The organism is Sphingomonas sp. AAP5 (genome assembly GCF_004354345.1).
GTDB classification, from domain to species: Bacteria; Pseudomonadota; Alphaproteobacteria; order Sphingomonadales; family Sphingomonadaceae; genus Sphingomonas; species Sphingomonas glacialis.
In genome coordinates this window covers 3627073-3682582 of sequence record NZ_CP037913.1, presented here as the reverse complement: position 1 = coordinate 3682582, position 55510 = coordinate 3627073, and the positions used below count along the sequence as shown (strand labels likewise).

General features: G+C 67.3%; 54 protein-coding genes (2 of these 54 running past the window's edge). 29 read left to right on the top strand and 25 right to left on the bottom strand.

Translation table 11 applies throughout. From position 1 onward, the window contains the following. The 7 genes from E2E30_RS17030 to ybgC all read right to left on the bottom strand — a co-directional run. Positions 1-848, bottom strand: the 5' portion of a protein-coding gene (locus E2E30_RS17030) for an SPFH domain-containing protein (RefSeq protein WP_133191565.1). It extends 55 nt beyond the left edge of the window; only the first 848 of its 903 coding nucleotides appear in the window; it begins with the start codon at positions 846-848; its stop codon lies off the left edge, out of view. A gap of 276 nt (positions 849-1124) precedes the next feature. Next, positions 1125-1631: a peptidoglycan-associated lipoprotein Pal gene (pal, locus tag E2E30_RS17025; protein ID WP_133191564.1), complete on the bottom strand. Its 507-nt coding sequence runs from the start codon at positions 1629-1631 to the stop codon at positions 1125-1127. A gap of 100 nt (positions 1632-1731) precedes the next feature. Then, the gene (gene tolB / locus E2E30_RS17020; protein WP_133191563.1) at positions 1732-3156 is read right to left on the bottom strand and encodes a Tol-Pal system beta propeller repeat protein TolB; all 1425 of its coding nucleotides are present in this window, start codon (positions 3154-3156) and stop codon (positions 1732-1734) included. Between the two features lie 9 nt (positions 3157-3165). Then, complete coding sequence (locus E2E30_RS17015; protein ID WP_133191562.1) at positions 3166-4158, bottom strand: cell envelope biogenesis protein TolA; 993 nt, start codon at positions 4156-4158, stop codon at positions 3166-3168. Then, positions 4155-4592, bottom strand: a complete 438-nt coding sequence (gene tolR / locus E2E30_RS17010; RefSeq protein WP_133191561.1) for a protein TolR — start codon at positions 4590-4592, stop codon at positions 4155-4157. The genes E2E30_RS17015 and tolR overlap by 4 nt, the downstream gene beginning before the upstream one ends. 46 nt (positions 4593-4638) lie before the next feature. After that, on the bottom strand, positions 4639-5328 hold the full coding sequence (tolQ, locus tag E2E30_RS17005; RefSeq protein WP_189676644.1) for a protein TolQ: 690 nt from the start codon (positions 5326-5328) through the stop codon (positions 4639-4641). Between the two features lie 8 nt (positions 5329-5336). Beyond that, positions 5337-5822 carry a tol-pal system-associated acyl-CoA thioesterase gene (ybgC, locus tag E2E30_RS17000; RefSeq protein ID WP_133191559.1) on the bottom strand — a complete coding sequence of 162 codons (486 nt, stop codon included), beginning with the start codon at positions 5820-5822 and terminating at the stop codon, positions 5337-5339. 113 nt (positions 5823-5935) lie between these two features. Between ybgC and E2E30_RS16995 the strand changes: the two genes are divergently transcribed. From E2E30_RS16995 to E2E30_RS16980, 4 genes are read left to right on the top strand one after another with little or no spacing between them, the layout of a single operon-like run. After that, positions 5936-6355, top strand: coding sequence for a hypothetical protein (locus tag E2E30_RS16995; RefSeq protein WP_133191558.1), 420 nt, complete (start codon positions 5936-5938; stop codon positions 6353-6355). Next, positions 6356-6589, top strand: a complete 234-nt coding sequence (locus E2E30_RS16990) for a helix-turn-helix transcriptional regulator (RefSeq protein WP_133191557.1) — start codon at positions 6356-6358, stop codon at positions 6587-6589. Next, a complete protein-coding gene (locus E2E30_RS16985; protein ID WP_133191556.1) occupies positions 6586-7344 on the top strand; it encodes an ABC transporter ATP-binding protein in 759 nt (252 codons plus the stop codon). The genes E2E30_RS16990 and E2E30_RS16985 overlap by 4 nt, the downstream gene beginning before the upstream one ends. A gap of 8 nt (positions 7345-7352) precedes the next feature. Next, positions 7353-8846 (top strand): hypothetical protein, encoded by a 1494-nt coding sequence (locus tag E2E30_RS16980; RefSeq protein ID WP_240698967.1) that lies wholly within the window; start codon positions 7353-7355, stop codon positions 8844-8846. Between the two features lies 1 nt (position 8847). Here E2E30_RS16980 and E2E30_RS16975 read toward each other — a convergent pair whose 3' ends face one another. From E2E30_RS16975 to E2E30_RS16965, 3 genes are all read right to left on the bottom strand, one after another. After that, positions 8848-9660, bottom strand: a complete 813-nt coding sequence (locus E2E30_RS16975; protein ID WP_206365602.1) for a hypothetical protein — start codon at positions 9658-9660, stop codon at positions 8848-8850. Between the two features lie 174 nt (positions 9661-9834). Next, complete coding sequence (locus E2E30_RS16970; protein WP_133191554.1) at positions 9835-10539, bottom strand: NlpC/P60 family protein; 705 nt, start codon at positions 10537-10539, stop codon at positions 9835-9837. A gap of 256 nt (positions 10540-10795) precedes the next feature. Continuing rightward, a complete protein-coding gene (locus E2E30_RS16965; protein WP_206365601.1) occupies positions 10796-11827 on the bottom strand; it encodes an NAD(P)H-dependent flavin oxidoreductase in 1032 nt (343 codons plus the stop codon). Positions 11828-12021: 194 nt separating this feature from the next. Here E2E30_RS16965 and E2E30_RS16960 point away from each other — a divergent pair, with 194 nt between their 5' ends. From E2E30_RS16960 to E2E30_RS16950, 3 genes are all read left to right on the top strand, one after another. Further along, on the top strand, positions 12022-12450 hold the full coding sequence (locus tag E2E30_RS16960; RefSeq protein ID WP_240698966.1) for an endonuclease domain-containing protein: 429 nt from the start codon (positions 12022-12024) through the stop codon (positions 12448-12450). A gap of 185 nt (positions 12451-12635) precedes the next feature. Then, positions 12636-13496, top strand: coding sequence for an NAD(P)-dependent oxidoreductase (locus E2E30_RS16955; RefSeq protein WP_133191552.1), 861 nt, complete (start codon positions 12636-12638; stop codon positions 13494-13496). Positions 13497-13594: 98 nt separating this feature from the next. Continuing rightward, on the top strand, positions 13595-13990 hold the full coding sequence (locus E2E30_RS16950; protein ID WP_133191551.1) for a hypothetical protein: 396 nt from the start codon (positions 13595-13597) through the stop codon (positions 13988-13990). Between the two features lie 17 nt (positions 13991-14007). Here the strand turns inward: E2E30_RS16950 and E2E30_RS16945 are convergent, their stop codons facing one another. Further along, complete coding sequence (locus tag E2E30_RS16945) at positions 14008-15282, bottom strand: aspartate kinase (protein ID WP_133191550.1); 1275 nt, start codon at positions 15280-15282, stop codon at positions 14008-14010. Between the two features lie 62 nt (positions 15283-15344). On the opposite strand from E2E30_RS16945, the gene ubiG reads away from it, so the two are divergent. Next, a complete protein-coding gene (gene ubiG / locus E2E30_RS16940; RefSeq protein WP_133191549.1) occupies positions 15345-16082 on the top strand; it encodes a bifunctional 2-polyprenyl-6-hydroxyphenol methylase/3-demethylubiquinol 3-O-methyltransferase UbiG in 738 nt (245 codons plus the stop codon). Between the two features lie 115 nt (positions 16083-16197). Here the strand turns inward: ubiG and E2E30_RS16935 are convergent, their stop codons facing one another. Then, positions 16198-17730, bottom strand: coding sequence for an ABC transporter permease/substrate-binding protein (locus tag E2E30_RS16935; RefSeq protein WP_133191548.1), 1533 nt, complete (start codon positions 17728-17730; stop codon positions 16198-16200). Next, positions 17727-18506 carry an ATP-binding cassette domain-containing protein gene (locus E2E30_RS16930; RefSeq protein ID WP_133191547.1) on the bottom strand — a complete coding sequence of 260 codons (780 nt, stop codon included), beginning with the start codon at positions 18504-18506 and terminating at the stop codon, positions 17727-17729. The genes E2E30_RS16935 and E2E30_RS16930 overlap by 4 nt, the downstream gene beginning before the upstream one ends. A 148-nt stretch (positions 18507-18654) precedes the next feature. Here E2E30_RS16930 and E2E30_RS16925 point away from each other — a divergent pair, with 148 nt between their 5' ends. Continuing rightward, on the top strand, positions 18655-19458 hold the full coding sequence (locus E2E30_RS16925; protein WP_133191546.1) for an SDR family oxidoreductase: 804 nt from the start codon (positions 18655-18657) through the stop codon (positions 19456-19458). A 12-nt stretch (positions 19459-19470) separates the two neighbouring features. Here E2E30_RS16925 and E2E30_RS16920 read toward each other — a convergent pair whose 3' ends face one another. Continuing rightward, entirely contained in the window at positions 19471-19764 is a 294-nt protein-coding gene (locus E2E30_RS16920; RefSeq protein WP_133191545.1) for a 4a-hydroxytetrahydrobiopterin dehydratase, read from the bottom strand. Positions 19765-19814: 50 nt separating this feature from the next. On the opposite strand from E2E30_RS16920, the gene E2E30_RS16915 reads away from it, so the two are divergent. The 4 genes from E2E30_RS16915 (at position 19815) to E2E30_RS16900 (ending at position 24678) form a co-directional block, all read left to right on the top strand. Next, positions 19815-20228 (top strand): metallopeptidase family protein, encoded by a 414-nt coding sequence (locus E2E30_RS16915; protein WP_133191544.1) that lies wholly within the window; start codon positions 19815-19817, stop codon positions 20226-20228. Continuing rightward, positions 20225-20809 carry a heme ABC exporter ATP-binding protein CcmA gene (ccmA, locus tag E2E30_RS16910; protein WP_133191543.1) on the top strand — a complete coding sequence of 195 codons (585 nt, stop codon included), beginning with the start codon at positions 20225-20227 and terminating at the stop codon, positions 20807-20809. The genes E2E30_RS16915 and ccmA overlap by 4 nt, the downstream gene beginning before the upstream one ends. Beyond that, the gene (locus E2E30_RS16905) at positions 20806-21450 is read left to right on the top strand and encodes a heme exporter protein CcmB (protein ID WP_206365600.1); all 645 of its coding nucleotides are present in this window, start codon (positions 20806-20808) and stop codon (positions 21448-21450) included. The genes ccmA and E2E30_RS16905 overlap by 4 nt, the downstream gene beginning before the upstream one ends. 132 nt (positions 21451-21582) lie before the next feature. Further along, entirely contained in the window at positions 21583-24678 is a 3096-nt protein-coding gene (locus tag E2E30_RS16900; protein ID WP_133191542.1) for an efflux RND transporter permease subunit, read from the top strand. A gap of 24 nt (positions 24679-24702) precedes the next feature. On the opposite strand, the gene E2E30_RS16895 is transcribed toward E2E30_RS16900, so the two are convergent. Then, the gene (locus E2E30_RS16895) at positions 24703-26397 is read right to left on the bottom strand and encodes a class I adenylate-forming enzyme family protein (protein ID WP_206365599.1); all 1695 of its coding nucleotides are present in this window, start codon (positions 26395-26397) and stop codon (positions 24703-24705) included. Between the two features lie 66 nt (positions 26398-26463). Here E2E30_RS16895 and lgt point away from each other — a divergent pair, with 66 nt between their 5' ends. The 4 genes from lgt (at position 26464) to pgeF (ending at position 29824) form a co-directional block, all read left to right on the top strand. Continuing rightward, positions 26464-27366: a prolipoprotein diacylglyceryl transferase gene (gene lgt, locus E2E30_RS16890; protein WP_133191541.1), complete on the top strand. Its 903-nt coding sequence runs from the start codon at positions 26464-26466 to the stop codon at positions 27364-27366. Between the two features lie 93 nt (positions 27367-27459). Beyond that, positions 27460-28557 (top strand): class I SAM-dependent methyltransferase, encoded by a 1098-nt coding sequence (locus E2E30_RS16885; RefSeq protein WP_443018352.1) that lies wholly within the window; start codon positions 27460-27462, stop codon positions 28555-28557. Further along, positions 28554-29063 (top strand): GNAT family N-acetyltransferase, encoded by a 510-nt coding sequence (locus E2E30_RS16880; RefSeq protein WP_133191540.1) that lies wholly within the window; start codon positions 28554-28556, stop codon positions 29061-29063. The genes E2E30_RS16885 and E2E30_RS16880 overlap by 4 nt, the downstream gene beginning before the upstream one ends. Further along, on the top strand, positions 29060-29824 hold the full coding sequence (pgeF, locus tag E2E30_RS16875) for a peptidoglycan editing factor PgeF (RefSeq protein ID WP_133191539.1): 765 nt from the start codon (positions 29060-29062) through the stop codon (positions 29822-29824). Before E2E30_RS16880 ends, pgeF begins: the two co-directional genes overlap by 4 nt. Positions 29825-29945: 121 nt before the next feature. Here the strand turns inward: pgeF and E2E30_RS16870 are convergent, their stop codons facing one another. After that, positions 29946-30326, bottom strand: coding sequence for a VOC family protein (locus tag E2E30_RS16870; protein WP_133191538.1), 381 nt, complete (start codon positions 30324-30326; stop codon positions 29946-29948). 93 nt (positions 30327-30419) lie between these two features. On the opposite strand from E2E30_RS16870, the gene E2E30_RS16865 reads away from it, so the two are divergent. From E2E30_RS16865 to E2E30_RS16855, 3 genes are all read left to right on the top strand, one after another. Continuing rightward, complete coding sequence (locus E2E30_RS16865; RefSeq protein ID WP_133191537.1) at positions 30420-31745, top strand: cystathionine gamma-synthase family protein; 1326 nt, start codon at positions 30420-30422, stop codon at positions 31743-31745. Between the two features lie 76 nt (positions 31746-31821). Continuing rightward, positions 31822-32214 carry a DUF2147 domain-containing protein gene (locus tag E2E30_RS16860; protein ID WP_133191536.1) on the top strand — a complete coding sequence of 131 codons (393 nt, stop codon included), beginning with the start codon at positions 31822-31824 and terminating at the stop codon, positions 32212-32214. 39 nt (positions 32215-32253) lie between these two features. Beyond that, entirely contained in the window at positions 32254-33273 is a 1020-nt protein-coding gene (locus E2E30_RS16855; RefSeq protein WP_133191535.1) for an adenosine deaminase, read from the top strand. Positions 33274-33282: 9 nt separating this feature from the next. Here E2E30_RS16855 and murA read toward each other — a convergent pair whose 3' ends face one another. Further along, positions 33283-34566, bottom strand: a complete 1284-nt coding sequence (gene murA, locus E2E30_RS16850; RefSeq protein WP_133191534.1) for a UDP-N-acetylglucosamine 1-carboxyvinyltransferase — start codon at positions 34564-34566, stop codon at positions 33283-33285. Positions 34567-34749: 183 nt separating this feature from the next. On the opposite strand from murA, the gene E2E30_RS16845 reads away from it, so the two are divergent. Continuing rightward, positions 34750-35445, top strand: a complete 696-nt coding sequence (locus E2E30_RS16845; RefSeq protein ID WP_133192163.1) for a Crp/Fnr family transcriptional regulator — start codon at positions 34750-34752, stop codon at positions 35443-35445. 13 nt (positions 35446-35458) lie between these two features. On the opposite strand, the gene clpS is transcribed toward E2E30_RS16845, so the two are convergent. The 3 genes from clpS to E2E30_RS16830 form a co-directional block, all read right to left on the bottom strand. Continuing rightward, positions 35459-35794 carry an ATP-dependent Clp protease adapter ClpS gene (clpS, locus tag E2E30_RS16840; protein WP_133192162.1) on the bottom strand — a complete coding sequence of 112 codons (336 nt, stop codon included), beginning with the start codon at positions 35792-35794 and terminating at the stop codon, positions 35459-35461. Positions 35795-35923: 129 nt separating this feature from the next. Further along, the gene (locus E2E30_RS16835; protein ID WP_133191533.1) at positions 35924-36751 is read right to left on the bottom strand and encodes a phasin family protein; all 828 of its coding nucleotides are present in this window, start codon (positions 36749-36751) and stop codon (positions 35924-35926) included. A 124-nt stretch (positions 36752-36875) separates the two neighbouring features. Next, positions 36876-38609: a PHA/PHB synthase family protein gene (locus tag E2E30_RS16830; RefSeq protein ID WP_133191532.1), complete on the bottom strand. Its 1734-nt coding sequence runs from the start codon at positions 38607-38609 to the stop codon at positions 36876-36878. A gap of 153 nt (positions 38610-38762) precedes the next feature. Between E2E30_RS16830 and E2E30_RS16825 the strand changes: the two genes are divergently transcribed. The 3 genes from E2E30_RS16825 to E2E30_RS16815 are packed head-to-tail and all read left to right on the top strand — an operon-like array spanning position 38763 to position 41187. After that, positions 38763-39968, top strand: a complete 1206-nt coding sequence (locus E2E30_RS16825) for an LL-diaminopimelate aminotransferase (protein ID WP_133191531.1) — start codon at positions 38763-38765, stop codon at positions 39966-39968. A gap of 11 nt (positions 39969-39979) precedes the next feature. After that, positions 39980-40756 carry a sulfite exporter TauE/SafE family protein gene (locus tag E2E30_RS16820; RefSeq protein WP_133191530.1) on the top strand — a complete coding sequence of 259 codons (777 nt, stop codon included), beginning with the start codon at positions 39980-39982 and terminating at the stop codon, positions 40754-40756. Continuing rightward, positions 40756-41187, top strand: coding sequence for an acyl-CoA thioesterase (locus tag E2E30_RS16815; RefSeq protein ID WP_133191529.1), 432 nt, complete (start codon positions 40756-40758; stop codon positions 41185-41187). Before E2E30_RS16820 ends, E2E30_RS16815 begins: the two co-directional genes overlap by 1 nt. Here the strand turns inward: E2E30_RS16815 and E2E30_RS16810 are convergent. Next, positions 41177-41914, bottom strand: coding sequence for a hypothetical protein (locus E2E30_RS16810; RefSeq protein ID WP_133191528.1), 738 nt, complete (start codon positions 41912-41914; stop codon positions 41177-41179). The genes E2E30_RS16815 and E2E30_RS16810 overlap by 11 nt on opposite strands. Before the next feature lie 62 nt (positions 41915-41976). Beyond that, positions 41977-43428: an ATP-binding protein gene (locus E2E30_RS16805; protein ID WP_133191527.1), complete on the bottom strand. Its 1452-nt coding sequence runs from the start codon at positions 43426-43428 to the stop codon at positions 41977-41979. Between the two features lie 149 nt (positions 43429-43577). Here E2E30_RS16805 and E2E30_RS16800 point away from each other — a divergent pair, with 149 nt between their 5' ends. After that, the gene (locus E2E30_RS16800) at positions 43578-44636 is read left to right on the top strand and encodes a LacI family DNA-binding transcriptional regulator (RefSeq protein WP_133191526.1); all 1059 of its coding nucleotides are present in this window, start codon (positions 43578-43580) and stop codon (positions 44634-44636) included. Between the two features lie 10 nt (positions 44637-44646). Here the strand turns inward: E2E30_RS16800 and E2E30_RS16795 are convergent, their stop codons facing one another. The 3 genes from E2E30_RS16795 to E2E30_RS16785 all read right to left on the bottom strand — a co-directional run bounded on the left by E2E30_RS16795 (position 44647) and on the right by E2E30_RS16785 (position 49501). Beyond that, the gene (locus E2E30_RS16795) at positions 44647-47145 is read right to left on the bottom strand and encodes a glycoside hydrolase family 3 protein (RefSeq protein WP_133191525.1); all 2499 of its coding nucleotides are present in this window, start codon (positions 47143-47145) and stop codon (positions 44647-44649) included. Positions 47146-47237: 92 nt separating this feature from the next. After that, positions 47238-48491, bottom strand: coding sequence for an MFS transporter (locus E2E30_RS16790; RefSeq protein WP_133191524.1), 1254 nt, complete (start codon positions 48489-48491; stop codon positions 47238-47240). After that, positions 48491-49501 (bottom strand): LacI family DNA-binding transcriptional regulator, encoded by a 1011-nt coding sequence (locus tag E2E30_RS16785; RefSeq protein ID WP_133191523.1) that lies wholly within the window; start codon positions 49499-49501, stop codon positions 48491-48493. Before E2E30_RS16785 ends, E2E30_RS16790 begins: the two co-directional genes overlap by 1 nt. A 366-nt stretch (positions 49502-49867) precedes the next feature. Here E2E30_RS16785 and E2E30_RS16780 point away from each other — a divergent pair, with 366 nt between their 5' ends. The 4 genes from E2E30_RS16780 to E2E30_RS16765 all read left to right on the top strand — a co-directional run. Beyond that, positions 49868-53080: a TonB-dependent receptor gene (locus E2E30_RS16780; RefSeq protein ID WP_133191522.1), complete on the top strand. Its 3213-nt coding sequence runs from the start codon at positions 49868-49870 to the stop codon at positions 53078-53080. A gap of 133 nt (positions 53081-53213) precedes the next feature. Beyond that, entirely contained in the window at positions 53214-53936 is a 723-nt protein-coding gene (locus tag E2E30_RS16775; RefSeq protein ID WP_133191521.1) for a SapC family protein, read from the top strand. Further along, a complete protein-coding gene (locus E2E30_RS16770; RefSeq protein ID WP_133191520.1) occupies positions 53933-54913 on the top strand; it encodes a cupin-like domain-containing protein in 981 nt (326 codons plus the stop codon). The genes E2E30_RS16775 and E2E30_RS16770 overlap by 4 nt, the downstream gene beginning before the upstream one ends. Beyond that, on the top strand, positions 54910-55510 hold the 5' end (the start) of the coding sequence (locus E2E30_RS16765; protein ID WP_133191519.1) for a tryptophan halogenase family protein. Its footprint extends 893 nt past the window's final position; 601 of the gene's 1494 nt are visible here — the first part of the coding sequence; the start codon lies at positions 54910-54912; its stop codon lies beyond the right edge, outside the window. The genes E2E30_RS16770 and E2E30_RS16765 overlap by 4 nt, the downstream gene beginning before the upstream one ends.

The following is a 55510-nucleotide window of genomic DNA, read 5'->3' as shown; positions in this document are numbered from 1 at the left end:
AACACGACCATCAGGTTCGAGACCATCGCCGCGCGGCGCTCGTCATCGAGCTCGACGACGTTCTTCTCGCTGAGCAAGGCGAGCGCCATCTCGACCATCCCGACAGCGCCCTCGACCAAGGTCTTGCGCGCCGCGACGACGGCTTGAGCTTGCTGGCGGCGGAGCATCGCGCCGGCGATTTCCGAAGCATAAGCGAGGTGCGTGAACCCGCATTCGTCGACGGTGATCCCCGCGGTCGCGAGGCGCGCGATCAGCTCGGCGCGCAGCTCGGCGGCGACCTGGTCGTGATTGCCGCGCAGCGTCACTTCCTGATGCTCGAAATCGTCATAGGGGTAGCGCGCGCCGATCGTGCGCACCGCCGCCTCGATCTGGACGATGACGAACGCCTTATAGTCGTCGATGTCGAACAGCGCCTGCGCAGTGTCGGTGACGCGCCACACGACTTGCGCCGCGATCTCGATCGGGTTGCCGCGCAGGTCGTTCACCTTCAACCGCTCGGAAATCATGTTGTTGGCCCGCAGCGACACCTTTTTCCGCGCGAGCCAGGGAAGCAGCCAGCGCAAGCCGGTCTTGCGATCGGTGCCCTTATACGCGCCGAACAGCGTGATCGCGGTCGCCTGGTTGGGCTGCTGCATGTAGAAACCACAGGCGACGAAGGCGATGACGAGCGCCGCGATCGCAACGAGCACGCCGCCGAGCGTCGATTCGTCCTGAAGCAAGCTTGCGCCGAACAGCCCGAAGCCGAGCGCCACGAGCATCACGATCAACATCATGTACCCGCTCGACGTGGCCGCGGTGTGTTCGTGCGACAGCGTGAGTGCTGTGTTGCGTGTTGGCGACTCGACCATCAATGCCTCCCGTTAATGTGATATCACATTTATATCGGGATTTGAGGAGAGGCAAGTCTATTCCCTCGCCCGTTCAGAGAGGGAGTGTGGAGCATAGCGACGGGAGGGGTAAGGGTGACGGAAATGGCAAGGGCGACGCCAGCAAAAGCCGACGTCGCCCCCATCCCCATCTTCGTCACCCCGGCCCCGTGCCGGGGTCCACCGTGCCACACATTCTACGACCGTAGGGCGCGCATCCGAGTGGACCCCGGGACGAGCCCGGGGTGACGGATCAGCTTAGTTCAGAACGATTGTCACCGCGCGACGGTTCTGCGCCCAGCTCGCTTCGTCCGAACCCAGCGCGATCGGGCGTTCCTTGCCGTAGCTGATCGTCGAAATCCGGCCCGGCGCGACGCCGCGTGCCGCGAGATAGTTCTTCGCCGAGAGCGCACGACGATCGCCGAGCGCCAGATTGTATTCGCGCGTGCCGCGTTCGTCGGCATGGCCCTCGAGGCTCACCGGCGTGTTGGGATAGCGCGCGAGCCACGTCGCCTGGCTGTCTAGGATCGACCGCGCACGGTCATCGAGGCTGTAGCTGTCGAGCGCGAAATTGACGGTGTTGCTCGTCACCGACCGCTCGAAATCGGCGCGCGAGCCGGGAACGATGGCGCCCTGCCCGCCCGAGCCGCTCTGATCGGTTACCGCCCCGGGCGCGGGCGGGAGCTCGGCGGGGCGCTTCTTGCTGCACGCGGTGGTCGCGAGCAAAGCGGTAGCAATCAGCAGCGTCGTGGTCAGTTTCGCCATAGCGGCTTCTCCCAGAGGTAAAAGGTCGTTTCGGGCACAGACCGAGGTAAGCCAACGGCTTCGCCCGGTCGCAACGGTGAGTCAAACGCTTGGCTTGATATCAGGGGCGTAACGGTCCCCAGGCGGGATCGGATCCATCGAGCACCGTCGGAACGCGCCGGACATTGACCCCGGTGAGATCGACCGACCACAGATCGGCCCGCCCGCCGCCGCCCATCCCTGAGCGGAAGAACATGATGACGCGGCCGTTGGGCGACCAGCTCGGGCCCTCGTCCTGCGCGCCGTCGGTGAGCAATTGCTCGTTGCCGCCCGCCGGGCTCATCACGCCGATGCGGAACGATCCGCCGATCTTGGTATAGGCGATGAGGTTCCCGCGCGGGCTCCACACCGGGGTCGCATAGCGCCCGCTGCCGAAGCTGATGCGCTGCTGCGACGATCCGTCGGCATTCATCACATAGAGCTGCTGCGTGCCCGAGCGATCGCTCTCGAACACGATTCGGCCGCCATCGGGCGAATAGGTCGCGCCGGTGTCGATCCCGGGCGAATCGGTCAGCCGCTGCGGACTGCCGCCCGTGAAGGCTACACGGTAGATATCGGTATTGCCGCCGACCGCCATCGAGAACAGCACGAAGCGGCCATCGGGCGAGATGCGCGGCGCGAAGGTCAGGTTGGCGCTCGCCACGAGCAGCCGCGACGATCCGCTCGCCAGATCATAAACGTAGATCGCGGGGCGATCCTTGAGATAGCTCATATAGACGATCGAGCGCTGGTCGGGCGAGAAGCGCGGCGTCAGCGAGATCGCCTGGCCGTTGGTCAGGAAACGGTGGTTGCCGCCATCCTGGTCCATGATCGCGAGCCGCTTGATGCGCTTGCCCTTGGGGCCGGTCTCCGAGATGTAGACGACGCGGCTGTCGAAATAGGGGCCTTCGCCGGTCAGCTTCGAATAGACCATGTCGGCGCATTTGTGCCCCGCGCGACGCCATTCGCTCGGCGGCACGACAAAGCCCTGCCGCGCGATCTCGGCGCGCGACGAGACGTCGTAGAGATAGCAGCCGACCGTCAGCGTTCCGTCGCCATTGGCGCGGACGAACCCCTGGACGAGCGCGGAGGCGCCTGCCGGCCCCCAGTAATCAAAGGTCGGCGCGGTCACTTCGGGATAGGCGATCGGATGGAGCGCGTCGCCGCCGAGTGGCTTGAATAGCCCCGAATTGCGCAGATCGGTGGTGACGATATCGGACAATTGCCGGCCGAGTTCGTCGGTGCGGCCGGCAGCCGTGCTGACCGCCTCCGACGTCGGCATCACCGGGATCGCGATGCCGAGCGGCGCCGAGACCCCGCCAACGACATCGACGACGAGCTCGCCCTGCTGCTGCGGGTTGGCCGCGCCCGCCTGCCCGCCAGCCTGCGGCGCGCTCTGCGGGCTGTTCGGGAACGGCACCGGCAGCGGCGCCGATCCCGTTTGCGCAAGGGTCGCCGCGGGCACCGCGGCCAGAGCAAGCGCGAGGATCGTCTTGGGGAGCATCATCGTCTTTCCTCAGCCGGGAAGTTTGTAGCGCAGGATAAAGGTCTTCCACCCGCGTGGCACGTCGTAAAGCTCGGGCGGAAGCCCACGCAGCGGCGCGCAGCCGGCGAAGGTCGCGATCGCGTTGCGATCGACCGTGTCGACATAGCGGCGGTTCTCGTCATCGACCCCGCCATGATCGTCCGACACGGTCGGCCGCCCAGCGAGCGACCCGTCGCGGTTGAGCGAGAGGCGGATCGTCACGACGATACGCGACGCGCCGGGGCCGGGATTGACCTGCCGATCGGCGCACGGCTGGACCTGGCGGCGGATCGCCGAGCCGATGTCGGCGGCGGCCTTGGCATCCATCGTCGCGCCGGGCGCGGCTTCGGAGGCCTTGGCCTTGGAGGGCGACTGCGTCAGGCCCTTGCGGAAATCATCGTCGAGCAGCGAGCCCGTCGGCTTGGCCTTGGTCGCCTTTGGATTGGTACCCGTCGCCTTGGCGGTCGCCACCGCCTTGGTCGACGCCGCGCTCTTGGCGGGTGCGGCCTTCGCGGGCGCGGCCTTGGCGGGTGCCGGCTTGGCAGCGGGCTTGTCGGCCGCCTCCGATTTCTCGGCGGCGGGTTTTTTGGGCGCAGGCTTGGGCTTCGGGGCGGGCTTGGGCGGCGGCACTGCGTCGGGCTTGGGCTCGGGTTTGGGCGCTGGCTTGGGTGCAGGCTTCGGCGGCGCGGGCTTGGGTACCACCGGCGCAGGCTTGGGTGGAGCCGGCTCGGGCGCGACCTCTTCCGCTTCGGGCGGCGGCGCCTCGGCGGGGGGCCCGGGATCGGGCGCGGCGGATTGCGCAGGCGGCTCAGGCGCGGCGGGTGCGGTCTGGTCGAGCGCGACGTCGTCGACCAGCGAGACTTCGATCGGCTTGTTCATCGGCGGCGGGGTAGGCGCGCTGCTCCAGGCAAGCGACAAGAGCGCGAACAACGCGACATGGCCGAGCACGGCCGCCCCGAGTCCGTATCGCTCCGATCGCGTCATTGGCCGTCCTGGCCCACCGTCACCAGCGCAACGCGGTTATAGCCGGCGCGGTTGAGCTCGCCCATCACGCGCATGACGTGCCCGTAATCGAGCTTGCGGTCGGCGCGCAGGAAGACCTGTGGCGGCTTGGCCGGATCGCCCTTGGCGGCAAGCTGGGCGAGCACGTCGGGGAGCATCGCTTCGCTCAAGGGATCCTTGTCGAGAAACAGCTTACCCGCGCCGTCGAGCGACAGGACGAGCGGCTTCTGGTCCTGGTCGAGCGCCTTCGCGCGGCTGTCGGGCAGCGTCACGGGCACACCTGCGGTAAGCAACGGCGCGGTGACCATGAAGATGATCAGCAGCACCAGCATCACGTCGACCAACGGGGTGACGTTGATGTCGGCCATCGGCGCGCGACGCCCGCGGCCGCGCTGGGAGGGGAGGTTCATCGACATGACTCACGCCCCTCCCGCAGGCGGGAGGGGGATTTGCCGCAGCCCCTCACCGGCGCACCTCACTCTCGAGCTGCCGGCTGAGCGTCGCGTGGAAACCGTCGGCGAAGCGGTTGAGCCGCGCCTCGATGCGGTTGATGCCATGCGAAAAGCGGTTGTACGCAATCACCGCCGGGATCGCCGCGAACAGCCCGATCGCGGTCGCGAACAGCGCCTCGGCGATGCCCGGCGCGACGACGGCAAGCGAGGTGTTCTGCGCCTGCGCGATGCCGGTGAAGCTGCGCATGATCCCCCACACCGTGCCGAACAACCCAACGAACGGCGCGACCGAGCCGACGGTCGCGAGGATGTTCAACCGATCGGACAGCTGGTCGATCTCATTGGCGACCGCCGCGCCCATCGCCGTCGCAAGCCGCTCGCGCGTGCCGCCGCGGTCGACTTGCCCGCCAACGGTCGAACGGCGCCACTCGGCGACGCCCGCGGTGAACACGCGCGCGATCGGCAGATCGCTCTCATTGTGCAGCCGGTGGAAGGCGTCGATATCCTCGGCCTTCCAGAAATCGCGCTCGAATGCCGCGGTCTTGCGTCGCGTGGCGCCGAGCCGGAAGAAGAAGCCGAGGATCACCGCCCAGGTCCACACGCTCGCCGCCAACAGCCCGATCATTACCGTCTTCACCACCCAGTCGGCCTGGAGGAACAGCGCGATCGGCGACAGCGTCGTTGCATCGGTGTTGAGCATGATTTCGTTCACGTGGCGCTATCCCCTGATCCCATCGCGCGTTCGCCCATCGCTTGGGCAAACGCCGCGATCCATTCCTTCGGCTGGCGCAGCGGCCGGCCCGTTGTCGCGACCAAGGCCGCGGTGACGTCTGCCTCGGTGAGTATCGTCTCGCCGCGCATGACTCGTTGCTGAATATCGACCGATGCCGCGCGGACATTCTGGAGCGTCGTCAGGACAATCAGCGCGTCGTCGAGTTTGGCCGGCGCGCGATACCGGATCGCGAGCGCGGTCACCGCATAGGCTCCACCGCCGGCTTCTTGATGCGCGCGCTGGTCGATCCCGACGACGCGCAACATGTCCGAGCGCGCACGCTCCATGTAGCGCAGGTAATTGGCGTGATAGACGATTCCCGAAAGATCGGTGTCCTCGAAATAGACGCGCAGCGGAAACCGGTGGACGGTTCCGACGATGCGGCCTTGCGCGGGCTGATCGAGGTCGCTGGCCGTCGTCATGCCCCGGCTGTTAATCTAACCGGGCAAGCGAGGGAACCCTTTACGGCGCTTGCGGCGATGTAACACTTAGGTTACATGTAACCCGTAGGTTACGACTCGAAAGGGGAATGATGATGGGAATGATCGAACTCGCCGAACGCAAGGCGCGCGCGCGCGCGCTTGGCCTATACGCCTTTGCGGGCCTCACCGTCGTATTGCTTGGCCTCACCTTCGCGACATCGCGGGGCTCCTTCTTCCAGGGCATGTGGTTCGGCTTCACGCTCGTCTCGGTGCTCTATCTCTCGCCGCTGGTGACGCGCTTGAAGAACGGCCCGCTCGCACAATTGCTCGAGGACGAGGTCACGCGCGAGCACCGCCGCGCAAGCAGCGCGATCGGCTTCTGGGCGGGCCTGCTCGCCGCCGCCGCGATGCTTGCGATCGGCGACGTGCCCGGACTGCTCTCGGCAAGCGACAGCGCGCGGATCATCTTCACCACGGCGATCGTCGCGGCGCAGGTCCGGCTCGCGACGCTCGAACTGCAGGCCGCGCGCTGAATGGCCGAAACACTCCACAACACGCTCAAGGCCGAACGCGAACGGCTCGATCTGACGCAGGCCGCGCTTGCCGAGCGCGTCGGCGTCAGTCGCAAGACGATCAACACCGTGGAGAATGGAATCTTCGTTCCCTCGACGATTCTCGCGCTGAAACTCGCCGTCGCGCTCGATCGTCCCGTCGAGACCCTGTTTCGGCTGGACGATCCGAGTGTATCGCCTAAACAGGACACATGAGCGATTTCTCTTCCCCTTTGGCGCTGCGGATCAGAGGCTTGGCCAAGGCGTTCGACAAGCCCGTCATCGCGGGGCTCGACCTCGATATCGCCGCGGGGCAGCTCTATGCGCTGCTCGGGCCCAACGGCGCCGGCAAGACGACGACGCTGCGGATGGTCGCCGGGCTCGCCAAGCCAGACGCCGGATCGATCGAGATCTTCGGCGTCGACGCACGCCGCGATCCGCTCGGTGCCAAGGCGATCACCGCGTGGCTGCCCGACGAGCCGATGCTCTACGACAAGCTCAGCCCGCTCGAATATCTCGCCTTCGTCGCCGGGCTGTGGCGGATGGACCCGGCGCATGCCGCGCAGGAAGCCGACCGGCTGCTCCACTGGCTCGACCTGTGGGAGCAACGCGACACGCGCTGCGAAGGTTTTTCGCGCGGCATGCAGCAGAAGGTCGCGCTTGCCGGCGCGCTGATCCACGATCCGCAACTGCTGATCCTCGACGAACCGCTGACCGGGCTCGACGCGAGCATGGCGCGCTCGGTCAAGGACGCGCTGCGCGCGCAAGTCGATGCCGGCAAGACCGTGATCGTGACGACGCACATCCTCGAAGTCGCCGAGCGGATGGCCGACCGGATCGGCATCATTGGCGGTGGCAAGCTGCTCGCCGAGGGCACGCTCGATGATCTGCGCGATCGTGCGGGGACCGAGGGGATGACGCTCGAGGACACGTTTATCCGCCTGACCACGCCGGACGCCGTCGCCGCGTGAACTGGGCGATGCGTCACGTCCCGCCGGGCGCGTTCGGCTGGCTCGCGCTGAACGAAGTGCGGCTGGCGGTGCGCGCCCGCAGTTCCAGCGGGCGGCGGGGCTTGCTCGCGCGGCTCGGCGCGACGCAGGTGATCGGCTGGCTGCTGATCGCGGCATGGCTGGCGATCGGCTGCCTGATCGGCTGGGCGGCGCGCGACACCGCGATCCCCGTCCTGCCCGAACTGCGCATCGCCGCGCTTGGCGTGAGCGGGCTCATGCTGAGCTTCATGACCGCGCAAGCGGTCCTCGGCAGCCAGCGCAGCCTGTACGACACGGGCGACCTGGCTCTGCTCTTCTCGGCGCCGATTCCCGAAAGCAGCGTGCTGCTCGCCAAGATGCTCGGCATCGCCGCGACGATCGCGCTGACCTATGCCGTATTGCTGTTGCCGATCGTCGTGCCCGTCGCCGTGCTCGGTCACCCCCAACTGTTCGGCGTGGTGGCGCTGCTCGTCGCGCTCGCCTTGACCGCGAGCGCCCTCGGGATCGCGCTGACGCTCGCGGTCGCGACGCTGGTCGGCCCACGGGCCGCGCGCACTTTCGGGCAGATCCTTGCGGCGTTGCTCGGCGGCGCGGTGTTCCTCGCCTCGCAACTCTATCCGCGCGCCGACCACAAGGGCAGCGCGATGGTCGCGCACTTCGAGCGGCTGCGTGCCAGCGGGTTCGGCACGCACGGCTTGAGCAGCCTGCCGGGGCGCGCCGCGTTCGGCGATCCGCTGGCGATCGCGATCCTGCTTGGCGTCGCGCTGCTGCTTTTTGCGAGTGCGGGGCTGACGCTCCAGCGGCTGTTCCTGTCGGGCTATCAAGACGGCGGCAACCGCCCGTCGCGCAGCAAGCCGACCGGCCGCGCGAGCCAGCGGCTGTTCCATGCCGGGCTGACGCGATCGATCTTCGCCAAGGAATGGCGGCTGCTCGCGCGCGATCCGGCGCTTGCTTTCCAGATCGTGATGCGGCTGATCTACATGGCGCCGCTCGTGCTCGCGATGCTCGGCAGCCGCCATGCGGTGCCGGTGCCGCCAGCCCTCGCCTTTGCCAGCGTCCTGATCGCGAGCCAGCTCGTCGGCAGCTTTGCCTGGCTGACGGTGTCGGCGGAGGATGCGCCCGATCTGCTCGCAGTCGCGCCGGTCAGCAAGGACCAGATCAACCGCGCGAAGCTGCTTGCGGCGTTTGCGATGGCGGCGCCGTTCGCGCTGGTGCTGCCGATCGGGCTCGCCTGGCAGACGCCGCTTGGCGCGCTGATCACCGTAATCATGACCGCGCTCGGCGGCGCGGGTGCGGGCTATGCCGAGCTCAAGCTCGGAAAGCCGAGCCAGCGCAGCAGCTTCGCGCGGCGGCGGCAAGGCGGCGTCATTGCCGGCTTGGCGTCGGTCGCGATCGCCGTTGTGTTCGGCGGCGGGGCGGCCATCGCGGTCTATCTCGTCTCGGGCGACCTCGGCGCGCTGCGCATGGTCGTCGGCCAGCGCTGACTCAGCGGCGCGGGCGCGTCGCAGCGAGCGTGCGCGGCGCACCACCGTGGACTTCGCGCCCCTCGGGATCGGGCAGCAACGCGACTTGATCGAGCTGGATCCACGGCGTCGCGGGCGTCGATGCCAGCGTCGCGCGCGGCGCTGCGCGTCGCTGCGCGACGATCGGCGGCGGCGCTGGTGCCGTGATCGCAGCCGGCGCTGCGCCCGCGCGCCAGCGATCGTAGCGCGCGTAGAAATCGGTAAAGGCGCCGTCGAGCACCGGCAGGCGCGCCGCCGCGAAGGCGGGGAACGCTGCGGGTGCGATCGTCTCGCTCTCCGCGAGGATCTGCGTCGCCGACGCGCAGAAGGTGTCGTGCGCAAAGCCCTGCGAGAAGAAATTGTAGAGCACGGTCATCGCATGGTCGTAGCGCGCGCGCCACGCGGTCCCGCCGCTGCCGCGATATTCGTCGGCGAGCCTTGCTTCGGAGTCGCGCAAGACGCTGCTCTGGCGCGTGAGGATTGCATTGTAGCGCGCGGCGACGAGCGCATCGCCGGGGCCGCGGCACGCGAGCGCCGCGACGTTGAGCCCGGCGCGAAAGTGCCAGACGGTCGCCGCTGCGCTGAGCGCGCGATTGGGCGTGGCGTACGATCCGTCGGCGAGGCGCGCGGGGATCGGCATTCCGGGATAGCTGCCCGCAGGGGGCGCCGTGGCGGCGATCGCCACGGGGGGCGGCGTGACCGTCGCGACCGATGGCAAGCGATGCGATGCGCATCCGCTCATCACCGCGACGCCAGCCAGCAACAGCGCGGACGCCGAAATTCGAATCGATCTCATCACGCAACTCCAGTCCGGGACTTGGGTGTCGCATGACAGGGTTAATGCGGCGTTACCGGGCGGAGGTCGGCGATGCCGAGACGCTGTGATCCGCGCGCTCGACCAACCGCTGCCGGGGAACGACGAGGCTGCGGGCGTAAGCTCGGCACTTGAACCGATGGACCGTGCGCCGCGTCAGACTTCGACCTGGTTGCCGACACCCGGAACCTGGGCGAGCACCGGCCCGCCCGTCGCCGGCAGGGCGGTTATCGGCCACCGCGCCGCAAGGAAGCGCGCGCGCGGCTTGCCGATGATCGACACCGCGTTGCCCTGATTGCCGCCAAGGATCAGGAAATCGCCGACTTGGTCTTCGCCGACATAGAAGCCGACATGGCCTTTGCCGCTGTCCTCCGACTCGCGCCAGAACACCATGATAGCGCCCGGCTGCGGCGCGACTTTCTTGCCGAATGTCTCATACGACCGCGCGCCGAGCGGGTTGCGGACGAGCGGCTCGCGCGGCAGTTGCGACGCGACACAATGGCCGACGAAGAGCCCGCACCACGGGACATCGTCATCGTCGTATGCGATGTGCAGATCGCGCGCCCATTGCAGGATCTGCTGGTTGCTGCCGGCGCCAGTATCTTCCTTCAACCCGAGCAGGCGATGCGCCTCGGCAAGCCAGGGGATCGTCGAGGCGAGCGTCAGCGTCGCGGGATCGGTGCCGGGAATCAGCTTGGCGAGCGTCTGCCGCCCGACGATCCCGTCGGGCATCAGTCCTGTGGCGGACTGGAATGCCAGGATCGCGGCGATCGTCTTTCGCCCGCGCACGCCGTCGATCGGCCCGGGATCGAAGCCCTTTGCCTGCAGCGCCTCCTGCACATCGAGCAAGTTCGTCGTCATCGGCCAACCCCATCAAGAGTATCGATAGACGCTGTACGACGCTAAACAGTATCCGATGGATCGTTGGTCATGACCAACGACTCGAGATCGATGTCTTGTGACATATTTCAGGGCTTTTTACCAGCGCCGCCAAATATAGTGGCGGCGGGTCGACCGAGACACGGAAGGACCTCGGCGCAATTAACACCCCTGATATTGACCTAATTTGTATCTTTAACTTGTGTAAGGCGAACGCCGCACGCGTCGCGCGCAACCTTTAGGCTGCGCGCTGCTCGAGCGCCGCCGCAGCCTCGGCCATCAGCACCGCGATGATCTCGGCGACGGGCTCTTCCTTGGTCACCATCCCGACCGACTGGCCCGCCATCAGGCTGCCATGCTCGACATCGCCGTCGATCACCGCGCGGCGCAGCGCGCCCGCCCAATAATGCTCGATCTGCAATTGCGCCTCGGCCATCGCGACCTTGCCCTCGTCGAGCAGTTGCGCGACTTCGCGCTGCTTGGCGGTGAACAGGTCGCCGCCGGCATTCTTGAGCGCGCGCACCGGGATGACGGGCAGGCGCGGATCGATCTGCACGCTCGCCACCGCATCGCGGGCAGATGCGCGCAGGAACGCCTTCTTGAAATTGGCATGCGCGATGCTCTCGGTCGCACAGACGAAGCGCGTGCCGAGCTGGACGCCCGCCGCGCCCATGTCGAGATACGCCGCGATCCCCTCGCCGCGGCCGATCCCGCCCGCCACGAAGACCGGCACCTTGTCGGCGACTTCGGGGAGGATTTCCTGCGCGAGCACGCTGGTCGACACCGGGCCGATATGCCCGCCCGCCTCCATCCCCTCGACGACGAGCGCGTCGACGCCCGAGCGGATCAGCTTCTTGGCGAGCGACAGCGCGGGGGCAAAGCAGATCAGCTTGGCGCCATTCGCCTTGATCGCATCGATCGAGCCCGTCGGCGGGAGGCCGCCCGCAAGCACGACATGGCCCACGCCGTGGCGGTTGCACACGTCGATCAGGTCGAACAGCGCTGGGTGCATCGTGATGAGGTTCACGCCGAACGGCTTGTCGGTCAGCGTCTTGGTCGCGGCGATCTCGCGGTCGAGCAGCTCGGGCGTCATCGCGCCGCATGCGATCAGCCCGAAGCCGCCCGCGTTCGACACCGCGGCGACGAGGTTGCGCTCTGACACCCACGACATCGCACCGCACAGGATCGCGACCTCCGAGCCAAGAAATGCGGAACCGCGCGCCATGCGCCGGGCGAGGCGCGCTGCGCCGGTCGAGGAGATTTCGTTCATGCGCGCAGGCCTAGCCGCGCGCGGGGCTTTGGGGCAAGCCCGCGTGGTGGTGGTCAGTGTGCGGATGCTCGGCCTGGGCGTTGCTGGAGGGGAAAAGGCCCTCACCCAACCCTCTCCCGCGAAGGGCGGGAGAGGGCTGACGCGCGGCGGGCCGCCTGCCCCCTTCCTAGCCCTCTCCCGCTTGCGGGAGAGGGTTGGGTGAGGGCCTTCTTTCTAGTATAATCAACCCCATGCCGCCGATCCGCCGCCAGATCAGCCCTCACGCCGCACGCCTCCGCCGGGAGCGGACCGATGCGGAGGATCGCTTCTGGCAAGCGGTGCGCAACCGGCAGCTCGACGGGTTCAAATTCCGGTTCCAGCATACGATCGGCGGATATGTCGCCGACTTCGTGTGTCTCGAGGCGATGGTCATCGTCGAGATCGATGGGAGCCAGCATTCGGAGCAGGCCGACGCTAGCCGCACTGCTTTTCTCGAGTATCAGGGCTTCACGATCCTGCGCTTCTGGAACACCGAAGTGCTGACCAATCTGGAGGGTGTTGCCAGCGTCGTTCATGCGGCTTTGCTTGAAAGAAGAAGAAGAAAGCCCTCACCCAACCCTCTCCCGCAAGCGGGAGAGGGCTAGAAGGGCAGGAAGGGCAGGAAGGGCTTGAAAAGATGCAGCCGGCCCGCAGCGCGCAAGCCCTCTCCCGCCCTTCGCGGGAGAGGGTTGGGTGAGGGTCTTCTTCTTCCTTCGACCACATCCGACCCCGGAACCTCCCCCCCCGCCAAACGCTTGCGCTTGCAGCTTCTCCAGACAGGATCCTCAACATGCAGATCGGTTTCATCGGGCTCGGCAAGATGGGCAGCGCCATGGCCGTCAACCTCGCCAAGGCGGGGCATCAGGTTCACGCGTGGAACCGCTCGCCGGTCGACGCAGCCGAAGTCCCCGGCGTCACGATCGTCGACAGCGTCGCTGCCGCGCTCGACACCGAAGTCGTGTTCACGATGCTCGCCGACGATGCCGCGATCCGCAGCGTGTTGCTCGACTCGGGTGCACTCGACTCCGCCCGCGCCGGGTTGATCCATATCGTCGCCGCGACGATCTCGGTCGCCTTCTCCAAGGCACTCGCGGCAGACCATGCCGAGCGCGGCCTGGCGTACGTCGCCGCCCCCGTCTTCGGCCGCCCCGATGCCGCCGCCGCGGCGCAGCTCAACGTCGTCGTCGCAGGGCCCGAAGACGCTGTTGCCACCATCACCCCGTTGCTCGAGACGCTCTCGACCAAGGTCTGGCCGCTCGGCACCGACCCCGCCCAAGCCAATGCCGCCAAGATCGCGGGCAACATGATGATCACCATGGCGATCGAGGCGATGTCCGAGGGCGTCGCGCTGGCGGGCGACAATGGTGTCGCGGCCGACACCTTCCTCGACTTGATGACCGGCACGCTGTTCGGCGCACGCGCCTATCAAAGCTATGCGCCCAAGATCGTCTCGGGCGATTTCACGCCGGGCTTCAAGATGAAGCTCGGCCTCAAGGACCTGCGGCTCGCGACCGAGCTCGCCGATGCGGCGCAGATCACGCTGCCGGTGCTCGACGCGGTGCGCACGCGGATGGATGTCGCGGTCGATGCCGGGATGGGCGAGCAGGACTGGTCGGGCATCGCGAGCCGGCCGTACGCGCGGAAAGAATGATCGGGTGTCTCGCTCGGAAATAGCCGGGCTTCTGCAGAGGTTTGCCATCGTTCCGCCGCGATCTGTCGCCACTCCGTACGCAGTGCGGAGGATGGCCGATGTCGGTGGTGCTGATGCTGATCCTCCAGAGCGCGGGCGCGGCCTTGCCGATCGACTTCGATCTCGCGCATTTGCCCGCGCGCGACCGCCTCGCCATCCTGCAACGCTGCGCCGCGGCGTCGACCTCCGCCGCCATCATCGTCTGCGCCTCGCGCCACGATCGCACGCCGGTGGCGGCCGACGAAGGCTGGGCCAATCCCGACGAGGAGCCCGACGACGCGCGCGTCACACGCGGCACCGGCATGGCGGCGCTGACCCCGGTTGGCGCGTGCGGTATGTTCGCCGGCCAGCGCGACTGCAACAAATTCGAGATGCGCCACTTCGGCTATGACCGCGGGCGCGATCCGGTGACGTTCGTGGGCAAGCTCGCGACCAAGCTGCTCGGCCACAACTGAGCGCGCCGCGGCGCGGTTCAGGCCGCGACGTCCTCCGCCTCGAGGCCATAGGCGGTGTGCAGCACGCGCACCGCGAGCTCGGTATAATCCTCCTCGATCAGCACCGAGACCTTGATCTCGCTGGTCGAGATCGCCTGGATATTGATGCCGCGCTCGCCGAGCGTGGTGAACATCGTCGAGGCGACGCCGGCATGGCTGCGCATCCCGACGCCCACCACCGAGATCTTGGCGACGCGCGTGTCGTGGACCAGCTCGGCGAACCCGATCGCCTCGCGCCCCTGGTTGAGCACTTCGATCGAGCGCGCGAGATCGGCGGCCGGAACGGTGAAGGTCACGTCGGTCGACCCCGCGGCATGCGCGATGTTCTGGATGATCATGTCAACGTTGATGTTCGCCTGCGCGAGCGGCGCGAAGATCGCCGCGACCGCGCCGGGCTTGTCGGGCACCGCGACCAGCGTAATCTTGGCTTCGTTCTTGTCGTGCGCGATGCCGGTGATGAGCTGGCTTTCCATATCGTCGATCTCCTCCCAAAACTCATCCTCGCCCACGATCATCGTGCCGGGCAATGTATCCGCCATCGGTGCATCCTCGCCGGTGAACGAAGACAGCACTTGAACGCGCACGCCTTCCTTCATCGCGAGGCCGACCGAGCGGGTCTGCAACACTTTCGCGCCGACCGAGGCCAGCTCGAGCATTTCCTCGTACGTCACCTTCTTCAGTTTGCGCGCACGCGGCACGATGCGAGGATCCGTGGTGTAGACGCCGTCGACGTCGGTGTAGATGTCGCAGCGGTCGGCCTTCATCGCCGCCGCCATCGCGACCGCCGACGTGTCCGATCCGCCGCGGCCGAGTGTCGTCACGCGGCCATGTTCGTCGACGCCCTGGAAACCCGGGATCACCGCGACTTCACCCGCGGCGAGGCTCGCCTCGAGCGCTGCCATGTCGATGTCCTGGATGCGCGCCGAGGCATGCGCGTCCGAGGTCGAGATGGCGAGCTGCCAGCCGAGCCAGCTGCGCGCGGGCACGCCCGCCGCCTGCAGCGCGATCGCCAGCAAGCCACTGGTGATCTGCTCGCCCGCCGAGACGACGACGTCATATTCCTTGGGATCGTAAAGCGACGACGCCTCGCGGCAGAAGCCCACGAGCCGGTCGGTCTCGCCCGCCATCGCCGAGACGACCACCGCGACCTGATTGCCCGCCGCCACTTCGCGTTTCACCCGCGCGGCGACGCTGCGGATACGTTCGATCCCGGCCATCGAGGTGCCGCCGAATTTCATCACGATACGGGCCATGAGTGGCAGAAGTCCTTGTGGTGGGGCTTGGGCTATGCGGGCGGTCCTGATAGAAAGCGGGCATGAACAGCGCAACCGTAACGTCTGCAACCACTATCGACCCGGCCGAGGCCGCCCATTTCGGCGCGATGGCGGCGGAATGGTGGGATCCCAAGGGCTCGTCGGCGATGCTTCACCGCTTGAACCCGGTGCGGCTGCGCTATCTGCGCGAACGGATCGACGCGCACTGGCTCGGCGATGACACGGGCTTCACGCCGCTCGCCGGCAAGCGCGCGCTCGATGTCGGGTGCGGCGCAGGGCTGCTGTGCGAGCCGCTCGCGCGGCTGGGTGCGGCGGTGACGGGGCTCGATGCGGCGGCGGAGAATGTCGCGGTGGCGGCGACGCACGCCGTGCAATCGGGGCTGGCGATCGCCTATCGCACCGGCAGCGTCGAGGATCTGGCGGGCCAGACGTTCGATCTGGTGACGAGCCTCGAGGTGATCGAGCATGTCACCGATCCGGCGGGGTTCGTCGCCGGGCTGGCGCGCGCGCTGGCGCCGGGCGGGCTGCTGGTGCTGTCGACGCCGAACCGTACCGCGCTGTCGCGGTTGGCGCTGATTACCTTTGCGGAAGGGACCGGCACGATCCCGCGTGGGACACACGATTGGGACAAGTTCCTGACGCCCGAGGCGCTGACCGAGCTGGTCGTCGCGGCCGGGCTCAAGGTTGTCGATGTGCGGGGGCTGGGCTTCTCGGTGGCGAAGGGCTTCGTGCTGAGCGACGACACCAAGCTCGATTATTTCGTGACCGCCACCCGCTAATTTCCTCCCCTCCCCTTCAGGGGAGGGGGCGGGGGTGGGGCCGTGCCTCGCAGAGACCTAGCGCCCGTTACGTCCCCACCCCAACCCCTCCCCTGAAGGGGAGGGGCTAAGCACGCTACAACCCGACCTTGCGCTCCAGCCAGCGCGCCGCGGCATCGGGCGTCGCCTTGTCGGCATCGCGATCGACCTGGTAATTCGCCGCGCGCATCGCCTCGACCGGGATTCGCCCGACCATCGGCTGCAGCGCGGCGACGAATTTCGCATCTTTCGCCCGCCCGGGCGCGACCATCAAGATCGCGTCATACCCCGGAATCGCATGGCGCGGGTCGCTCAGCACGGTGAGATGCTGCGCCGCGATCCGCCCGTCGGAGGAGAAGGCCGAGATCACATCGGCCTGCCCGCTCGCCAGCGCCTGGTACATGAAGGTCGGGCTATAGGCGTGCGACGCGCCGAACTTGAGCGGATAGGCGCGCTGCACCGCCGCCCATTCGGGCCGCTCGAGAAATTCGAGATCGGCGCCGAGCGTCAGTTGCGGCGCGACCCGCACGAGATCGTCGAGCGATGCGACTCCCTTCGCCTTGGCCGCCGCGCCCTTCATCGCAAAGGCATAGGCATTCTCGAACCCCAGCGCGCCGAGCAGCCGCACCTGCGCCGTCTTCGCCGCCCAGTCGCCGATCGCCGCGACCATCGTGGGGCGTGGCGGAATGTCGCGGCGCTTCATCTCGTTGGTCCAGATCGTGCCCGAATAATCGACATAAACGTCGATCGCGTCGGTCTTGAGCGCGCCGAACACCACCGCCGAACCGAGCCCGTCGCGATATTGCACATGGTAGCCCGCACGCTCGAGCCGGTGCCCGATGACGCGCGCGAGGATATATTGCTCGCCGAAATTCTTCGCGCCGATCGTGATCGTATCGCCCGAACGCGGCCACAGCGGCGTCAGCGCGAGCAGCACGCCGACGAGCAGCACGCCGCTTGCCGCCCACACCCGGCCACGCTTGCGCTGCGCGATGCCGCGCTCGATCAGCCCGAGCAACGCATCGACCGCGAGCGCGAGCGCCGCGGCGCTGAGGCAGCCGGCGAGCACCAGCGCCCAGTTCTGCGTCTGCAGCCCGGCAAAGATCATGTCGCCAAGGCTCGGCTGCCCGACCGTGGTCGACAGCGTCGCGGCACCGATCGTCCAGACAGCCGCGGTGCGGATCCCCGCCATCAGCACGGGCGCGACGAGCGGCGCCTCGACCAGCCGGAGCTTCTGCCACGAGGTCATCCCGACGCCATCGGCCGCCTCGATCACCGCGGGGTCGAGCCCGAGCAGCCCGGTCACGCCGTTGCGCAGGATCGGCAGCAGCGCATAGAGCGTCAGCGCGAGCAGCGACGGCAGGAAACCGAGCGCTGGGATCCCGCCGCCGACCAGCCCCGACACGAACAGCAGCAGCGGATAGAAAAGCGCGAGCAAGGCAAGACTCGGCACGGTCTGGACGAGGCTCGCAAAGCCGAGCGCCACGCGCGCGACACCGGGCTTTCGCGCCGACCAGATCGCCAGCGGCAGGCTGATCGCAAGCCCGAGCAGCAGCGCCGACGCCGCCAGCAACAGATGCGCCGCAAGCAAAGGCGGGACGCGCGTAAGTGCTTCGACGAACGGGCTCATGCGCCTGGTTCCAGCGCCTGCAATTTGCGCGCTTGTTCGCGCGGCACCGCGACCAGCGCCGCGGCGACGGGCCCGCCCTCCCCCGCGAGCAGCGCCTTTGGCGTGGCATCGGCGACGATCCGCCCCTTGTCCATCACTAGCACGCGGTCGGCGAGGATCAGCGCCTCGGCCATGTCGTGCGTCACCATGATCGTCGTCAGGCCGAGTTGGTCGTGCAGCTGCCGGATCGCGGTCCCGAGCTGATCGCGCGTCACCGGATCGAGCGCGCCGAACGGCTCGTCGAGCAGCAGCAGCCCCGGCGCGGTCGCGAGCGCGCGCGCGACGCCGACGCGCTGGCGCTGCCCGCCCGACAGCGCATCGGGGCGGCGCAGTGCGAATTCGCGAGGCAGTTCGACCAGATCGAGCAATTCGGCGACGCGTTCGGCATGCATCTTCTCGCCTGCCAGCCGCAAACCGATCGCGATGTTTTCGCCCACCGTCATATGCGGAAACAGCCCGATATTCTGGAAGACATAGCCGATCCGCCGGCGCAGGACATGCGCCGGCTCGTCACCGACGCCCACGCCGCCGATGCGGACCTCGCCCGCGCTGGGCGCGATCAGGCGATTGATCATCTTGAGCAAGGTCGACTTGCCCGACCCCGAGCTGCCGACCAGCGCGACGAAGCTCCCCCCCGCAATCTCGACCGACACGCCGTCGACCGCGATCGTCCCGCCGGCATACGCTTTGGTGACACCATCGAAGGCGACGGCGGGGCCGGGGGACTGGACTGACATCGCACGCTTTGTGCGGGAGCTTTGCGGGAGCGTCAAACCTTGGTTCGCCCGGGCTTGTCCCAAGCGCCCGCGTATCGCACACTCGCCGCCAACGCTTGAGCGGCCCGGGCATGTCGGGACGAAACGGGCATGACGGATAGGATGCAACATGACCGACACCACAAAGGCGATCTTCATTACGGGCGGCGGTTCCGGGATCGGCCAGGCGACCGCCAAGCTGTTCGCGGCGCGCGGCTGGCGGGTCGGGCTCGCCGACGTCAACACCGCCGGGCTCGCCGCCACCGCCGCGATGCTGCCCGCCGGGATGGTCGAGACCTACACGATGGACGTGCGCGACCGCGACGCCTGGGTCGCGCACCTCGACGCCTTCACCGCGACGACGGGCGGCCGGCTCGACGTCTTGTTCAACAATGCCGGGATCGGCTCCGGCGGCCCGATCGCCGAGATGAGCTTCGACGATCTCGACCGCGTCGTCGCGATCAACCTCGTCGGCGTGCTCAACGGCGCCAAGATCGGCTACCCCTATCTCGCGCGCACGCCGGGATCGTGCCTGCTCAACACCGCGTCGGCGTCGGCGATCTACGGCTCCTCGGGCCTGCCGGTCTATTCGGCGACCAAGTTCGGCGTCCGCGCGCTGACCGAGGCGCTCGACGGCGAATGGTATGGCGCCGGGATCAAGGTGCGCGATCTCGTCCCGAGCTTCATCGACACGCCTTTGCTCGCGACGCCCGCGGGCAACAGCAATTATTCGATCAAGCAAGTCGTCACCAACGCCGGGCTCGAGCTGACCAACGTCGACAAGGTCGCGCAGGCGGCGTGGGATGCGGTCCACGGCGACAAGGTCCACACCTATGTCGGCAAGACCGCCGACAAGATGGCGTTCGCCGCGCGCTGGATGCCGGGCAGCTTGCGCAAGCGGATGCGCCGTGGGACGATCGGCTCGGCCCAATAATCAGCCCAATAATCAGCCAAGCAAAGCGTCGATCGCCTCGGCCAGCGCCACGTCCTTGTGCGACAATCCGCCTGCGTCATGCGTGGTGAGCAGCACGTCGACGCGGTTCCACACGTTCGACCATTCGGGATGGTGATCGGCCTTCTCCGCGAGCAGCGCGACGCGCGTCATGAAGGCGAACGCCTCGCTGAAATCGGCGAAGGTGAAGCGCCGCGTGATCGCGTCGCGCGCCTCGTCATAGTCCCATTCGTCGAGCGTATCGAGCGCCTCTGCCCGGTCGTCTTCGCTCAGCGGTTCAACGTGCACGCTTGCTCTCCTGCTGGCGCACGGCGCGCCTTCGCCGTAAGGCATAGCCAATGCCGCCCGCCGATCAACCGCGTAACCCGCCCGACGCCGCCACGATCGAAGCGATCGCGCGCGCGACGATCGCCGGGCTCCCCGCCGAGTTCCGCGCGCACCTCGGCGATGTCGTGCTGATCGTCGAGGATCTCGCCGATGACGAGACGCTCGACGCGCTCGGCATCGCGCATCCGCTCGATCTGACCGGGCTCTATCACGGCCGCCCGGTCGGCGAGAAATCGTCGATGGACAGCGGTGGCCTGCCCGACCGGATCCATCTCTATCGCCGCGCGATCCTCGACGAATGGATCGAGACCGGGATCGATCTCAACGCGCTCGTCGCGCACGTCACGATCCATGAGATCGGGCATCATTTCGGGCTGTCCGACGACGACATGCACGCGCTCGAGGATTCGGCGGGCGCTGCGTGACGCCGCTTTTTGCTTTTCGCGACGTGGCCTGCGTCCGGGGTGGACGGATGCTGTTCGAACACGTCTCGTTCGCCGTCGCGCCGGGGGGCGCGGTGCTGGTGTCGGGGCCGAACGGGGTCGGCAAGTCGAGCCTGATCCGCATCGCGGCGGGCTTGCTGCGGCCGGCCGACGGCGAGGTCACCGTCCCGCCGCACCGCGCGCTGATGGCCGAAGCCGCCGCGCTCGATGCTGCGCGACCGCTCGGCGCGGCGCTGCACTTCTGGGCGACGCTCGACCCCTCCCCAGCGAGCGCGACCGAGCGCGTTGCAAAGGCGCTCGAAGCCGTCGGGCTTGCCGCAATCGCCGCGGTCCCGGTGCGCCTCCTCTCGACCGGGCAGCGGCGGCGCGCGGCGCTGGCGCGCGTCGTGGCGAGCGGTGCGCCGTTGTGGTTGCTCGACGAGCCGGCCAACGGCCTCGACGTCGCGAGCGTCGGCCTGCTCGAAGCGCTGATCGCAACGCACCGCGCCGCTGGCGGCGCGGTCGCCGTGGCGACGCATCTGCCGATCGCGCTGCCCGATGCGATGCCGGTGGTGCTCGGATGAGCGGCCTGCTTGCCCTCGTCGCGCGCGACGTGCGGATCGCCTGGGCAAGCGGCGGGATCGTCAATGCGCTCGCCTTCTTCCTGCTCGTCACGATCCTCTTTCCGTTCGCGGTCGGCCCCGACACGGCGTTGCTCGCGCGGATCGGCGGCGGGGTGATCTGGGCGGCGGCGTTGCTCGCCGCGCTGATGCCGGTCGAGCGACTGATCGGCCCCGACGCCGAAAGCGGCGTGCTCGACCAAGTCTCGGTGCGCGGGTTCAGCATGGCGGCGGTCGCCACCGCGAAGATCGCGGCGCACTGGCTCGGCTTCGGTCCGCCCTTGATGGTCGCCACGGTGCTGGCCGCCGGGCTGCTCGGATTGCCGGCGGAGACGCTGGCGGCGGTCGAGCTCGGGTTGCTGATCGGCACGCCCGGCCTCGCGGCGCTCGCGGTGGCGACATCGGCACTGGTGACGGGGTTGCGCGGGGCAGGCGCGGTCGCGGGGCTCGTGATGCTCCCGCTCGCGGTGCCGCTGCTGATCTTCGGCGCAGGCTCGATCGAAGGCGGCGTGCAGGCGGTCAAGCTGCTCGGCGCGGTGAGCCTCGTGCTGCTAGCGGGTGCGCCGTTCGTCGCGGGTGCGGCGATGCGCGGAAGCATGGAATGATTCGCGCGCTGAACACCTGACAATGGTCACCGCAGATTTCGCTATGTGTTGCTGATATAGTACACTATATCGCAGGCGATCCTAATCGCACGGAATGCCGGCCATGCTCACCCCAATGATGTCGTACCGCCTGTGAGCTTCCGCAACATCTCGGCCTGGTCGATCCGCAACCCGATCCCGGCGCTGGTGCTGTTCGCGATGCTGACCGTCGCAGGCATGGTCAGCTTCGCGCGGATGCAGGTCAACGACAATCCCGACATCGATTTCCCGGTGGTGATCGTCTCGGTCAGCCAGCCCGGCGCGGCGCCGAGCGAGCTCGAGAACCAAGTCACGCTCAAGATCGAAGCCGCGGTGCGCAGCCTCGCCGGGATCGACCAGATCAACTCGACCGTGTCGGAGGGCCAGTCGACCACCGTCATCCAGCTCGCGATCGGCACCCCGATCGACCGCGCCGTCGAGGACGTCCGCGGCGCCGTGCAGCAAGTGCGCAGCGCCTTGCCCGACGGGATCCTCGAGCCGCAGATTTCGCGCGCCGACACGACCGGCAACGATCTCGCGAGCTATGCCGCGATCGGCACCGACATGACGATCGAACAGCTCAGCTGGTATATCGACAATACCGTGGCGAAGGAGCTGCTGTCGGTCCCCGGCATGGCCAATGTCGATCGCAACGGCGGGGTCAATCGCGAGATCCGCGTGATCCTCGATCCGCTCAAGCTGCAGGCGCAAGGACTCACCGCGGGCGACGTCAATTTGCAGTTGCGCCAGATCAACCTCAATGCGGCGGGTGGGCGTGCGCAGATCGCGGGATCGGAACAGGCGGTCCGCGTGCTCGGCAACGCCCACACCGCGTCCGAGCTCGGCCGCACGCTCATCAGCGCTGGCAACGGGCGGACGGTCAAGCTCGACGATCTCGGCGTCGTGCGCGATCTCTATGCCGAGCAACGCTCGGCCTCGGCGCTCGACGGGCGACCGGTGCTGAGCTTCGATTTCCAGCGCGCCAAGGGCGGATCGGACGTGTCGGTGTTCCACGGCGCCGAGGCCAAGCTCGCCGCGCTCGAGAAGCGTTTTCCCAAGGTGCATTTCAAGCTGATCTTCAACCAGGTCAAATATACCGAGATGCAATATCACTCGGCGATCGACACGATGATCGAGGGTGCGGTGCTCGCGGTGATCGTCGTGTTCGTCTTCCTGCGCGACTGGCGCTCGACCGTCATCTCGGCGCTCGCGATCCCGCTGTCGGCGATCCCGACCTTCTGGGTGATGGACCTGATGGGCTTCACGCTCAACGGCATCAGCCTGCTCGCTTTGAGCCTGGTTGCGGGCGTGCTGGTCGACGATGCGATCGTCGAGATCGAGAATATCGTGCGCCACATGCGGATGGGCAAATCCGCCTATCAGGCCTCGATCGACGCCGCCGACGAGATCGGCCTCGCGGTGCTCGCCACCACGATGGCGATCGTCGCAGTGTTTCTGCCGGTCGGACTGATGCCGGGGATTTCGGGCCAGTTCTTCAAGAATTTCGGGCTGACGATCGTCGTCGCGGTGCTGATGAGCCTTGCCGTCGCGCGTCTGATCACGCCGATGATCGCGGCCTATTTCCTCAAGGCGCAAGGGAGCCATGCGCATGGCGAGGGGCGGATCATGGACGTCTATATGGCGGTGCTGCGCTGGACGCTGATGCACCGCTGGTCGGCGGTGGTCGGCGGGATGGCGGCTCTCGCGCTGACGGTGGTGTGCGCGGGCGCGCTGCCGATGACCTTCCAGCCCGACCAGGACAACGATGCCTCGACCGCGACGATCGAACTCGTCCCCGGCTCGACGCTCGCGCAGACGCAAGCCGTGGTCGATCAAGTCGCGCAGCTGCTGAAGCGCCAGCCCGATGTCGAAACGACCTATCAGCGCGCAAACGTCGGCAGCGGGCGCGTCACCGCGATCTTCAAGCCCGGCAAGACGCAATCGAGCAACGCGTTCGAACGCGCGCTCGCCCCACAGCTCGCGCAGATCGCCGATGCGCGCGTCGCGTTCCGCTCGAACAATGGCGGCAGCAGCGGGCGCGATTTGTCGATCACGCTGGCGGGCTCGGACCCCGATTTGCTGCGCAAGACCGCGGTGACGCTGGTCGGCCAGATGGGCCGCCTCCCGACGGTCACCGCGCCGCGCATCATCGGCGATCTGCAACGCCCCGAAATCGTCATCACGCCGCATATGGATCTCGCGGCGAGCATGGGCGTCACCACCGCGGCGCTGTCGAGCGCGATCCGCGTCGCGACGCTCGGCGACATCGACCAGAACAGCGCCAAATTCTCGCTCAGCGACCGGCAAGTCCCGATCCGCGTCGCGCTCGACCAGAATGCGCGCACGCGGCTCTCGACGATCCAGAATTTGCCGGTGCAGACCGCGAGCGGCGGCTCGGTCCCGCTCGGGCTGCTCGCCGCGATCAGCTTCGGCGCGGGGCCGACCAAGATCGAGCGCGTCGCGCAGCAGCGCCAGATCACGATCGGCGCCGATCGCGCGCCGGGCGTCGTCAGCGGCACCGCGATGGAGCAGATCAACGCGCTGCCGATCCTGCGCAACCTGCCGATCGGCGTCGGCAAGCTGACGCTCGGCCAGCAGAAGTTCGAGACCGAGATGATCAACAATTTCATCGCCGCAGTGGTGTCGGGCATCCTGCTGGTGTTCGCGGTGCTGGTGCTGCTCTATCGCCGCATCCTCGCGCCGTTCGTCAATCTCGGCTCGTTGATGCTCGCGCCGCTCGGCGGATTGCTCGCGCTGCTGGTGACGGGCAACCCGATCTCGATGCCGGTGCTGATCGGCTTGCTGATGCTGCTCGGCATCGTCGCCAAGAACTCGATCCTGCTGATCGATTTCGCGCTCGAGGAAATGGCGAAGGGGGTCGATCCGTTCGTCGCGATCCTCGATGCCGGGCACAAGCGCGCGCAGCCGATCGTGATGACGACGGTGGCGATGGTCGCCGGCATGGTGCCGACCGCGCTGTCGCTCGGCGGCGACGGATCGTGGCGCGCGCCGATGGGAATCACCGTGATCGGCGGGTTGTTGCTCTCGACCGTGCTGACGCTGGTGATCGTGCCGGCAAGCTTCAGCCTGGCGATGGGGATCGAGCGCTGGATCGGCCCGCGGCTCGGGCGGCGGTTGCTGACCTATCGGCCCGAGGAGACCGCGCTGGCGGTGCGATCGAGCACATACCGGCACGCGCACCTGCAATAGCCGCGGACGCGGCGGCGGCGGGGCTCAGCCCCCCGCCGCCGCGAGCGCGCGATAGGTCGCGCGGAGCGTAACCTTGTCGATCTTCTCGGTGCCGAGCCGCGGCAGCGCCTGATCGACGAACCAGATCCGCGCGGGCACCTTGAACGCCGCGATATGCTCGAACAGGAACGCGCAAAGATCCTCGGTGCTCAGCGCCGCGCCGTCGCGCAGCAGGACCACGGCGCCCGGCACCTCGCCGAAACGCTCGTCGGCAAGGCCGAACACTGCCGCCTCGGCCACCGCAGGATGCTCGTAGATCGCCGCCTCGACTTCCTGGCACGAGATGTTCTCGCCGCCGCGGATGATGATGTCCTTCTTGCGGTCGACGATGAAGAGATAGCGGTCCTCGTCGAGATAGCCGATGTCGCCGGTCAGGAAATAGCGATCGGCGGTGAACGCCGCCGCGGTCGCATCGGGGCGGCCGTAATATTTGGTGAAGTTGCACACCGAGCGAATCGCGACCTCGCCGCGCTCGCCTTGCGCGACAGGCTTGCCGTTGCCGTCGACGATCGCGAGATCGATCAGCGGGAGCGAGGCGCGGCCGGTCGAATTGGGCTTGGCGAGGTAATTGTCGCGGAAATTGCCGCAGCCCGCGCCATTGGTCTCGGTCAGGCCGTAGCCAAGCAGCGGCTTGGGCCCGCCCATCTCCTCGGAGATGCGGCGGACATGCTCGATCGGGCGCGGCGCGCCGCCCGCCGCGAAATCGGACACGCTCGACAGATCGTAGTCGGCGCGCTTCGGATGCGTCAGAATCTCGAAGCTCATCAGCGGCACGCCGACGAAATAGGTCACCGTTTCGGCCTGGATCAGCCGCATCGCTTCCTCGGCATCCCATTTCGGCATGAGCACGAGCTTGCGCCCCATGGCGAAGCTCTGGAGGAACACCGGCACCTCCGCCGTCACATGGAACAGCGGCACGTTGAGCAAGGTCGCATGCTGCGTCGGCGGCGCGGCGCCGTCGGCGGTCGAGATCGACAGCATGACGAGCGCCTGGACCAGATAATTGTAGACCGCCTGCGTCACCGCGCGATGGTTGCTGATCGCGCCCTTCGACTGGCCGGTCGAGCCCGAGGTGAACAGGATCGTCGCCGAATCGGTCGGCGCGACGCTCGGCAGCGTAGCGTCGCTCGAGCCGAGCAAGGCGGCCAGCGCGACGGCGAGCGGCTGGCTGTCCTCGATCGTGACCACCGCCACCTCGAGATCGGCGATCGCGGCGAGCCGCTTGGTGCGCGGCGGATCGGCGAAGACGAGGCTGCATTCGACATCGGCCATCGCCGCGGCAAGTTCCTCGGACTGCCACCAGCCGTTGAGCAGCGTGGCCACGCCGCCCGCCATCGTGATGCCCATGTAGAGCACGATCCATGACGGCGAATTGCGCATCGCGATCCCGATCCGGTCGCCCGGTGCGACACCGTGGCCACCGACCAGCGTCGCCGCGACGCGCGCCGCCGCGGCATAGACCTCGGCAAAGGTCAGCCGCTCGTCCCCCGCGACGAGGAAGGTCTTGGCGGCATGCTCGTTGCAGTAATGCGCGAAATAGGGCGGCAGCGTCTGCGGCACGCCGGTGATCAGCGGGAGATCGTTCCCGTCGACGTGCACGCTGCCGAGCGCCAGCGGACCGCCTGCGCCGGTCAATTGCGCGAGCGCGGAATCCATCCGTTGATCGAGTTTGCTCGGCATTCGCGCTCTCCACTTGGTCTTATCGCCTGGCGCCATTATGGAGGCGCAAATTCCAGGGGAAAAGCCTTGTTCCTGACTGCCGCCCTCCCCATCCTCGCTGCCGCTACGGCAGGCGTCGATCCGCACCTGCATTTTACCGATCTGCACCTCAATCCGGTCGCGATCGACCTGCATTTCTTCCAGATCAAATGGTATTCGCTCGCCTATATCAGCGGAATCCTGCTCGGCTGGTGGTATCTGCTCAAGCTGATCGCGCAGCCCGGCAGCCCGATGGCGCGGCGTCATGCCGACGATCTGGTGTTCTACGCGACGCTCGGCATCATCCTCGGCGGGCGGCTCGGCTATGCGATCTTCTACGCGCCGCACCTGCTGACCTCGCTCGGGCTGTTCAAGCTGTGGGATGGCGGCATGTCGTTCCATGGCGGGATGATCGGCACGTCGATCGGCATCATCCTGTTCGCGCGGAGCCAAAAGCTCGATTGGCTGCGGATCCACGATTATCTCGCCTGCGTCGTGCCGTTCGGGCTGTTCTTCGGGCGGATCGCCAATTTCGTGAACGGCGAATTGTGGGGCAAGCCCGCCGATGTGCCGTGGGCGATCGTGTTCCGTGACACGGTGCAGACCGGCATGATCGAACCCGCGCGACATCCGAGCCAGCTGTACGAGGCGGGGCTCGAGGGGATCGCCTTGTTCCTCATCCTGTGGTTCGCTTTCTGGAAGACCAAGGCGCGCTATGAGCCGGGCAAGCTCGTCGGGCTGTTCCTGCTCGGCTACGGCCTCGCACGCTTCATCGTCGAATTCTTCCGCGAGCCCGATTCGCAGTTCAGCGGGACGTTCTTCGCGACGACGATTCACATGGGCCAGGTGCTGACGCTGCCGATGATCGTTGGCGGGCTGTATCTCGTGCTCACCGCCAAGGGCCGCCGCCACCGCGTCGAGCCGATCGCGGGCGGGCAGAGCGTGGCGTAATCTCGCTGCTTGCTTCCCTCCCGCAAGCGGGATGCGCCCTTCTTGCTCCCCTCCCGCTTGCGGGAGGGGCTGGGGGAGGGCAGTGAGCAACGCATGACAGTGCCCGTTTCAGACGCCCCTCCCCCGGCCCCTCCCGCAAGCGGGAGGGGGGAAGAAGAAGCGCCCCTCGCCGACCGCCTCGCCCGCGCGATCACGCTCGCCGGGCCGATCTCGCTCGCGCAGTATATGGCCGCCGCCAACGCGCACTATTACGCCACGCGCGATCCGCTCGGCGCGGGCGGCGATTTCACCACCAGCCCTGAAATCAGCCAGATGTTCGGCGAGCTGATCGGCCTGTGGTGCGCCGATCTGTGGGACCGCGCCGGCCGCCCCGACGTGGCGTGGGTCGAGCTCGGCCCCGGCCGCGGGACGCTCGCCGCCGATGCGTGCCGCGCGATGGCCAAGGCCGGCTTCACCCCGCCGGTCCATTTCGTCGAGACCAGCCCGGTGCTGCGCACCGCGCAAGCGACGCGCGCACCCGGCGCGACCTGGCATGATTCGGTCGACACGCTGCCAAGCGACCTCCCACTTCTGATCGTCGCCAACGAATTCTTCGACGCGCTTCCCGTCCGGCAATTGGTCAAGCGCGCCGATGGCTGGTTCGAGCGGCTCGTCGCCTGCCAGGACACGCTGTTCCTGCCGATCGCGGGCAAGCAGATCCCCGATGCAGTCGTTCCCGAGACGCTGCGCGATGCGACGCCCGGATCGGTGATCGAGACCTCCCCCGCCAGCGTCGCGATCCTGCGCAGCCTCGCGCAGCGGATCGTCGCGCAGGGCGGCGCACTACTCGCGGTCGACTACGGCTATGACGGACCCGCGCTGGGCGACACGCTGCAGGCGGTGCGCGGGCATCAATACGCCAACCCGTACGAACACCCCGGCGAGCAGGACCTCACCGCGCACGTCGATTTCGGCACGCTCGCCGCCGCCGCACTGGTCGAGCGCGCGGCGGTCGCCGGGCCGATCGGCCAGGGCGCGTTCCTCGCAGCACTCGGCATCGACGCCCGCGCTGCCGCTTTGTCGAAGGCCGCACCCGGTCGCGCCGAGCAAATCGCGCTCGACAAAGCGCGGCTGACACGGGAAATGGGCGACCTTTTCCAGGTCCTCGCCGTGTCCGCACCGGGTTGGCCCAACCCCGCAGGTTTTGCATGATCACCTATCGCGACGCGCGCACGATCGACGGCCCGGCACTCGCCGCCATGGCCCGGCGCTCGTTCACCGAGACCTTCGGAACGCTCTACAGCGACGCCGATCTCTCGGCGTTCCTCGACGAGGCGTTCGGGCCGAACGGCTTGCCGTCGCAGCTGTCCGATCCCGATTTCACGATCCGCCTCGCGCTCGCCGATGACGAGATCGTCGGCTATGTGAAGATGGGCCCGGTCACCTTCCCCGGCGAATGGCGCCCCGATGCGATCGAGCTCTATCAATTCTACGTGCTCTCGGGCTGGCACGGCCAGGGCGTCGCGCAGGAACTGATGGCGTGGGCGCTCGATTTCTCGCGCGAACACGGCGCGCGCGAGGTGATACTCAGCGTCTATGTCGACAATCACCGCGCACATCGCTTCTACGAGAAATACGGCTTCGAGGATATCGGGCGGATCGCCTTTCGCGTCGGCGAGACGGTCGATGACGACAATCTGATGCGGCTGGTGCTGTGAGCACACCCGTCGAGGTGATCACCGCGCGGACGCTCGCGGGGGTCGCGCACGGCTTTCTCGGGCGGATCGGCGGCGTCTCGGGCGGGGTTCGTGCCGGGCTGAACGTCGGGATCGGCTCCGACGACGATGCCGCCGCGGTCGCCGAGAACCGCGCGCGCGCGAGCGAGGCGGTCGTCCCGGGTGGAACGCTGGTGACGCTCTACCAGATCCACTCCGCCGAATGCGTGACGGTGCGCGGGAGCTTCGACGATGCCCTGCGCCCGCGCGCCGATGCGCTGGTGACCGACCGGCCGGGGCTCGCGCTCGGCATCCTCACCGCCGATTGCGCGCCGGTGCTGCTCGCCGACCGCGAGGCGGGGGTGGTTGGCGCGGCGCATGCCGGGTGGAAGGGCGCGATCGGCGGGGTGACCGACACGACGATCCTCGCGATGGAAGCGCTCGGCGCCAAGCGCGAGCGGATCGCGGCGGCGATCGGCCCGTGCATCGCGCGCGCGAGCTATGAGGTCGATGCCGCCTTTGCGCAGCGCTTCGAGGCCGACGATCCCGCGAACGAGCGCTTCTTCGCCGAGGGCCGCGCGGGGCATTTCCAGTTCGATCTCGAAGCCTATGTCGCACACCGGCTTGCCGCGGCGGGGGTGATGCGCGTCGCGATGCTCGGGCTCGATACGTATGCCGACGAAGCGCGCTTCTTCAGCTACCGCCGCGCGACGCATCGCGGCGAGCCCGATTACGGGCGGCAGATCTCGATCATCGGACTGTAGCGGTGTTCTCCCCTTCCCCTTCGGGGGAGGGGCTGGGGGTGGGGCCGTGTCTCACCGAGCGTGGCGCCCGTTACTGCCCCACCCCAACCCCTCCCCTGAAGGGGAGGGGCGTGCCCGGTCATCACCGCGTTCTGAATTCCTCGGGCGTCGTCAGCTGCGCGAGGATCAGCCCGTTGCCATCGGAGTCCTTCAGCATCGTGAAGCGCCCCCACGGCTGCGCGTCGACCGGCGACAGCGGCACGCCCAGCGCACCGATCCGCGCATATTCGGCATCGACATCGTCGACCCCCAGCATCAGCCCCTGCACGCCGCCCGGCGGCATCGCATCGAACCACGTCACCAGCGCGATCGTCGCGCCACCATCGCTGGGCTGGAGCTGGATCCAGCGCATGCCGGGCCCCATCGGCTCGTCGCGCAGCACCGCGAGCCCGATCACGCGCGTGTAAAAATCCAACGCCGCCGCCGGATCGCGCACCGGCACAGAAACCACCGCAACCGCCATGTCCCGTCCCCCCGTCGCTCCACCGCGCAGATGGTTTCAATTGACACTATCTCGCGGTACACGATCCTACCGTATTTTTAGCGAGGACGCAGCATGGCCGACAAACTCGAAACCGAAGCCGATCTGACCGGCGTCGCCCCGCGCACGAAGCCCAAGCCGTCGATCGAGAAGATCGGCGACCGCAAGCTGAAGCCATCGACGCTGATGATGGGCCACGGCTATGACCCCGCGCTGTCGGAAGGCTCGCTCAAGCCCCCGATCTTCGCGACTTCGACCTACGTCTTCCCCAATGCGGCCGCGGGCAAGCGCCACTTCGAAGGCGTCACCGGAAAGCGCCCGGGCGGCTCGGAAGGCCTCGTCTATTCGCGCTTCAATGGTCCGAACCAGGAAATCCTCGAGGATCGCCTCGGGGTGTGGGAAGAGGCCGAGGACGCGCTCGTCTTCTCGAGCGGCATGTCGGCGATCGCCACGCTGTTCCTGTCGATGGTCAAGCCCGGCGACACGATCGTCCATTCGGGCCCGCTCTATGCCGCGACCGAGACGCTGATCGCGCGCATCCTCGGCCGCTTCGGCGTGAAGTGGCTCGACTTCCCGGCTGGCGCAACGCGCGAGGAAATCGACGCGGTGATGACCGAGGCGGCAACGGGCAATGTCGCGCTGATCTATCTCGAAAGCCCCGCCAACCCGACCAACGCCTTGGTCGATATCCAGGCAGTGGCGGCGAGCCGCGACGCGATCTTCACCGGCGACGCCAAGCCGCCGATCGCGATCGACAACACCTTCCTCGGGCCGCTGTGGCTCAAACCGCTCCAGCACGGCGCCGACATCGTCGTCTATTCGCTCACCAAATATGCCGGCGGGCATAGCGATCTCGTCGCGGGCGGCGTGCTCGGATCGAAGGCGCACATCAACACGATCCGGCTGATGCGCAACACGATCGGCACGATCTGCGACCCCAACACCGCGTGGATGCTGATGCGCAGCCTCGAGACGCTCGAACTGCGGATGAGCCGCGCTGGCGAGAACGCCGTCAAGGTCTGCGGCTTCCTGCGCGGCCACCCCAAGGTCGAGCGCGTCGGCTATCTCGGCTTCCTCGCCGACAGCCCCGGCATGGAGCGCCAGGCCGACATCTACGCACGCCACTGCACCGGCGCGGGCTCGACCTTCTCGCTCATCGTCAAGGGTGGCGAAAGGGAAGCGTTCGCGTTCCTCGATGCGCTCAAGATCGCCAAGCTCGCCGTGTCGCTCGGCGGCACCGAGACGCTCGCTTCGCACCCGGCGGCAATGACGCATCTGTCGGTCGCCGACGAGCGCAAGCAAGCGCTCGGCATCACCGACAATCTCGTGCGCATCTCGATCGGGGTCGAGGATGCCGACGATCTCATCGCCGATTTCGCGCAGGCCCTCGACGCGATCTGACGCGTTCAACGGGGGGACAGGTCTGCGGCGCTACAGCGCCGCAGACCCCGCTTGTGAAAGGTGCGCGATGCGACCGATGATGATGACGCTGGCCGCAGCCGCGCTGGCCTTGCTCCCCGAAGCGGTGCTCGCCGCGCCGCCGACCGGCACATGGACCAACCCGCAAAAGTCGGTTCGCGTCGTGTTCCGGAAGTGCGGCCGCGCGATGTGCGGCAAGATCGTCTGGGCGAGCCCCAAGGCGCAATCGGATGCCGAACGCGGTGGTGGCGGGCCGCTGGTCGGCACGATGCTGTTCAGCGATTTCGTCGAGCAGCGCCGCGGGTTGTGGAACGGCAGCGTGCTGATCCCCGACATCGGCCAGACCGTCACGGGGACGATCGAGCAGACCGGACCCGACACGCTCGTCGGCGAAGGCTGCCTGCTCGCGGGCTTCGGCTGCAAGCGCCAGACCTGGACGCGAACGCGCTGAACCCTTGCCGCGCAGCCGTGATCGGGCGATGACGGCGGGATGATTGATTCCGACTTCATCGCCGGCCTGCCCAAGGCTGAACTCCACCTCCATATCGAGGGCAGCCTCGAGCCCGAACTGATGTTCGCGCTCGCCAAGCGCAACGGCATCGCGATCCCGTTCGCCAGCATCGAGGATGTCCGCGCGGCCTATAATTTCTCGCGGCTGCAGGACTTTCTCGACATCTATTATGCCGGTGCCGACGTGCTGCGCGAGGCCCGGGATTTCCACGACCTCGCCGCCGCCTATTTCGATCGCGCCGCCGCCGACGGTGTCGTCCATGCCGAGATCATGTTCGATCCGCAGACGCACACCGCGCGCGGCGTCGCGTTCGAGACGGTGATCACCGGCCTGCTCTCGGCGATCGACGAAGCCAAGGCCAAGCACGGCATGTCGGTGCAGCTGATCCTGTCGTTCCTGCGGCATCTCGACGAAGCCGACGCGATCGCCACGCTCGATGCGGCACGGCCGTGGGTCGACCGGATCGGCGCGGTCGGCCTCGATTCGTCCGAGCTCGGCCACCCGCCCGAGAAATTCGCGCGCGTCTTCGCGCAGGCGCGCGCGCTGGGGCTCAAGCTCGTCGCGCATGCCGGCGAGGAAGGTCCGCCCGAGTACGTCTATCAAGCGCTCGACCTGCTCGGCGTCGACCGGCTCGACCACGGCAATCGCAGCCTCGAGGATCCGCTGCTCGTCACGCGGCTCGCGCGCAGCGGCATGACGCTGACGGTGTGCCCGCTGTCGAACCTCAAGCTGTGCGTCGTCGACGACATGACCGCGCATCCGATCGACCGGATGCTGCGCGAGGGGCTGCGCGCGACGGTCAATTCGGACGATCCGGCCTATTTCGGCGGGTATATCGCGGACAATTACCGCGCGATCGCGGCGGCGCGCGGCCTTAATCGTGACGATCTCGTCACGCTCGCGCGCAACAGCTTCCTCGGCTCGTTCCTGCCCGACGCTGCCGTCACCGCGCATCTTGCCCGGCTCGACGCCTATGTCGCGCAGGCGCCCGCCGCATAGGCGCCGCGCTCAGCCGTCGCCGACACGCTCGATGTCGGCGCCGACTGCGCTCAGTTTCTCCTCGAGCCGCTCATAGCCGCGGTCGAGGTGATAGACCCGGCTGACCTGCGTCTCGCCGTCCGCCACGAGCCCGGCGATGATCAAGCTCATCGACGCGCGCAGATCGGTCGCCATCACTTGCGCACCGGTCAGCTTGGGCACGCCGCGGACCACCGCGGTGCGGCCGTGGACTTCGATGTTCGCGCCCATCCGCGCGAGCTCGGGCACGTGCATGTAGCGATTCTCGAAGATCGTCTCGGTCAGCACGCTCGCGCCGTCGGCCATGCACAGCATCGCCATGAACTGCGCCTGCATGTCGGTGGCGAAGCCCGGGAACGGCGCGGTCGACAGCGTGAGCGGCTTGATCCCGCCCGAGGCCGAGACGAGCAGATTGTCGCCGCGCTCCTCGAGCGTGACGCCCGCGTCGATCAGCGCGGCGGTGGTCGCGCGCATGTCGTCCATCTTGATGCCGACGAGTTCGACCGAGCCCCCGGTGATCGCGGCGGCACACGCATAGCTGCCCGCCTCGATCCGGTCGGGCATCACGCGATAGGTCGCGCCGTGGAGCCGGTCGACGCCCTCGATCTCGAGCGTCTCGGTGCCGATCCCGTTGATCTTCGCCCCCATCGCGACGAGCAAATTGCACAGATCGACGATCTCGGGCTCGCGCGCGGCATTCTCGATCCGGCTGCCACCCTTGGCGAGCACCGCCGCCATCACGACATTCTCGGTCGCGCCGACCGAGACGATCGGGAAGGTGTAGATGCCGCCCGACAGTCGCCCGCCCGGCGCGATCGCCTTGACGTAGCCCGCCGCCATCTCGAGCTGCGCGCCGATCGCCTCGAGCGCCTTGAGATGCAAGTCGATCGGACGATTGCCGATCGCACAGCCGCCCGGCAGCGACACCGTCGCCTCGCCCGCGCGCCCGATCAACGGGCCGAGCACGAGGATCGACGCGCGCATTTTCCGCACGATGTCGTACGGCGCCTCGGTCGCGGTGAGCTTGCCCGCGCGGATCGTCATCACGCGGCCGAAATCCTCGGGGCGCGCGCCCTCGATCCGCGTCGAGCAGCCAAGCTGGTTGAGCAGATGCCCGAAACTGTCGACATCGGCGAGCCGCGGCAAGTTGCGCAGCGTGACCGGCTCTTCGGTCAGCAATGCGCACGGCATCAGCGTCAACGCGGCGTTTTTCGCCCCGGAAATCGGAATGCGGCCAGAAAGGCGGTTGCCGCCACGAATGAGAATACGGTCCATGCCCTCGTTTATCGCCTCGCCTGAAAGGCGCAAGCAGGTTACACCGTGTTATAAAGGTGAAACACGCGTCTCGACCGGTTGATCGATTTTAATGCATTGTTTCTTGCGCGCTGCTTTGTGCACCTAATCAAGGGGGATTTTTCGCGCGTGCCAGGAAGTTACTTCGCCGACCGTTTGACCGGGATGGTCGTGTTAAGCGAAAACGAACGGCTCGCGCTGGCACGGTTGGAGGAGCGTGAGCGGCCAGTCCGCCGTGGGATGACGCTGCACCGCGAGCGCGATCGTACCGGCGACGTCTATATCCTGCGCAAGGGGACGATGATGAGCTCGGTGCTGCTCGACGATGGCAGCCGGCAGATTTTGCGCTTCCATTTTCCCGGCGACATGCTGGCGACCGCGAGCATGATCTATCGCGAGGCGCCCGAGACGATCACCGCGGTCTCCGAGTGTATCGTCGCCCCGTTCGAGCGATCGGCCTTCGCCGCGCTGTATACCGAGCATCCACGGCTCGCCGCGCTGATCATGGTCTATAACCAGATCGAGCGTGCAGCGCTGACCGACCGGCTGGCAGCGCTCGGCCGGACGTCGGCGAAGGCGCGCGTCGCGGCAATCCTGATCGAGATGCGCAACCGCATGCAGACCGAGGTCGACGGCACGGCCAGCTTCGTGCTCGGCTTGACGCAGGAAGAGATTGGCGACGCGACCGGGCTCACCGCGGTCCATGTCAATCGCATGCTGCGCCAGCTCGAGGAGGAAGCGCTGATCGCGCGCGAAAGCGGGCGGATCAGCTTTCTCGACGAGCGCGCGATGCTGCGCACCGCGAATTACATCGACCGGTACGCCAAGCTCAATCTTGATTGGTTGCCGCCCGCGAACTGAAGCGGCGGCGCGCTCAGGCCTTTTCGAGCGTGCATTGCAGCGGGTGCTGGTTCTGCCGCGCAAAATCCATCACTTGCGTCACCTTGGTCTCGGCAACTTCGTAGCTGAAGGTGCCGCACACCCCGACGCCCTTTTGATGGACGTGGAGCATCACGCGCGTCGCGGCTTCCATGTCCATGCGGAAATAGCGCTGCAGCACGAGCACGACGAATTCCATCGGCGTGTAATCGTCGTTGAGCAGCAGCACGCGGTACGGCGTGGGCTCCTTGGTCTTGGAACGCGTACGGGTTGCGACCCCGGCGCCGGTGCCGTCCCCGTCATCGGTGCCATCGTCACGGCGTTCCGCCATCGAGATTCGGGTGCTGTCGATCATGTGTCGCCAAAATATGGCATTGCCGGGGGGAAGGGCAAGGGGCTCGGATACGAAAAGGGCGGCCCGTCGCCGGACCGCCCCCACTTATCGAAAGATCGCGCGTGGTTATGCGGCGACCTTGATCTTCTCGGCTGCCAGCGCGACGCGGTTCGAGATCGGCTGGGCGATCTCACCGGCGAGCTTGAGCATCGATTCGGTGTTCTTCGAGGTTTCGGCGACCATCGCGTCGAATGCGCTGCGCATGAAGTCGCTGTGGAGCTTGAGGCAGTCGGTCGGCGACTTGACGCTCGACAGCGTCTTCATCGCAGCCGTCGCGCTCTCGAGCTGCTTGCGGCCATATTCGGCGGCTTCCTGGCCCATCGTCTCGATGCCCTTGGCGGCGATCTTCGACGACTCGACGAGCGCTTCAATGTTGCCCTTCGAGAATTCGTTCATCTCTTCGATCATCTTCGAACCCTTTTCCATTGCGGTCTTGGTGCGATCGTTGACGTCGGCGAACATCGCCTGCGCACGGGCCTGGGTGGTGTCAGCGGCGGACTGTACGGTTTCCATGATCTTGGCTTCCTTCTGAGCGACGGCCGCCGCGGCTGCGACGACGGGGGTTGGGGCTGGCGTGGTAATGGGGGCAGACACCGGCAAGGCGGGCGCGGGCAAGACGGGCGCGAGCGCCTCGATCACCGGCTTCGGCGGTGCAACGGGCGCGACTGGCGGTGCAACCGCGGCGACTGGCGCAACCGGCTCGACTGGCGAAGCCACGGCTGCAGGCGCGGTGGTCACTGATGCTGGCTTGGGTGCAGCGGCGGCGCGCTTCTTCGCGACAGGCTTTGCAGCGGCAAGCGCGGCGGGAACCGAGTCGGACGGCGCAGCAACCGCAGCGGCGATCGATGCGATCGAGGGCGGGGTCGCGGGGGACTTCGGGTCGTTGCTGGCCATGACGGGATTGCTCCTGCTCTATTGCTGCGCCGCAATATACGCCGGAAACACGACACGAACAAGCGAAATGTTGCACTGCAACATAAGCGTAACGACTTGCCTGCGCAGGCGCTCACCCCATCGATCAGCGCGCCCGGACGTAGCGTCCCGGCGCATCGTCGAGCACCGGCAGACCGCCCCCGCCCGGCTGACGTGCGCCCGTCGCGGCGACGCTGTCGGCACCGTGATCGCGCAGCCAGCCGAGCCAGTCGGGCCACCAGCTGCCCTTGGTCTCGACAGCACCCGCGATGAAGTCTGCCAAAGTGGTGACAGGCGCGGGATTGAGCCAATATTGGTATTTTCCCGCACTCGGCGGGTTCACCACGCCCGCGATATGCCCCGATCCCGCCAGCACGAACTTGCGCTCGCCGCGGAAATGCTCGGTCAGCGCCCACACGCTCTCGGCCGGCGCGATATGGTCCTCGCGCCCCGCCTGGATATAGGCGGGCGTCTCGACTCGCCCGAGATCGATCGGCACGCCGAGCGCGCTCAGCGCGCCCGGCTTGGCGAGGAGATTGTCGCGGTACAGATCGAGCAGATAGCGCATGTGCCAGCCCGCCGGCAGGTTGGTCGTATCGCCGTTCCAGTGGAGCAGGTCGAACGGCGCATAGTCCTTGCCGAGCAGATAATTGTTGGTGACGTAATTCCAGATCAGGTCGCGCCCGCGCAGCTGGTTGAACACCGACGCCATGTAGCGCCCGTCGAGAAACCCGTCGGGGGTCAGCGTCTTGAGCAAGGCGATCTGATCGTCGGCGACGAAGTGGAGCAGCTCGCCCGCCTTGGTGAAATCGACTTGCGCGGTGAAGAAGGTCGCGGTGCTGACCTTGTCCGCCTCGCCGCGCGCCGCGAGGATCGCAAGCGTCGCGGCAAGCGTCGTGCCCGCGACGCAATAGCCGATCGTGTGCACCGCGGGTACGTCGAGCCCGGTGCGGATCAAGTCGATCGCCTCGATCTGCGCGGCGATATAATCGTCCCACGCCACGTCCTTCATGCTCGCATCGGCCGAGCGCCACGAGACGAGGAAGACGGTGATGCCTTGCTCGACCGCCCAGCGGATGAAGCTCTTCTCGGGCGTCAGGTCGAGGATGTAGAATCGGTTGATCCATGGCGGGAAGATCACCAGCGGCGTCGACAGCACGCTTTCGGTCGTCGGCGTATATTGGATCAGCTCGTAGAGGTCGGTGCGGTGGACGACCTTGCCCGGCGTCACCGCGAGATTGCGGCCGACCTCGAACGCGCTCGCATCGGTATGCGTCACTTGCCCCTTGGCGAGATCGGCGAGCATGTTCTGCAAGCCCTTGAGGAGATTCTGCCCGCCGGTCTCGAGCGTCTTCTCGAGCACTTCGGGGTTGGTCGCGGGGAAGTTCGACGGGCTGACCGCATCGAGGAAGCCGCGCGCGGCAAAGCGCATCTGTTCGCGCTGCTTGTCGTCGACGCCCTGCACCGCCTCGACCTGCGCCAGCATCTGGTCCGAAAACAGGAAATAGCTTTGCCGGATCCAGTCGAACAGCGGGTTCTCGCGCCAGCGCGGATCCTTGAAGCGCTTGTCGCGCGCCTGGGCGGGGGTTTCGGCGACCGGCTCGGCCTGCCCGGGGACCAACAGCCGCTGCCACAGCGTCAGGCTCTCGGTCCAGAAATCGCGCGTCCGCGCCAGCGTTTCGGGATCGGTCAGGCCGGGGATCGCGGGCAGGCCGGAGTCGCTCGCGCGCATCGCATCGAACCCCTGCTCGATCATCATCTGCTGCGCGCGGCCCAACAGCCAGGTCCAATGCTGCAGATCCGCCAGGCTCGGCATGGCGGGAGGGGGTGTGTCGGCCATGGCATCCTCTACGCTTGACGCATCCGACCTTAGCCCGATCCGCCCTGCCAGCAACCCCGCTAACACCCTTGGGCGCAAAGCCGGGTGACGAAGCTCGCGCGAGACCGTAAGGTGCGCGCGTAAGGAAATGTCTCCTCGAACCGGAATTCCGCAATGTCCGACGATTTCTACCGCATCAAGCGCCTGCCCCCGTACATCATCGCGGAAGTCAACGCGATGCGAGCGGAAGCGCGTGCGAGCGGCGAGGACATCATCGATCTCGGCATGGGCAATCCCGATTTGCCGCCGCCGCCACATGTCATCGAAAAGCTGATCGAAGTCGCGCGCAAACCCGACGCGCACGGCTATTCGCAGTCGAAGGGCATTCCCGGGCTGCGCAAGGCGCAAGCGAACTATTACGGCCGCCGCTTCGGCGTCGATGTCGATCCCGACACCGAAGTCGTCGTGACGATGGGGTCGAAGGAAGGCCTCGCCAGCCTCGCGACGGCGATTACCGCGCCCGGCGACGTCGTGCTCGCGCCCAACCCGTCCTACCCGATCCACACCTTCGGCTTCATCATTGCAGGCGCCACGATCCGCGCGGTGCCGACGACGCCCGACGATGCCTATTTCGATTCGCTCGAGCGCGCGATGGCCTTCACCGTCCCGCGCCCGTCGATCCTCGTCGTCAATTATCCGTCGAACCCGACGGCCGAAGCCGTCGACCTCGCTTTCTACGAGCGGCTCGTCGCCTGGGCGAAGGAGAACAAGGTCTGGATCATCTCCGACCTTGCCTATTCCGAGCTCTATTTCGACGGCAAGCCGACGCCCTCGATCCTGCAAGTGCCCGGCGCCAAGGACATCGCAATCGAATTCACCTCGCTCAGCAAGACCTATTCGATGGCGGGCTGGCGGATCGGCTTCGCGGTCGGCAACAAGACGCTGATCGCGGCGATGAGCCGCGTGAAATCGTATCTCGATTACGGTGCCTTCACTCCGATCCAGGCCGCGGCGTGCGCCGCGCTCAACGGCCCGCAGGACATCGTCGCGACAAATCGCGAGCTCTATCACAAGCGCCGCGACGTGCTCGTCGACAGCTTCGGCCGCGCCGGGTGGGATATCCCCTCGCCGCGCGCGTCGATGTTCGCCTGGGCGCCGCTCCCGCCGGCGCTCGCACACCTAGGTAGCCTTGAGTTCTCCAAACAATTGCTGACTCACGCACGCGTCGCGGTTGCCCCAGGGGTGGGCTATGGCGAGAATGGAGAAGGTTTCGTGCGCATCGCGATGGTCGAGAACGAGCAGCGGCTGCGCCAGGCCGCGCGCAACGTGAAGAAATATCTGCTGTCGATGGGCGTCAACACCCCCGCCAAGACCGGCTGACGCCTACGCCGATGCATATCAATCTGTTGTATTCGATGGCCGGCGTGCTCGTCGGCCTGGTCGTCGGGCTGACCGGCGTCGGCGGCGGCTCGCTGATGACGCCGCTGCTCGTGCTCGCCTTCGGTTTCCACCCGGCGACCGCGGTCGGCACCGATCTGCTCTATGCCTCGGCGACCAAGACCGTCGGCACCACGGTGCATGGCTGGCGCGGGACGGTCGACTGGACCGTCGTGCGCCGGCTCGCGACGGGGAGCGTCCCCGCCGCTTTGCTCACGCTCGTGATCCTGCATTATGCCGGCGAGCAATCGGCCAAGACGGGCCACGCGATCTCGGTCGCGCTCGGCATCACGCTGCTGGTGTCGGGTCTGGCGACGATCTTCCGCGCGCGGATCGTCGCCGCGCTCAGCCGGCGGCTCGGCGCCGTGCGGCCGCGGCGGCTTGCGCGGCTGACGGTGCTGCTCGGCGCGGTGCTCGGCGTGCTCGTCTCGCTGACGTCGGTCGGCGCGGGCGCGCTCGGCATGACCGCGCTGCTGATCCTCTACCCGCTGATGCCGGTCAACCGGCTGGTCGGCTCGGACATCGCACACGCCGTGCCGTTGACGCTGCTCGGCGGGATCGGGCATTGGATCCTCGGGTCGGTCGACGGCGCGCTGCTCGTCTCGCTGCTGATCGGCTCGATCCCGGGGATCATCGTCGGTAGCCTGGTCGCGAGCCGCGTGTCGGATCGCTTCCTCACCCCCATCCTCGCCGCGGTGCTTGCCGCGGTCGGCCTGAAGTTGCTGTTCTGATGACCCGTCCCGACTTTGCCTTCTCGACCCGCTTCAAGGTCCGCTATGCCGAGATCGACGGCCAGAAGGTCGTCTTCAACTCGCGCTATCTCGAATATGCCGATGTCGCGGCGACCGATTACTGGGACTGGACCGGGATCGGCGCGGCGCTGGGCGAGGCGTGGACGCACACCGAATTCCACGTCCGCCACACCGCGATCGACTATCTGAAGCCGTTCGTGTGGGGCGACACGATCGAGGCGTTCGTGCGGATCGCGCGGATCGGCTCGTCGAGCCTGACGCAGCGCTTCGAGCTCTGCCATGCCGAGACGGGCGCGCTCCACACCACGATCGACATGACGATCGTCAACGTCCATCTGCCGACCGGCGCGGCGCAGCCGATCGCCGCCGACGTGCGCGCCTATCTCGAGGCGCTGCCCGCTACTTCTTGAAGCCCGAGATCAAGTCGAAGCGGATCCGCACCCATGCGCCGATGACCGGCTTGCCGTTGACGCGCGGCGGCCGCACGCGGAACTGCCACGCCGCGAGCCGCAGCGCGCGCGACAAGCCACCGCCAGGCGGCGATTCGTCGAGCGAGCGGCAATTCTCGACATGATAATCGGGCGCGGTCTTGCACGCGATCATCGCCCAGCCGCCGTCGCCCTTCATATATTCCTGCATATACGGCTTGAGCTCGGCATCGCTCGGCTCGCGATACCATTCGGCATTGTAGAGCGATCCGCCGCCCGGCCCCTGCCCCGGGCCGTACGCCGCGACGCTGTCCTTGCCCGTGCCCTCGCCGCTGCCCTCGCCCTTGGCCGAGGGGATCTTGCCGATATCCGACGCGGCGAAATCCTGGGGGCTGAGCTGGATCAGCTTGGACGGAAGCGGCGCCTTGGGCATTGGCGGGACGGTCGGCGGCGGCGGTGCGGCCGACGCGGTCGTCACGACCTTCTTCTGCTGCTGCTTGACCTTGGTCTTCGATGCGGTCTTCTCGAGCGGCGGGCCGATCGGTCTCACGTCGAAGGTGGTGAGCTTGGGCTGCTTCTCGACCTTGGTGAAAACGCCGGTGCCGAGCTGGAGCAACAGCAACCCGACCAGCGCCTCGACCACGAGTGCGAGCACGATCCCGCGAACGCGGCGGCGATCCGACGTGGACTGATAGGAGGCGGATGCCATCGAGCGCCCCTAGGCCGCGCCGTCCCGCACTGCAACCGCTGGCGCACGACCTGAACGCTTTGTCATGCGGCGTCGGCTGCCGCGGTCGTCCAGCCAAGTGCGGGGATCGTCAGCGACCGCTTGCCCGACAGATCGACCCGCGTGACCAGCAGGTTACGCCCCTCGATATAGCCGATCACGCGCCGCGCGCGGCCGAGCGAGCTGGTGCCATAGGTATGCGCGATCTCCTCGTCGGTCGGTGCGGGGAGCCCCTCGCGCGCAGCCCGCGCGATCAGCAGGAAGCAGCCAAGCATCTCGTCGGGCAGATCATGCGCGATCGCGATCGCCTCGGCCCAGTCGCCCTCCAGCCCGTCGAAAATCCCGGCGCGCGCCGCCGCGAGCCGGCGCGAAAAGCCCGAAGACGACAGCGGTGCCGGATGCACGCCGACCATGCGACAGCGCACCTGGAAATCCTGGTAGAGCACGGCGGCCGGCCGCGTGCTCGAATCGCGATCCTCGACGATCGCGCGCAGCACGTCGGTGACGACGCGCGCGAGTTCCTCGGGGTCGCGCTTGGGAACATCGCGCGCCGGCTCGGACGTCGGCACGGTCTCGATCTGGTCGAGCACATATTCGGCCGGAGCCGCGCGCGGCGGGGGCGGCGGTGGGCGCACCGGCTCCTCCATCTCGGCGAAAAGGAATTGCCGCATATCGCTCGCTTGCGGCTGCGGCAGCGGCGTCAGCACCGGGCCGCCGCCGCGCGACCCGGTCTCGACCGAACCGACCTTGATCGCGATCGGCCGGCGACACACCGCCGGCCCGAGCGCAAGGAAGGTGCCGCGCGGCAGATCGCGGATCTGCTCGGCCTGGCGCCGCTCCATCCCGAGCAGATCGGCCGCGCGCGCCATGTCGATGTCGAGGAAGGTGCGCCCCATCAGGAAGTTCGACGCTTCCGCCGCGACATTCTTGGCGAGCTTGGCGAGGCGCTGAGTCGCGATGATGCCAGCCAAGCCCCGCTTGCGCCCGCGGCACATAAGGTTGGTCATTGCGCCGAGCGACGCGCGGCGGACCTCTTCGGTCACTTCGGCGCCCATCGACGGTGCGAACACCTGCGCCTCGTCGACCACGACGAGCGCTGGATACCAATGCTCGCGCGGCGCATCGAACAGCGCGCCGAGAAACGCGGCAGCACAGCGCATCTGCCCCTCCATCTCGAGCCCCTCGAGATCGAGCACGACCGAGGTGCGATGCTCGCGGATCCGCTGGCCGAAGCGCGCAACCTCGGCGACCGAATAGTCAGCGGCGGCGATCGCGATATGGCCGTATTTCTCGCCGAGCGTGACGAAGTCGCCTTCGGGGTCGATGATGATCTGTTGCACTTGCCCCGCGCTGCGTTCGAGCAGCCGGCGCAGCAGATGCGACTTTCCCGAGCCCGAATTGCCCTGCACGAGCAACCGCGTCGCCAGCAATTCTTCGAGATCGATCGGAACGGAAGCGCCGCCCGCGTCGAGGCCCATATCGACCTGAAACGTCATCGGGAGCGCATGCCCGATTGCACGGGGTGGGGGCAAGCGCCATCGACATCGCACAGACGCTTTGCACCCCCTCGTGTAAATGCCCACCTGTAACTGCGACTTGCCGCATGCCATCGCTCCGCCATAGGGTCGGCTCCGAAAGGACGCGCATGAAGGAACCCCGCAGCTCACGCCGCCAGCACAATGTCCCGACGGTCAGTGACGTCGCGGCGCGGGCCGGCGTTTCGCCGATGACGGTGTCGCGTGTGATCAACGACAAGGCCAGCGTGCGCCCGGCAACGCGCGAACGCGTCGAGGCAGCGATCGCCGCGCTCAATTATGCGCCCAACGCCGCCGCGCGGATGCTCGCGGGCGGCGAGGATGTGCGGATCGGCGTGCTCCACACCAATCCGAGCTTCTTCTATTTCAGCGAGTTCCTGATCGGCTGTCTCGACCAAGCGAGCCGCCAGACGGTCCAGATCCTGATCGAGAAATGCGAGACCGGCACCGAGATCGCGGCGATCGAGCATCTCACGCGTGGGCGGATCGACGGCATCATCCTGCCGCCGCCGCTATGCGATTCGGCGCTGGTGCTCGAGGCGTTGCACGAACGCGGCATCCCGGTGGTGGCGATTTCGACCGGGCGTGCGCCGGGCTGGGCGCTGTCGGTCAGCATCGACGATCGCCGCGCGGCCTATGACATGACGCGGCATCTCGGCGATCTCGGCCACCGCCGGATCGGCTTCATCACCGGCGCGCCCAACCAGACCGCGAGCGCCGAGCGGCTCGAAGGCTATCGCGCGGCACTCGCCGATCTCGATCTGCCCGTCATCGACGCGCTCATTGCCGACGGGCTGTTCACCTATCGCTCGGGGTTGGAAGCGGCCGAACGGCTGCTCGACCTGCCCGAGCCGCCGAGCGCGATCTTCGCGGCGAACGACGACATGGCCGCTGCCGCGATCGCGGTGGCGCATCGCCGTGGGCTCGACGTGCCGCGCGATCTCGCCGTCGTCGGCTTCGACGATTCGGCGCTCGCGACGACGATCTGGCCCGAACTCACCACGATCCGCCAGCCCGTCACCGACATGGCGCGGATGGCGGTCGAATTGCTCGTCGAGGCGCTGCGGCTCGACCGGAGCACGGCGCCGGGCGAGATTGCCGAGCCGCACGTCCAGATCGCCTATTCGCTCATCCGCCGCGATTCGGACGCGCCGCCGCGCGCCGCGTGAGGCGCGCGGATCACGGCTGACACGCCAGCACGTCGTCGGCGACCATGCCGAGCGACACGCGCGCAAGGCTGATCTCGAGCGTCTGGCTGGTGCGCAGCACGAACGGCGCGTCGATCGCCTTGACGTCGGCACCCGTGCGCCCGTTGGTAGCGGCAAAGCATTTGAGCGGGATGCCGACGACGCGCCATTTCCCGACCGGCAGCGTGCCCGCCGAAAGCGGGCGTGACCCGCCGCAGCCCGCCCCGCACGTCACCCCGAGCGTGAGATCGCTGCCCTGCGGGGCGTCGAGCCGCATGGTCGCGAGCAACATCACGTCGCCATTGCTTTCGCGCGACAAGTCGATGGGGTCGGAGCTGCGCAGTTCGATCGCTTGCGGTCCACCCCCGGCGAGCGAGAAGTGTCGTGCGCCTTCCTGCACGCCGTAATCGATCGCGGTGACCTTGATCCGTCCCGCCAGTGCTTGGGCGGGGACGCTCGTGATCGCGGTCATGGCCGTCGCATCGCCGACGCGCAGCGACCAGCCCGGCGTCGCCACGCCGGCCTTGAGAAAGACGCCGTCGGTGCCCGGGTCGACCACGCCGGCATCCTCGGACAGCGGCTTCCACGCGGCGCGCGGCTCGCGCCCGGTCAAGCCATAGCCGAACGAATAGAGCTTGGGGCCGCCGGGCTTGGCGGTCAGCGGCCAGTCGGCAGGGAGCTTGCCCGTGAACGGCGCGGCGGTGCCCGACGTCGCGAACAGCCGGTCGGCGACCCCTGCCCCTTCGCTCCCCGGGAGCCACGCGACGACGAAGCCGTCGGCCGCATTGAGCATCGGATTGACGAACAGCGGCCGCCCGGTGAGCATCACCGCGACGACCGGAATCCCCGCCGCCTTGAGCCGCTGCATCGTCGCCAGCGGTGCGCGCAATTCGGGGCGCAGCTGGAGCGACTTTATGTCGCCCTGGAACTCGGCATAGGGCGTCTCGCCGAACACCACGATCGCAGCGTCGGGCTTGCGCGTATACTTGCCGTCGGGTGCGAGTTCGGCCTGCCCGCCGCCGGCCTTGACCGCAGCGGCGATCCCGCCCCACAGCGTCGTCGCGCCGGGGAACATCGCGTTGCTGAGCCCAGTGCCCTGCCAGCTGAGCGTCCAGCCGCCCGATTGCCGCGCGATGTCGTCGGCGCCGTCACCCGCGACGAGGATGTTAGCGGACGGCTTGAGCGGGAGCACGCCGGTATTCTTGAGCAGCACGAGCGACTTGGCGACCGCCTCGCGCGCGATCGCACGGTGCGCGGGCGCGCCGAGCTGGCGCCAGTCGCCGGCGAGTGCGCGCGACGAGGGCTTGCCCGCCTCGAACAGCCCGAGCCGCAATTTCACGCGCAGGATCCGCGCGACGGCATCGTCGAGCCGCGCCATCGGCACCGTGCCGTCCTTCACTTGCGCGAGCAGCGAGGCGTAGAGCCCGCGCCAGCTGTCGGGCGCCATGTACATGTCGACCCCGGCGTTGATCGCCTGCGGGCAATTGTCGAGGCTGCACCCGGCGATCTGCGCGTGCGCGTTCCAGTCGGTGACGACGAAGCCGCCAAAGTTCATCCGGCCCTTGAGCACATCGGTGACGAGCCCCTTGCTGCCGCCGATCTTCTGCCCCTGCCAGCTCGAAAAGCTCGTCATCACGGTGCCGACACCGGCCTCGAGCGCGGGGACATAGGGCTTGCCGTGGACGTCGCGCAGCTCGGTCTCGCTGATCCGCGCGTCGCCCTGGTCGTGACCTTCGAAGGTCCCGCCATCGGCGATGAAATGCTTGGTGCTCGCGAGCACGTGCGGGCCGGCGAGGATCCGGCTGCCGTCGGGCCGCCCCTGCAAGCCGACGATCATCCGCCCAGCGTAACTGGCGACGAGATCGGGGTTCGACGAATAGCCCTCATAGGCGCGCCCCCAGCGGTAATCCTGCGGCACGGTGATCGTCGGCGCGAAGGTCCATTCCTGCCCCGTCGTGCGGATCTCGACCGCAGTCGCGGCGCCGATCCGCTCGATCAGCGCGGGATCGCGCGTCGCGCCAAGCCCGATATTCTGCGGAAACAGCGTCGCACCGACGATGTTGCTGTGGCCGTGGACTGCGTCGGTGCCCCACAGGATGGGGATGCCGTGCCCACCCGCCGAACGATCGACCGAAGCGGCATAGAATTGGTCGGCGAGCTCGAGCCATTTCGGCGCCGGCGCGAAATCGTCCTTGTTGGGCCCCGAATTGCCGCCGTTGAGCACCGAGCCGATATGATAGCGGCGGACTTCATCGGGGGTGATGCTGTCGATATCGGGCTGGAGGATCTGCCCGACCTTTTCCTCGACGCTCATATGCGACAGCAGCGTCGCGATCCGCGCTTCGTCGGCGGCGATCGGCGCGACCGGCCAGGCGACGCTCGGCCACACGGCGGGATGCACGACCGGGTCTGCCGCAGTCGGCGCAGCGATCGCCGCGCTCGCAGCGAGGCACGCACCGAGCGCGGTGCCCCAGGCAAATTCGCGTCTCATATCCCCTCCAGCTCCGCTTCAAATTCGATGGCACGGCGTCGTGGACGCGTGGCGCTTGGCCGGATCGCATTGACAACGTTGACATTGCGCTGTCAAGCCGGTGTGCGGTCGTTTTCCGGCCCGACTGGCGGATAGAAGATCACTGCCAGTACCGTCAGCAGAGCGACCCCGGCGATCGCCACCAGCAGCGCGCCATCGGGCAGATACAGCGCGATTGCAATCGCTTGCGGGGCAAGCGCTTGCGCCAGTTTGCGCGCGATCGTCGCCATCGCATAGACGCGCACCGCATAGCCGCCATCGGTATCGGCGCGCTCGCACGCCGCGACGGTCGCGGGCACGAGCGACCAGAACATCACCGACATCCCCTGCCCCGCGATGATCGCCAGCGTGATGCACACCAGATCGGGCGCGACACCGCGGCCGACGAGCAGCAGCACGACCGCCACCATCAGCGCGACCGCCGCGATCCGCAGCGTGGCGACTTGCCCGGCGCGCAGCGCGAGCCGCGCCCATAACGGCGCGGTCAGCAACAGCGACAGCGCGGGGACGAGCGCGACGTAATAACCGAGCCGCCGCGCGCCGATCTGGTCGAACAGGAACAGCAGCGACTTGTTGATCAGCGTCATCGTCAGTCCGACGAGCAGGATCGTGACGATCAACCGCCGCAACGCCGCCGACCGGACGAGCAGCGCCACCATCGCCGCGACCGCGCCGCCGAGCCGCCGCGGTGGCGCCGCGCGCGGCACGACGCGTTCGGTCGTGCCAAAGCTCGTCGCGAAGAAAGCCGGCATCGCGAGCCCGGCAAGGATCAGTGCGCCGAGCCGGAAATCGGCGCCGCCGCTGCGATCCGCCGGCAACAGCGCATAGGTCAACGCAGCGATCAGCCCGCCGAGTGCCGCGCCCTGCATCCGCGCGCCGGTCAGCTTGAGATGATCGGCATGATCGGGGGAAAGCCGCGCGGTAAGCGCGCCGTAGGGGATGTTGCCGAGGCCATAGGCAAAGCGCAGCGCGAGATAAGTGACGAGCGCATAGCCCGGCACCCACGCCGCAGGCACTGGCGGCGGCGCGAAGGCCAGGCACAGCAACAGCACCGAGAGCGGACCGCCGATCGAGACCCAGGCGCGCAACGGGATCCGCGGTGCCAGCCGATCCGCCACCGCACCGATCAGCGGATCGGTCAGCCAGTCGACCGCCGCCCCCGCCAGGAAGATCGCCGAGGCGACCGCAGGCGCGATGCCGAGGCCACGGATGTAGTAGAACAGCAGATACAGCTCGATCGACTGCCACACGAAGTTGAAGCCGAGATCGCCGACGCCGTAAAACCACGCTTCGAAACGGCGCAGCATCAGGCGCGCGGCGTTGCGGCGGATTCGCGGATCATCAGGGTATGCGGGTGGAGGATCCGCGCGATCGGCGCGCGATCCTCGAGCTGGGCGATCACCATCTCGGTCGCTGCGACCGCCATCTCGAACACCGGCTGGCGCACCGTCGTCAGCCGCGGCCAGGTGATCCGCGAGACTTCCGAATCGTCGAACCCGACGACCGACAGATCGCCCGGGATCGACAGCCCGAACTCGCGCGCCGCCATCATCGCGCCGACCGCCATGTCGTCATTCTGCGACAGGATCGCGGTCGGCCGATCGGGCCGCGCGAGGATGTGGCGCGCCGCGGCGAGCCCGCTGTCGAAGGTGAACAGGCCAGGCTCGATCCGGTCGAACTTGAGTTCGAGCCCCGCCTGGTGGAACGCCTGGGTATAGCCGAGCATTCGCGCCTCGCTCGACGGATGCGTCGCATCGCCGCGGATGATGGCGATGTCGCGGTGGCCAAGGCCGATGACATACGCCGCGATCTCGCGCGCGGCGGCGACATCGTCGACCAGATTGCTCGGCGCGGCGTCGATCATCCGCGTCGGCGCGATCCGCGCGCAGAAGATCCGCGCTTCGTGCAACTGCTTGAGGATCAGCGGATGGTCCGACGCCGGCGGCGCCAGCACCACCCCGTCGAGCGCGGCCGAACGCAGCAGACCGACGACTTCGCTCGCATTTTCCTGGACCGAGCGGATCGGGATCACCACCAGCCGATAGCGCTCGTTGGTCAGCCGCTCGAGCACGCCACGTTGCAATTCAACGACATAGCTTGGGCTGGGGTTCTCATACACCAGCCCGATCATGTTCGATTTGCGCCGCACCAGCGCCTGGGCGAAGACATTGGGGTGGTAATCGAGCGTGTCGGCGGCCGCGCGGACGCGCTGCTGGACGTCCGAGCTGACATGCGGCTCGCCATTGAGCACGCGCGATACCGTCTTGGCCGACACACCGGCGAGCCGCCCTACGTCGACAATCGTTGTTCGCTTCATGCCATCCCGATCCAGAGGAGCGCGGAATAGACCAGATCGCCCGCCCTCACGCTAGAGGGTATGACTGCGTTGACAGAAGAAAGCGCGCGGGATCCCTAGCGACAAAAGGGGAAGGCTGCCCGGTTGCCCACATTCGGGTCGAGGCGTGAAAGCGCTCAACAGACCATAATCTGCTTTAAGATGTACGTTTTTCTCGCATCTGCACACGATATTGGCGATGCGCGCCACCCCGTCCCCGCCGGAGCGACCCGGAGATTCATCTTGACAACGTAGGACAAAAGGATAGCGCTATCCCAGCCGGTTCAGCAGGGGGTCGGCATGTCATCGGAGCGGCCAGATAAGGCCGCACACAGCAGGGAGGGGTCCATGAAGGCCTATCATCACGCGTCGGCCCAAGTGTGGTCGGCTTCGCTCATCGCGCTCGCCGCCGGACTCGCACTTCCACAGGCCGCGCAGGCGCAGGAAGCACCCGTTGCCGCGCAACAAGGCACGCCACAGGCCGATACAGCCCCAGGCACGCTCGCTCCCGAAAAGGGCGCCACCGCGACCAATGCAGTGCCCGAAGCGGCGAACCCCACCACGAACCCCGACGACATCGTCGTGACCGGCGTGCGCGCCTCGCTCGAACGTTCGATTTCGATCAAGCGCAATTCGACGGGCATCGTCGATGCGATCTCGGCCGAGGATATCGGCAAGTTCCCCGACACCAACCTCGCCGAATCACTCCAGCGCATCACCGGCGTGTCGATCGACCGCGTCAACGGCCAGGGCGCGCAAGTCACCGTCCGCGGCTTCGGCCCGAGCTTCAACCTCGTCACCTTGAACGGCCGCACGCTCGCCTCGTCGTACGTCCAGACCGTCGGCGGCGACGAAAGCGCGGATGGCGCGGTTGGCGTGACGCGCTCGTTCGATTTCTCCAACCTCGCTTCGGAAGGCGTCAAGACGCTCGAAGTCTACAAGACCGGCCGCGCCGCGGTCCCCTCGGGCGGGATCGGCGCGACGATCAACGTCGTCACGCGCCGCCCGCTCGATTCGCGGACGTCGGGCTTCAACGGCAGCCTCGGCGGCAAGCTCAACTATGACACCAGCGCGAGCGACTGCGTCGATTGCGGATCGGTGGTGACCCCCGAAGTCACCGGACTCGCCAGCTGGTCGAACCCCGACCAGACCTTCGGCATCTCGCTGTTCGGCAGCTATCAGCAACGCCATTTCTCGACGGTGTCGGCAACGTCGAACGCGTGGAACATCAAGACGCTGTCCGAATTCCTCGATCCGGGCAACGGCTTCGTCAACGCCGCCACCAAGATCAACAACAAGCCGACCGACCCCAAGCAATTGGTCTCGGTGCCGAACGACAGCCGCTATCATTTCTCCGACAACAAGTATGAGCGGCTCAACGGCCAGGCGATCGTCCAGTTCAAGCCGACCGACTCGCTGACGATCACCGCCGATGCGCTCTACGCGCGCACGCTGCAGAGCGAGAAGCGCTCGGATGAATCGAACTGGTTCAACCGCCCGTTCGACGTCGTCACCTTCGACAGCAACAAGGCCGTCGCGACGACGACCTATCTCCACGAGACGATCGCCGGCGTGAAGGACACCGGCTTCGAGCAGCAGGCGCGCGCGCAGAAGAACCAGCTCGAGGATTACGGCCTCAACGCCAAATGGGACATCGCCCCCAATCTGACGCTGTCGATCGACGGGCATTACGGCAAATCGTCGGTGTTGCCGAACAACCCCAACGGCACGAGCTCGACCCTGGTCGGTCTCGGCGCGACCGTCATCTCCGCGCATTCGGTCGATTATAGCGGGCTGATCCCGGTGCAGGACATCGTCGTCAACGATTCCACGCTCCCCGGCGGCAACCATAACGGCATCCTCGACGTCAACGACGTCGGCTCGTCGATCGCGCGCACGTACTCCACGAGCCAGAAGCAGAAGGTCAAGGAAGTCCGCGCCGACCTCGGCTGGGATCTGGGCGGCGGGAGCCGGTTCGACTTTGGCGGCCTGTACCGCGACAGCGACACCAACCAGCAGCTCGTGTCGACGCAGCAGACGCTGGGCAATTGGAGCGTCGATTTCCCCGGCGACGTCCAGAAGCTCGCGCCGGGCGTGCTCCAGCAATTCTGCCTGCTGTGCAAGTTCAGCAGCTATGACCCCGCGGCGAGCGGCGCGAACCTGATCGCGTTCCGCGGCGATACGCTGAAGCTCTACAATGCGCTGTCGCCGGCCTATGCCAAGACGGGCAACGCGATCTCGATCACCGCCAACCAGAACAATTCGGTCAAGGAAACGATCTACGCGGGCTATGCGCAAGTCACCTGGAAGGGTGACATTGCGGGCCACGAAGCAAGCCTCGTCGCAGGTGGCCGCTACGAGCACACCAAGGACGTCGCGACCTCGCTCCAGGCCGTGCCGACGCAAATCGCCTGGGTCGCCGACAACGACTTCACGATCACCGTCGGATCGACCCCGCAACCGCTGGTGGCGATCGGATCGTACGACAACATCCTGCCGTCGTTCGATTTCCAGGTCGAACTCAAGCGCAACTTGATCGGTCGCTTCTCGGCGAGCCGGACGATCGCACGCCCGAATTACGACAACCTCTTCTCCTCGACGAGCGTGTTCGCGCCAGGGCGGCCGACGGCGATCGGCGGCGTCGCCACCGCCAACACCGGCAACACCAACCTGGCGCCGCTGATTTCGGACAATATCGATCTGTCGTTCGAATATTACTTCAAGCCCGACAGCTATGTCTCGGCGGGCTTCTTCGACAAGCGTGTGCACAATTTCATCGGCACCGGCCTGTCGAACGGCAGCCTGTTCGGCCTGCGCGACCCAAGTTCGGGTGCTGCGGGGACGACGTCGGGGGCGGCAAAGGCCGCGCTCAGCGCGCTCGGCGCCGATATCAGCGACGTCAACCTGTTCACCTACTCGGCGCTGCTCCAACGCGACGGTGCCGCGGCCGCGGCAAGCCAGTTCAACGCGCATTACAGCGCGGTGACCAAGACGGTCGACCAGGCGTTCGTCAACCAGATCCTCTCGGCGGTCGACATCAACGGCACCGCGGCGGATCCGCTCTACAACTTCACGATCTCGCGCCCGATCAACAACAAGGACGCCGAGATCTACGGCTTCGAGATCGCCGGCCAGTATTTCTTCGGGCGCACCGGCATCGGCGTCTCAGCGAGTTTTACCTATGTGAAGGGCGATGTCGGCTTCAACAATGGCGGCGATCCGAACATCGACCAGTTCGCGCTGACCGGGCTGTCGAACACCGCAAACGCCACGCTGATCTACGACAAGAACGGCATTTCGGCGCGGCTGAGCTACAATTGGCGCGACAAGTTCCTGTCGTCGCTCAATCGCGACAGCTACAAGAACCCGGTCTACACCAAGCCGTTCGGCCAGCTCGACATGAACATCAGCTATGATCTCAACAAGAAGATCGCGCTGTCGCTCGAAGCGATCAATCTGACCAATTCGAGCCTGCGCACCTATGGCCGCTCGGAAAACAACGTCTGGTTCGCACAGGAGCTGCAACGCCGCTTCCTGTTCGGCGCGCGCTATCGCTTCTAGCGCGTGAAGCCTGACCGGACGATGCTTGAGGGGGGAGCATCGTCCGGACAGTGCACGATACGACGCGATTTGTCGGCGCCGTGCTTGGCGCTCCCTCGATCGGCGATTACCACGTCTGCATGACCATCACAGCATGACCAACACCGTTCTTCTCGATACGATCGCGCATGCAGATCTGCGTGTTGCCATCGGCCATGCCGCGCGCTTCGGCGATGCGGTCAACCAATGCGTCGTCTTCCCGACCGAGTTCGAGGCGGCGCAGCGCGACTATCCGATCGTGTTTCGGCGCGATGCGGAGGGTTCCTTCTATGCCGTCGCCTTGCTCGGGCTCGACCGCGACGAGAATCTGTTCCTCGATCCGCGCGGCTGGGACGCGCGCCACATCCCCGCGCTCCACCAGCGCGGCCCCTTCCTGATCGGCATGGTCGACCGCGACGGCGTCAGCGAACCCGAACCGATGCTCCACGTCGATCTCGACCACGCGCGCGTCGGTGCAGCCGATGGCCAGCCGGTCTTCCTGCCGCACGGCGGGCAGTCGCCGTATCTCGACCATATCGTCAAGGTGCTTCGCGTGATTCATGACGGGATCGCGATGCGCGCGCCGATGTTCGCCGCGTTCGAGCAAGCCGAGCTGATCGAGCCGATCACGCTCGACATCGCGCTCGACGACGAGACGCATTACAGCGTGCCCGATTGCTTCACGATCGGACCCGAGCGGCTCGCCCGGCTCGACGCCGCCGCGCTCGACGCGTTGCACCGCGCGGGGTTCCTCCAGCATGCGTTCCTCGTCGCGTCCTCGCTCGGCAATGTCACGCGGCTGATCGAGCTCAAGAACCGCAAGCGCCGCGCGGCATGACGCTGCCACTCCACCCCGCCACGCTGATCGCGCAGCAACGTCCGGTGGTGTTGCGCGCTTTGGTGCGCGATTGGCCGATCGTGCGCGCCGGGCTCGAAAGTCCCGCCGCCGCCGCTGCCTATCTCAAGCGCTTCGATCGCGGTGCGGCAGTCGTCGGCTATACCGGCGCGCCCGAGATCGGCGGCCGCTTCTTCTACGACGAGAGCGGCACGGGGATGAACTTCACCGCGTCGCGCGTCGCGCTCGACGCCTATCTCGACCGGATGCTGTCGACGCTCGACGCGCCCGATGCGCCGTCGCTGTATGTCGGCTCGACCGACCTCGACACCTATCTCCCGGGCTTCCGCGCCGAGAACGACCTCGCCGCCGATTTTGCAGGCGCGACGCCGCTCGCGAGCATCTGGATCGGCAACCGCACCACCGCGGCGACGCATTTCGACATGTCGAACAACATCGCCTGCTGCGTCGTCGGTCGTCGCCGCTTCACACTGTTCCCACCCGCGCAGATCGCCAACCTCTATCCCGGCCCGCTCGAGCCGACGCCGGGCGGCCAGGTCGTCAGCATGGTCGACGCGCGTACGCCCGATCTCGCACGCTATCCACGTTTCGCCGAAGCGCTCGCCAGCGCGGAAGTGTTCGATCTCGAGCCCGGCGACGTGCTCGTCTATCCAGCCTTGTGGTGGCACAATGTCGAGGCGCTCGACGGCTTCAACGTGCTCGTCAATTATTGGTGGAACAACGCGCCGCGCTTCCTCGACAGCCCGATGAACACCATTCTCCACGGCTTGCTGAGCTTGCGCGACCGGCCCGATACCGAAAAGCAGGCGTGGCGCGCGCTGTTTGACTATTACGTGTTCGGCCCGGCCGATCTCCCCGCCGCGCATCTTCCCGAGCCGATGCACGGGGCGCTCGCGCCACTGACCGATCTCACCGCGCGACGGCTGCGCGCGCAGCTTCTGCAAAGGCTCAACCGATGACCGCAGCCCCCTCGCCCGACCAGACGATCAAGCGCGTCGTCGTCGCGGGCGGCGGCACCGCGGGCTGGATCGCGGCGGCGGCGCTGGCGAAACATCTCGGGCCGTTGCTCGAGATCGTGCTGGTCGAATCCGACGAGATCGGCACGGTCGGTGTCGGCGAAGCGACGATCCCGACGATCCGCACCTTCCACCGCTTGCTCGAACTCGACGAGCGCGACTTCCTGCGCGCGACACAGGCGACCTTCAAGCTCGGCATCGCGTTCGAGAATTGGGCGCGCGACGGCGATCGCTACATCCATTCGTTCGGGCGCGTCGGCCAGTCGATCTGGATGGGCGACTTCCAGCATATGTGGCTGCGCGGCCGCGCGGCGGGGATCGCCGACGAGCTCGGCGCCTATTGCTTCGAGCTTGCCGCCGCCGAGGCAGGCAAGTTCGCCACCGCCGACGACGCCAAGATCAACTATGCCTATCATTTCGATGCCGGGCTTTACGCGCACTACCTCCGCGATTTCAGCGAGAAGCGCGGCGTCACGCGGATCGAGGGCAAGATCGGCGGTGTCGTGCAGAACGCCGAGAGCGGGTTCATCGAAGCGCTCG

Bases quoted from the DNA above. Each gene is read 5' to 3' on its own strand.
- pal (WP_133191564.1), bottom strand. From the start codon at position 1,631: ATGGCGAAACTGACCACGACGCTGCTGATTGCTACCGCTTTGCTCGCG.
- tolB (WP_133191563.1), bottom strand. From the start codon at position 3,156: ATGATGCTCCCCAAGACGATCCTCGCGCTTGCTCTGGCCGCGGTGCCC.
- E2E30_RS17015 (WP_133191562.1), bottom strand. From the start codon at position 4,158: ATGACGCGATCGGAGCGATACGGACTCGGGGCGGCCGTGCTCGGCCAT.
- tolR (WP_133191561.1), bottom strand. From the start codon at position 4,592: ATGTCGATGAACCTCCCCTCCCAGCGCGGCCGCGGGCGTCGCGCGCCG.
- tolQ (WP_189676644.1), bottom strand. From the start codon at position 5,328: ATGCTCAACACCGATGCAACGACGCTGTCGCCGATCGCGCTGTTCCTC.
- ybgC (WP_133191559.1), bottom strand. From the start codon at position 5,822: ATGACGACGGCCAGCGACCTCGATCAGCCCGCGCAAGGCCGCATCGTC.
- E2E30_RS16995 (WP_133191558.1), top strand. From the start codon at position 5,936: ATGGGAATGATCGAACTCGCCGAACGCAAGGCGCGCGCGCGCGCGCTT.
- E2E30_RS16990 (WP_133191557.1), top strand. From the start codon at position 6,356: ATGGCCGAAACACTCCACAACACGCTCAAGGCCGAACGCGAACGGCTC.
- E2E30_RS16985 (WP_133191556.1), top strand. From the start codon at position 6,586: ATGAGCGATTTCTCTTCCCCTTTGGCGCTGCGGATCAGAGGCTTGGCC.
- E2E30_RS16980 (WP_240698967.1), top strand. From the start codon at position 7,353: ATGCGTCACGTCCCGCCGGGCGCGTTCGGCTGGCTCGCGCTGAACGAA.
- E2E30_RS16975 (WP_206365602.1), bottom strand. From the start codon at position 9,660: ATGAGATCGATTCGAATTTCGGCGTCCGCGCTGTTGCTGGCTGGCGTC.
- E2E30_RS16970 (WP_133191554.1), bottom strand. From the start codon at position 10,539: ATGACGACGAACTTGCTCGATGTGCAGGAGGCGCTGCAGGCAAAGGGC.
- E2E30_RS16965 (WP_206365601.1), bottom strand. From the start codon at position 11,827: ATGAACGAAATCTCCTCGACCGGCGCAGCGCGCCTCGCCCGGCGCATG.
- E2E30_RS16955 (WP_133191552.1), top strand. From the start codon at position 12,636: ATGCAGATCGGTTTCATCGGGCTCGGCAAGATGGGCAGCGCCATGGCC.
- E2E30_RS16950 (WP_133191551.1), top strand. From the start codon at position 13,595: ATGTCGGTGGTGCTGATGCTGATCCTCCAGAGCGCGGGCGCGGCCTTG.
- E2E30_RS16945 (WP_133191550.1), bottom strand. From the start codon at position 15,282: ATGGCCCGTATCGTGATGAAATTCGGCGGCACCTCGATGGCCGGGATC.
- ubiG (WP_133191549.1), top strand. From the start codon at position 15,345: ATGAACAGCGCAACCGTAACGTCTGCAACCACTATCGACCCGGCCGAG.
- E2E30_RS16935 (WP_133191548.1), bottom strand. From the start codon at position 17,730: ATGAGCCCGTTCGTCGAAGCACTTACGCGCGTCCCGCCTTTGCTTGCG.
- E2E30_RS16930 (WP_133191547.1), bottom strand. From the start codon at position 18,506: ATGTCAGTCCAGTCCCCCGGCCCCGCCGTCGCCTTCGATGGTGTCACC.
- E2E30_RS16925 (WP_133191546.1), top strand. From the start codon at position 18,655: ATGACCGACACCACAAAGGCGATCTTCATTACGGGCGGCGGTTCCGGG.
- E2E30_RS16915 (WP_133191544.1), top strand. From the start codon at position 19,815: ATGCCGCCCGCCGATCAACCGCGTAACCCGCCCGACGCCGCCACGATC.
- E2E30_RS16905 (WP_206365600.1), top strand. From the start codon at position 20,806: ATGAGCGGCCTGCTTGCCCTCGTCGCGCGCGACGTGCGGATCGCCTGG.
- E2E30_RS16895 (WP_206365599.1), bottom strand. From the start codon at position 26,397: ATGCCGAGCAAACTCGATCAACGGATGGATTCCGCGCTCGCGCAATTG.
- E2E30_RS16885 (WP_443018352.1), top strand. From the start codon at position 27,460: ATGACAGTGCCCGTTTCAGACGCCCCTCCCCCGGCCCCTCCCGCAAGC.
- E2E30_RS16880 (WP_133191540.1), top strand. From the start codon at position 28,554: ATGATCACCTATCGCGACGCGCGCACGATCGACGGCCCGGCACTCGCC.
- E2E30_RS16870 (WP_133191538.1), bottom strand. From the start codon at position 30,326: ATGGCGGTTGCGGTGGTTTCTGTGCCGGTGCGCGATCCGGCGGCGGCG.
- E2E30_RS16865 (WP_133191537.1), top strand. From the start codon at position 30,420: ATGGCCGACAAACTCGAAACCGAAGCCGATCTGACCGGCGTCGCCCCG.
- E2E30_RS16860 (WP_133191536.1), top strand. From the start codon at position 31,822: ATGATGATGACGCTGGCCGCAGCCGCGCTGGCCTTGCTCCCCGAAGCG.
- E2E30_RS16855 (WP_133191535.1), top strand. From the start codon at position 32,254: ATGATTGATTCCGACTTCATCGCCGGCCTGCCCAAGGCTGAACTCCAC.
- murA (WP_133191534.1), bottom strand. From the start codon at position 34,566: ATGGACCGTATTCTCATTCGTGGCGGCAACCGCCTTTCTGGCCGCATT.
- E2E30_RS16845 (WP_133192163.1), top strand. From the start codon at position 34,750: ATGGTCGTGTTAAGCGAAAACGAACGGCTCGCGCTGGCACGGTTGGAG.
- clpS (WP_133192162.1), bottom strand. From the start codon at position 35,794: ATGGCGGAACGCCGTGACGATGGCACCGATGACGGGGACGGCACCGGC.
- E2E30_RS16835 (WP_133191533.1), bottom strand. From the start codon at position 36,751: ATGGCCAGCAACGACCCGAAGTCCCCCGCGACCCCGCCCTCGATCGCA.
- E2E30_RS16830 (WP_133191532.1), bottom strand. From the start codon at position 38,609: ATGGCCGACACACCCCCTCCCGCCATGCCGAGCCTGGCGGATCTGCAG.
- E2E30_RS16825 (WP_133191531.1), top strand. From the start codon at position 38,763: ATGTCCGACGATTTCTACCGCATCAAGCGCCTGCCCCCGTACATCATC.
- E2E30_RS16820 (WP_133191530.1), top strand. From the start codon at position 39,980: ATGCATATCAATCTGTTGTATTCGATGGCCGGCGTGCTCGTCGGCCTG.
- E2E30_RS16815 (WP_133191529.1), top strand. From the start codon at position 40,756: ATGACCCGTCCCGACTTTGCCTTCTCGACCCGCTTCAAGGTCCGCTAT.
- E2E30_RS16810 (WP_133191528.1), bottom strand. From the start codon at position 41,914: ATGGCATCCGCCTCCTATCAGTCCACGTCGGATCGCCGCCGCGTTCGC.
- E2E30_RS16805 (WP_133191527.1), bottom strand. From the start codon at position 43,428: ATGACGTTTCAGGTCGATATGGGCCTCGACGCGGGCGGCGCTTCCGTT.
- E2E30_RS16800 (WP_133191526.1), top strand. From the start codon at position 43,578: ATGAAGGAACCCCGCAGCTCACGCCGCCAGCACAATGTCCCGACGGTC.
- E2E30_RS16795 (WP_133191525.1), bottom strand. From the start codon at position 47,145: ATGAGACGCGAATTTGCCTGGGGCACCGCGCTCGGTGCGTGCCTCGCT.
- E2E30_RS16790 (WP_133191524.1), bottom strand. From the start codon at position 48,491: ATGCTGCGCCGTTTCGAAGCGTGGTTTTACGGCGTCGGCGATCTCGGC.
- E2E30_RS16785 (WP_133191523.1), bottom strand. From the start codon at position 49,501: ATGAAGCGAACAACGATTGTCGACGTAGGGCGGCTCGCCGGTGTGTCG.
- E2E30_RS16780 (WP_133191522.1), top strand. From the start codon at position 49,868: ATGAAGGCCTATCATCACGCGTCGGCCCAAGTGTGGTCGGCTTCGCTC.
- E2E30_RS16775 (WP_133191521.1), top strand. From the start codon at position 53,214: ATGACCAACACCGTTCTTCTCGATACGATCGCGCATGCAGATCTGCGT.
- E2E30_RS16770 (WP_133191520.1), top strand. From the start codon at position 53,933: ATGACGCTGCCACTCCACCCCGCCACGCTGATCGCGCAGCAACGTCCG.